Genomic DNA, 57,671 nt, shown 5'->3' on the forward strand with positions numbered 1-57,671 from the left:
AGCAACCAGTTTGGAACCGAATAATGAACCGTATAGCTCAATTTACTCTTATCATTGCCCTTTCGTTTAGCCAAAATATTTTGGCAGCCGACTTATCGGTTGCAGATGTTGAAAACAAGATATCTGTAAAACAATCCGAATACGATAATTACAACAGCTCACTTGAAGCTCAAATTGCCAACGCTGCAAGTTTGGAAAGGGAACTTAGTGAACTTCGTCAAAATGCCACCCTCGCTGACGCAGATAGGCAATCAGCGCTGATTGAGATGAATTTGCAATACGAAAAAGTGATTGATGATCCAGAGTTAGATATCTCCCCGATTATTGGGACTTATGCAAAAGCAGTAAGAACCCACAAAGCAATCAAAGACGCCATCACTGACAAATACAACCAATGGCAAGGTGAATTGCAAGATGTTGAACAAATGCAAATCTCTAAACACAGTCTACTAAACACTATTGAGGGCTTAAAAGAGCAGCTAAACAGCGCTCGAATCGATCGTTTGTATCAAGAGTTTAATCGCCAAGAAGCGATTGTAGTCAGTCACAACATTGCCTGCGACAAAGACGAAACCATTACAAAATGTATCAATCGCGGTAAATCACTGGCCAAACAAAAAGCTTCGAAGCGTTTCTTAGACAGTGTGTTTGACGGTTTAAGTGAATCAGTTGAAGCAGAAAAAAGACGACAAACCTCTGATGCCTCGGTACAAGTTTTGCGTAGCGAAGTGGCTGATAGCAACTTTAGTGGTCAGGGCAACTTTAACGTTAAAATGAATTTAGAATTACAGGGTAATTTAAAACGCTCTGAGGGTTGTGAATTATTAGGCTTAGACAGACGTTACTGCGTTAATTTTAAAGCCAACGAAAATGTACAAATTTCAAGTGTTAACTTATCTCCAATGGCGACTGATGAATCTGTAATGTACGAATTGACAGTCCGCTCAAACGTGTTTGATGATGAAGTATTTATCAATGGTGTGAGCTATGGCTCTACTAAATTACAGGTCATGTTGCCATCAGGTGAACATGACTTAGAAGTGGTTAAACGTGGTTACGAACCAAGTCGCCAAAAGGTCACTTTATCTGAGCCCAAAACTTTAAAGATCGAGTTGGACCGTTCACAATATACCTTTAGCAAAGGTGAACGCATTCAGGATATTTTAGCAGGTGATATTCCTGGTCCTGATTTAGTAGTGGTACCTGCGGGCAGTTTTCGCATGGGTGATATCACAGGTGTCGGTTTAGATAACGAACGCCCTGTACAAACTCAGGATTTAAAACAGTCATTTGGTATTAGCGAAACAGAAATAAGCGTAAAAGCGTTTGAGACTTTCGTGAATTCTACAAGTTACGTCACTGATGCTGAAAAACAAAAAGGCTGTGCAGCATACGAAGATGGTCAAGCAGTATGGAAAGATGACCGTAATTGGCGTACTCCTGGATTTGTGCAAAATGATAATAGTCCAGTAGTATGTGTCAGTATGCACGATGCTAAAGCCTACGTTGAGTGGATTTCGCAAGCCAGTAGTCAGGCCTATAAACTACCTAGTGAAGCGCGCTGGGAATATGCGGCAAGAGCAGGCAAAGAGACGGATTATTGGTGGGGTGAAGGTGTCAGCACTGATAACGCTAACTGCGGATGGTGTGGTAGCCAATGGTCAAATGTGAGCACTGCTCCAGTAGGTTCATTTGAACGTAATGATTTTGGTTTATTCGACACAGTTGGCAATGTCTGGGAATGGACCACAAGCAATCAAGCAGAAAGTAGCTCAGTTGTTCGTGGCGGCGCTTGGAACTTTGCACCTCGTTTAGCACGTGTATCCACAAGGATGGAATTAGACAGCAGCTTCCGTTCTAACTATATCGGCTTTAGAGTAGTCCGCGAACAGTAAGCCAACTTAACTTAATAATAACAGCGAGTCGGATCTTTTAGTCAGACTCGCCGCTAAGCCTTCATGGTTTATGCGCCTTATTGAGATAGTTTTGTAACGATTCTAAAATACGCCCGTAATTAAAAGGTTTAGCAATAAAGCCATTCGCACCACTTTTAATTGCAGCCGTTACATTCTCTGCCGAACTTTCACCAGAAACCATCACTACCATTATGTTCGGCTCGGTTTGACGGATTTGTTTTAACACCTCAAGACCACTTGTGTGAGGTAATTCGATGTCTAAATAAACCAAATTAATGTGACGTAAGGTTATTTGTTCGGGTATTGATTCACCCGTAGAAGAATGAAAGAAATTCGCTTCAATATCTACTTTGTGTTCACGTATACAGGCTAGTAAAGCAGCGCGTAATAACTCTCTACTATATTCAACATCATCTACTAATAAAATATTAATCGTTATACTCATTTAACACTTCCGCTACTTTATGATTAAGGTTAGTACAATGGTGGACTCCCTCTACATACTGTTTTTGCCTTAATAATAGCAAAGCATGCGCAGCTAGATTGGTTAAATTATTATGACCAAAACTTCCTGCTGAGCCCTTAATTACATGCGTGATTCGAATCAAACCCGCATAGTCAAGATTGTGTATATTTTCAGTTAATTCAACATGTTGCTTATCTAACTCAGTATAAAATAATGCTTTGATCTTAGGATCTTGAGCGATTAACTTGGTCTCTTGGACCTTATTGGCTACTTTATCGCCACACACTGTTAAATGTTGACTGAGTACTTGGTATAGGTTTTCTAATTCAAGAGGTTTGCAAAGCGTACCTGTAAAGCCAATATCTGCATATTCCTGTATGTCTGAGGGCATTACATTAGCTGTTAGTGCATAAATTGGCAGATTTACACCTAATTGCTTGAGTGATTTCATCGCCTCCTTACCATCCATTACTGGCATCTGAATATCCATTAAAACTAAATCATACTCACCTGTCAGTGCCTTTTGCAAACCTTCTAACCCATTTATCGCCAAGTCTACTTTGGCTCCTGTTTGTTGCAAATTCAAAGTAATCAGCTGTTGATTGACTTCAGTGTCTTCCACCAACAGAATGTTGCCGACCAATGAAGGAATTATCACAGATTGATGAGCAATAATATCTCTACTTTTTAGAGATTTACATTCACCTCCATATTCTTGGCAGACAATAGACATAGAGAATTTTGAGCCTACGCCTAAGGTGGACTCGAGTTCGACCTCCCCACCCATTAATTCAACCAAACTTTTAGTTATAAATAGACCTAACCCCGTGCCACCAAAATTGTGCGTAATACTCGCGTCACCTTGGCTAAAATAGTCAAATATCAAGGTTTGTTTATCATCATCAATGCCTTGACCAGTATCAACCACATCAATATGTAAGGTGTTAGAGCTAAAGGAAAATTTCACATGTAAGCTGATACTCCCTGATTGAGTAAACTTAATCGCATTACTTAATAAGTTATCAATTACCTGTTTGATTCGAGTAGGGTCTGCCACTATCCATTCAGGTAAAACAGAGTCAATTATCAAGGCAAATTCAAGTTGCTCTTTTTGGCAATTAAACACATAAATTTGTTCAATACTTTGCAGTAAATTCGGAAGATTAAAGCGTAAGGGATTAAGTTCCAATTTTTGATTTTCAATATTGCTTACATCTAATATTTCACCTAATAATGTGGTTAAGTGGCGACCACTGCCAATAATCGTAGTGAGATATTTGACTCTTTCCTCGCGACTAGGACTGTGTTGCAACAATACTTCGGCAAATCCAATAATAGCCGTTAAAGGAGTCCTTATTGCATGGCTCATATTTGCCAAAAATTGTGACTTAGCTAGATTTGCTTCACGGGCTTCAGTTTTTGCTTTTTCTGCTTCATGGGTGCGCTCAAAGACTTGTTTTTCTAAATTTTCTTTGAACTCTTCTAACTCTTTATTCCGTTGATATAATTCAAGGGATTTTTTTTCCAAAATTGTTTCAGCAGCTTGTCGAGCTTTTCGCTCTCTTTCATAACGCTTTTTAAGTCTATCTTCGTTCATGCGAGTACTTAGGTTTGCCACTTAAATTATGAGCCTACTATAATCAATAACACAGTTTTGTAGTGTCTTTTAACGTCTAATTCATAAAAATGTGTTGAAACCACTATTTTTATGACCTTGTTGATGCTCTGTACTTGCCGAAATCATGGTGCATTGGTACAGTTAGCGGAATATTTTTCTTATCAACCAAAGTGCGGTTTTTACATGTTCAAAAAGCTACGGGGAATGTTTTCCAACGATTTATCAATCGACCTCGGTACTGCGAATACCCTTATCTATATTAAAGACCAAGGTATTGTTCTAAATGAACCCTCTGTTGTCGCAATTCGTCAAGAACGCGCCGGCGGGCCAAAAAGTGTTGCGGCAGTGGGGCGAGAAGCCAAACAAATGTTGGGCAGAACTCCTGGTAACATAAAAGCGATTCGACCGATGAAAGACGGTGTTATTGCCGACTTTTATGTCACAGAAAAAATGCTTCAGCATTTCATCAAACAAGTACACGATAATAATTTTTTACGTCCTAGCCCAAGAGTGCTGGTATGTGTGCCTTGTGGTTCGACTCAGGTTGAGCGACGTGCCATTCGAGAGTCTGCGTTAGGCGCTGGGGCTCGTGAAGTCTATTTGATTGATGAACCTATGGCTGCTGCTATTGGTGCTGGCCTACCTGTTTCCGAAGCGACCGGTTCAATGGTGGTAGATATAGGTGGCGGTACCACAGAAGTAGCGATTATTTCACTAAATGGTATCGTTTATTCATCATCAGTGAGAATTGGTGGCGACAAGTTCGATGAGGCGATTATTTCTTACATTCGTCGTAACTTTGGATCGCTTATAGGCGAGGCTACGGCTGAACGTATTAAACATGAAATCGGCGCTGCTTATCCGGGTGAAGAAGTTAGAGAAATTGAAGTACGCGGACGCAATTTAGCAGAAGGCGTACCTCGTGGATTTACTCTAAACAGCAATGAAATTCTTGAAGCCTTGCAAGAACCTTTAACGGGTATTGTATCAGCCGTTATGGTTGCGCTTGAACAATCTCCTCCAGAATTAGCCTCTGATATTTCAGAGCGTGGCATGGTCTTAACGGGCGGTGGAGCGTTACTTAAAGATTTAGACCGTTTGCTTATGGAAGAAACCGGTATTCCAGTGGTTATCGCTGATGATCCACTCACCTGTGTTGCTAGGGGAGGCGGGAAAGCATTTGAAATGATCGACATCCACGGAGGCGATCTTTTTAGCTACGAATAGTAGTCATTGCATTTTCTTAGTAAACAAGGCGACATGATGTCGCCTTCAGGCAGACAATAATGAATTTAATGTTTTCAAGTGGTCCCTCTCTGCCTAACAGGTTAGCTTTGGCCCTTTTGCTGTCTATCTGTCTTATTGTATTCGATCATAAATTCAATGGGTTTGGCACAACTAGGGTGTATCTCAATTCACTTGTCAGCCCCCTACAATACCTAGCTAACCTCCCCGGTCAATTGCTCAATGCCAGTGCCAGTCGTTTTGTTTCTCACGAACGTTTGTTTAATGACAATGCCAAATTAACCCATGATGCCATGTTAATGAATGGCCAACTGCAGCGCCTAACCTTTTTGCAAGAAGAAAATGACCGTTTGCGCAGCCTGTTAAATTCTCCCGTACAAGACAACACGCGCAAAGTTGTGGCAGAGCTCATGGCGGTGGACAACAACCCTTATAGTCATCAAATTGTTATCAATAAAGGGGCTATTCATGATGTCTTTGAAGGGCAACCTGTTCTCGATGATAAAGGTATTGTGGGGCAAATCATGCAAGTGAGTTCGACTAATAGTCGTGTATTGCTTATAGCTGATGTAACTCACGCCATCCCTGTTCGGGTGGCTCGAAATAACGTACGTTTAGTGGTGTCCGGCTCAGGTAGCTTAAACGAACTATTAATCCAACATGTTGCTCACAGTAGTGACTTAAAAATAGGCGATGTTTTATTGTCCTCTGGCTTAGGTAATGTATTTCCAGAAGGCTATCCGGTAGCTACCATCACCTCTATTATTCGAGATGAAAGCAGACCTTTTTCTCAAGTTAGAGCAACACCTGTTGCGCAACTGGACCGCTTGAAATACTTATTACTACTTTGGTCAGAGCGCACGCTTGGCGACACTCTTGACACGGGGATAACTGTAAAATGAGCATTCGTCACTATGCTATTACACTGAGCATTGTTATCGCCTTGGTACTACAGATCATGCCTATGCCGGCCATTGCCGATTTGTATCGTCCAGATTGGGTGTTATTGGTTTTGAGTTATTGGGCACTTGCGTTGCCCAACAGAATTAACGTAGGCGCAGCATTTTTTACTGGCCTAATACTCGATATATTACTGGGCACCAGTATAGGTGTACATAGTTTTGCAATGAGTTTATGCATTTATGTATTAGCCACAAATTATAAGCGCTTGCGCAACTATTCTGTTTGGCAACAATCTATCATCATTGGCATTATGGCGGCCTTATATAACCTAGTGATCTTTTGGTTACAACATTTGATCACTGATATTTATTTCTTATTTGATTATCTATGGCCCGTAGCTAGCTCAATGGTCATATGGCCTTGGCTATTCTGGTTACTACGTAAAGTTCGTCGCCAACTGCGCCTGAATTAATGATGCTGCTTCTAGCTTCTCAGTCTCCTCGCAGAGCTGAATTACTCAAACAAATCGGCGTACCATACAGTCAATACCCAGTAAATATTGACGAGACTGTGCTAAGCCATGAAACTCCAGACGCGTATGTTCAAAGAATGGCTCAAGAAAAGTCTAGTTTTGGTTATAAAAGAGCGGGAGCGAAAAAATTAGTATTAGGTGCTGATACAATAGTAGTAGCGCAGGGCTGCATTTTAGGCAAGCCCAAAGACAAAGCTGACGCAATGCGTATGTTGAGTATATTGTCCGATAACAGCCACCAAGTATTCACTGCCGTTACTATCACCAGCGCTAAACAACAAAAAACCATTGTCGTTGAAACTAAGGTCTGTTTTGGCCCTCTAAGTACACAGCAAATGGCTTGGTATTGGCAAACTGGTGAACCTCAAGATAAAGCTGGAAGTTATGGCATACAGGGCTTAGGTGGACAATTTGTGAAACATATTAAAGGTAGTTATAGCGCTGTTGTGGGGCTACCCTTATACCAAACGAGAATGTTATTAACTGAATTTGGGATCATAAATGAGTGCTGAACTATTAATCAATGTTACCCCTTCTGAGTCACGTGTCGCACTGATTGAAAACGGTATTCTGCAAGAAATTCATATAGAAAGGCACACAAAGCGAGGCCTAGTTGGAAATATTTATCGCGGAAAAGTCAGCAGAGTATTGCCCGGTATGCAAGCAGCATTTGTCGACATAGGTTTGGATAAGGCTGCATTTTTACACGCCTCTGACATCGCTGTTCATAGTGAAGTGGAAGAAGAAGTATCTCCTAACCATATCGAAAAGAAAGATATTCGAGAGCTGGTTAGAGATGGGCAAAATATCGTTGTACAAGTGGTGAAAGACCAAATAGGCACCAAAGGCGCTAGACTGACCACTGATATTACAATCCCCTCCCGTTATTTGGTATTTATGCCCAGCGTTGAACATGTTGGCGTATCTCAACGTATTGAAGATGAAGTAGAAAGAGAGCGCCTAAAAGCACTAGTCCAAGGTTTTTGTAGTGAAGACGGTGGTTTTATATTACGTACTGCGGCTGAAGGCGTTAAAGAACAAGAACTCATTCAAGATGCCGATTTTCTCAAACGTTTGTGGCAAAAAATTCGTTCTCGAATGAAAAACAAATCACACATTCTGTATGAAGATTTGCCGTTAGCACGTCGCGTATTAAGAGACTTTGTTGGAACCCAGCTAGATCAAATTAGAGTCGATTCGAAACTGTCTCTACAAGAGTTGCAGCAGTTTACTGAAGAATATGTGCCAGAGCTTCATAAGCTTTTAGAATATTACCCTGGTGAAAGACCTATTTTTGATTTATACGATGTTGAGAATGAATGTCAACGCTCGTTAGAAAGGCGGGTAGATTTAAAATCAGGTGGTTACCTGATCATCGACCAAACCGAAGCGATGACCACAATCGATATCAATACGGGTGCCTTTGTTGGTCACCGTAATTTAGAAGAAACTATTTTCAATACTAATATTGAGGCCACTCAGGCTATTGCACGTCAACTGCGGTTGCGCAACTTGGGGGGCATGATCCTAATCGACTTCATTGATATGACAGTGGATGATCACAAAAGAAGGGTGATGCACAGCCTAGAGGTAGCCACGAATAAAGACCGAGCCAAAATCAATATCCATGGTTTCACTATGCTTGGCTTAATCGAAATGACACGCAAAAGAACCCGTGAAAGCCTAGAACATGTTCTATGTGGTGAATGTCCTGTATGTAAAGGCCGCGGCTCTGTCAAAACCGTAGAAACGGTATGTTTTGAAATTATGCGCGAAATTGTTCGAGTTTCTCGCGCATACGACGCAGACAAATTTGTGGTTTATGCAGCACCAGCGGTAGCCGAAGCTTTGTTAGGTGAGGAGTCTCATATGTTGGCGGAACTGGAAATGTTCGTCACCAAACAAATTAAGGTTCATACTGAACTGTTATATAACCAAGACAAATTTGATGTTGTCATGATGTAAGTAGCCTGAAACGTGAAAACCGAAGCCAAAAGTGCGTCATTTTATGCCGCCTATCTGATCAAAAAACTTTGGGCACTAGTTGCCTTAAGCTTGGTCGTGGTGGCGGTAATACTTAGTGTTGTACGTTATTCATTGCCTTATATGAATGATCAAAAACATCATCTAGAACAATGGTTATCAGGCCAAGTTGGTGCTGAATTAAAAATAGGTGAAATTACTGCTAAATGGCAAGGCATAGGCCCTTCGATAGTTTTACGCAATGTAAAACTAGTGCAAAGTTCACAATCCCCAATTAATCTAACGATTGCTGAAACAGCCATTGAAGTCGATTTTTGGCAATCTGTTCTGGCTAGGCAAATTCAATCAAATAAGTTTGATTTGCGAGAAATGGAATTGAGCATTGATGTCGCTTCAATAGCCCAGGATGATTCCACCTACCCTATTGTTGAAGCGTTAGAAAAGCTATTTTTACAACAGTTACAGCTGTTTTCTATTAGCCAAAGTAAAATAATTATCAATACCAGAAATAACCAACAGCAAGTGGTGCTGATTGACCAAGTGTCTTGGGTGAATAAAGACGAACACCACCAAGGCATAGGGCAGCTGCAAATAGAGGAAATCGCGAAAAATTCCGCGTCATTTATTATTGATTTATATGGTAATCAAGAAGCACTACACGGCACTTTTTTTGCTGAGGGAGAAGAAGTTGATTTGTCTCCTTGGGTAGAACAATTGATACCCAGCAAACACAAGTTAGTCGAGAGTCGCGGCAGTTTTGTGATGTGGGCGACGATAAAAGATAAATCACTGCAGTCTGTGCAACTTGATTTATCTAATAGTCGCTTCGATTGGCAAGATACAGAAAGTGGCAATTCAGAGAATAACCTTAAGGCCGCAGTGTTGGGCGGGCAAATCAATGCTAGCCCTTTAAATAATGAATGGATATTTAACCTCAACAATTTGACCATTCAGATAAACGACAATGTCCTGGTCTCAAACTGGTTAGGAAAAATCAACCAAGCCGGCGCTCTGACGTTACAACATAACCAACCGCTCAAATTGGCCTCAGTGTTACCTATGTTAGGGCTGACGTTGGATCCCACCCAAACTAAGTCACTAGCGTCACTGCAGCCACAAGCAACCCTAAACTCATTCAATATCCACCGCACTTTAAGTGGCGATATGTCAATTAAAGCCTCAATTAGCGATCTTCAGTGGCAACAGACAAAATATATTCCTGGTATGTCTGGTTTGGCAACCGAGCTAAATTGGTTTAACGGTATTGGGCGATTAAATCTAAAAGGAAAATCAGGGCAACTTCAGATAGATAGGTTGTTACCAGATAATATTGATTACCAGCGCTTTTATACTGATTTATATATTCAGGCCTCCGAACAAAATATCAGTTTTATCACTGAAAACACCTTATTCAAAAGTGACCTTATAACTTTACGCCCTAACGTTTCCTACCGCAGCATAGACAATAACTTAGCTTTATCATCAACCATCGAAACGATTGACGTAGCGCTACTACCCCTGCTTTACCCAACTGAACTTATGGGTGTTGGAACTAAGAACTATTTAGTCGATTCTTTACAGCAAGGACAAGTAAAAAGTGCTCAAATAATTTGGCATGGTGCAGTCAATGCCTTCCCCTTTGAGCAAGGCAAAGGTGTTTTTCAAGCGCAGGTACAAGTGCTAGATGGGCAGTTGAAATTTGCCCCACAATGGCCTGCCTTAACTAATTTTGATGTCAATTTACTTTTCGAAAACCAAAGCCTGACCATGACTAGCCAAAAAGGCCAGTTACTGGATGTAGAGTTAGATCACTTGTCTGCAAAAATACCTAAACTGGCTGCAAAGGCGGTACTAACTATAGGTGTCGATGCCCAAGCCAATGGGCAACAAGTTACAGATCTGATGTTACAAAGTAGTCTTGCTGATACGCTTGGCAAAACATTACAACAAGTTAAAGTAAGTGGGCCACTACAAGCCGAATTAGACCTGCATATCCCTTTATCTGGCGAAGAGTTGGTTGCCAAAGGCAAAGCAATATTGGTTGAAAATAAGGTTGAGCTACCTAGCTTAGATATATTATTGGAGCAAACTACAGGCTCAGTAAGCTTTATTAATAGTAAAATAAACACCACTGGTCTCACGGCACAGTTATTACAACAACCGATAAAGATCAAGCTGACTGGCGAACAAAAGGACAAAGGTTATCAAACAGATATTAATATTCAGGGAGACTGGCAGGTTACACCTTTGCTTGAACCTTTTTCAGAAGGCTTATCGAAATATCTAACAGGCAGTAGCAACTGGAACGCAGATATTGCCCTCACGCTTCCATCTGAAGGTTATCGATATACAGCACAAATAGTCAGTGAACTCACCCAATTAAGTTCGGACTTACCCGCTCCATTCGCCAAAACCTCTGAGCAATCACTGCCACTTCTAATCTCAAGCCAAGGTAATCAACAAGCTTCTTCAATAAAAGCCACACTCGGTGATGAAGTTGAATTTAACGGCAACTTACCGCATAAAAACATGCAATTTTCTCGAGCGCATTTAGCGATTGGACAATCGGATTTAATGGGTATGGGTTTGGGTTTTAGTATTTCAGCGAATATGACTGAATTAGATGCAACACCTTGGTATAACGTTATTAATACGCTTATAAATGATCTTCCTGAGCACACAAATAAACCATTATTAGAAGCGCCGAAACGAATTTTTATCAATGCTGGCAATGCATTAATAGCATCACAGCGATTTACTGGGTTAGAAATGGTTGCCAAAAATACCAGTGATAGCTGGTTATTCGATATAAACGCCAAAGAAACACGGATGGAAGTTGCTCTATACAAAGATTGGCTAAATAAAGGTGTGGCTATCAATGCTGATTTTATTGAACTAACAAAGTGGCAAGGCACTGAGTCAGATAATAACGAAACAATATCAGATGCACCAATTGAATTTGCCGCTAACATTGATACTTTGCCTCCTGTTAGTTTTTCTTGTGCTCGCTGTCGTTTCCTTGATAACGACTTAGGTAAAATTGACTTTAACCTGTCTAGATCTGCTACAGGTATGAAAATAGACCAACTGCGACTTAACAATGATCATGGTTTATTTTATGGTTCCGGAGACTGGTTTTTAGTCGATGGGCAAAGTAGTACACGTGTAACCGGAGAGTTTAGTAGTTCAGATTTTGGCGCCTTTCTCAAAGGTTTTAAATTAGATTCAGGGATCAAAGATTCAAAAATCAGTTCTACATTTGATTTAAGTTGGAAACGCGCACCTTATGAATTTAACTTCGAGACAATGAATGGGCAAATAGACTGGCGCTTATCAGATGGCTATTTAACTGAAGTAAGTGATCAAGGTTCACGCATATTTAGCCTACTTAGCCTTGATTCATTAGTACGTAAACTGCAGCTTGATTTTAGAGATGTATTTGCCAAAGGATTTTTCTACGACAAAATTAAGGGCAGCTTTCAGCTAGAAAATGGCGTCGCTTACACCAAAGACACCTTAGTGGATGGCGGAGCTGGCGAAATAACCATGCAAGGTTACACAGACTTAAACGCACAGCAACTCAACTACCAAATTGAATTTACACCAAATGTGACTTCTAGTTTGCCTGTGATAGTGGCTTGGATGGTCAACCCAGCTACCGCATTGGCAGCCCTTGCATTAGACCAAATGCTGACCTCAGCCAAGGTGATTTCTAATATAAAATTTTCACTTACTGGCTCATTGGATGAACCACAACTTAAAGAGTTAGGTCGAGACAGTAAAGATGTTGCGCTACCAGCAAGGGTGCTACCTGCGGCCAAAACAGAAACACCTAATCAATCTATAAATAGACAATTAAACACCCCGATTCAGATACAAGTGCCTGTCGGAGAGCCAGTAAGTGGCTAGTACCAAACCCAATATGGTTGCTATTCAAATGTGTTCTTCTCCGTTAGTTGAAGATAATCTTTTATTTATAGAACAACAGCTAAAATTATTACCCTCACAAAGACCTTGCTTGGTGGTATTACCCGAATGTTTTGCTTGTTTTGGCGGTGGTGATAAAGCCATGCTGGATATCGCAGAAGACTTAGATGATGGTCCTATCCAACAAAAACTTAAACAGTTCGCTAAACAATACAATATCTGGTTAGTTGCGGGTAGTTTGCCAGTACTGTGCTCAACTCAAAATAAATTCACCGCTTCTTGTCTATTGATTAATGAGCAAGGAGAAATAATTGAAGAGTATCAAAAAATTCACCTCTTTGATGTTCAGGTAGCAGATAACACCGGCACCTATTTGGAGTCTCGTTATACCCAAGCAGGCAGTCAATTAATCGTTACCAAGACCCCTTTTGGTAACCTTGGTTTAGCTGTTTGTTACGATATTCGTTTTGCTGGTTTGTTTGTGAGCATGAATCAAATTGCCCAGCTGGACGTATTAGCCCTGCCAGCCGCATTTACCCAACAAACAGGTCAAGCGCACTGGCATGCATTATTGACAGCAAGAGCAATTGAAAACCAGTGTTATATAGTCGCCGCAAATCAAACAGGTGAACACAGGAATAAACGACAAACTTATGGTCACTCCTGTATCATCTCACCATGGGGCGAAAAACTCGTTGAATTACCCCAAGATACCGGCATGATACATGCCCAACTAGATCACCCATTACTCGCTGATATACGCACTAAAATGCCCGTTTATCAGCACAACAAATTCAGGAGTCACCTTGTCTAATTTGGTAGAAGAAAACTTACTAGATGCATCGAATCTAACACGCTCCATATTAGAAACAGCACTAGATACCATATATCAACATGACAACGATTTTGCTGATTTGTATTTTCAGTCAAGCCAACATGAAACTTGGGTGCTAGAAGACGGTATCATTAAAGAAGGCAGCTACAATATAGAGCGTGGCGTGGGTGTGCGTGCAGTAAGTGGCGAAAAAACCGGCTTTGCTTACTCCGATGAAATATCGCCAGAAGCATTGCTAAAAGCCGCTAAAGCCTCTCGCAGTATTTCAAGTTCCGGTGGTAAACATAAAGTAACGTCGCTCAAACAAAGTTACCCTGCCAGTCGATATCATGCCGAAAACCCTCTTCTGGGCATGCAAGAACAAGAAAAAATAGCCTTATTACGGGCTGTTGATGAATACATCCGCAAGCAAGAAAGTGCCCTAAGCCAAGTGGTTATCAGTATCAGCGGTGTGTACGAAGAAATATTAATTGCAGCAACAGACGGCACTTTTTGTACCGATATTCGCCCTCTCATCCGCTTAAACTGCTCAGTGTTAATGGAAAAAGACGGACGCCGTGAAAGAGGTAGTTCTGGAGCTGGTGGACGATTTGCCTATGATTATTTTGTTGCTGATAACGATGGACGTCCACGCTATCAACAACTAGCAGACGAAGCAATTCATATGGCCAGAGTAAATATGCAGGCAGTACCTGCACCCGCCGGGCAAATGCCAGTTGTACTTGGCAGTGGCTGGCCTGGAGTGTTATTACATGAAGCGGTAGGTCATGGTTTAGAAGGTGACTTCAATCGTAAAGGCGCCTCTACTTTCAGCGGTCGAATCGGTGAACAAGTCGCATCCAAAGGCTGTACCGTGGTAGATGACGGCACGTTAGCCGACAGACGCGGCTCACTCAGTGTTGACGATGAAGGCACTCCCACTCAGTACAATGTGTTAATTGAAGACGGAATTCTCAAAGGTTATATGCAAGACAAACTTAACGCTCGTTTAATGGGTGTTGCCCCCACGGGTAATGGCCGACGTGAATCTTATGCACATTTGCCTATGCCTCGTATGACCAATACCTACATGTTAGGTGGTGAATTCGCACCAGAAGAAATTATTGCATCCATAGACAAAGGCATTTATGCGCCCAACTTTGGTGGGGGTCAGGTGGATATCACCTCAGGTAAATTTGTATTCTCTACTTCTGAAGCCTACCTTATCGAAAAGGGCAAAATCACCACTCCGATCAAAGGTGCAACGTTAATTGGCAACGGTCCAGAAGCAATGCAAAAAATATCTATGATAGGTAATGATTTAGCGCTAGATAATGGCGTTGGTGTGTGCGGAAAAGATGGGCAAAGTGTGCCAGTTGGAGTGGGTCAACCCACCCTCAAAGTGGATGAGTTAACAGTAGGTGGTACGGCTTAAAGATTAGCAATCAATATAAGTAATTGTTCACTCACTAAGCACGATTTTACTGCTTAGTAAGACGGCTTTAGCTACCACTGAATGAAATCCAAATTACTCTCATTGGCATTATTATCAATTTAGTGCCACTACAAATGTCACAACAGAAATAACCCCACTTGGAGAGACTACCTCAGCAATAATTGTTGCTGTAGTTGCGAATCCTGTTGTTTCGTCGAGGTTATTCGTTAGAGTAAATTCCAGAACTGACGAACCACTCGCGTTCGTTTTTCTCATTGTAGTGCTTGTTTGCCCTGCTATTAATCCCGCGCTGGAAGTAATCGATATTGTAGAGTTACTAGAAATTGCTTGTAAGGCAGTGTCTGAAAATTGCAATGACAAGCTAACAGCTTCTCCTCGTTCAAGAACAAGTGATGGTTGGCTAGCAACTTGATGATTACTAAAAATCACCTCATCAGCTTGATTTAGAATATCTAAAAATGCTTCTGAACTTGAAGCCACAATTTCTAATGTTCGACGCACATGTAAGGTTTTTGCTGAGCCTTGACCACAGGTTAAGGTAGAATTGCACTGAGGACCATTAAATAGCCCATCGGCGGCATCAAATTGACCATTACTGTTATAATCTAAAAATATTTCAGAGGCATCTTTAACGTTATTAGCGTTATCATCTCGCCAAGCCTCGCTGTGATCTACAAAACCTGTTTGTCCAAATTGACTAGTACCAAACCCACTGTCGGTATTATCTATTATTGCAATACCATCTGAGTCATCAAAACTATTATTGCCGTTTGCATCAAAAAGCGTTTCGTGACCAATTGCGGTGGCAAGGATCGTAATTCTATGATCCAAAGTTCTTGGATTTGCACTTGTCCAAGTAACACTACAAGTTCCCATTGTGGTAACACAACTAGGCTCAATAACCCCACCTTCTGTAGTAAAACTTACAGAAGTGCCGTCTGGTACTGGGTTATTAAAAGTATCTGCTAAACGTGCAATAAAATTAACTGTTTGCCCACTAATCGTATTGGCTTCAGGATTAAGGTTATCTGCTGAAAGCGTAAAACTATTTTGGTCAGGTAAGCCGGTATTCACCGATAACAAGTCCGATTGAGTCAATATAGAAACACTGGAGTTGGTTACCACTTCTGCCGTTACTCTAACGGGAGTAGGAACATTACCTGAGGTTACTCTTGTACTGACCTGACCTTGAGAATTCGTTATTCCTACAGCTGGGGAAAGACTTAATCCACCTGTCTCAGTATTGAGTGAAAAGGCCACGCTTTGCTGCGCAAGAGGATTGCCTAACGCGCCATTAACTTGGAAGATCAAAGTTGAAATAATTTGGTTATTTTGCCCCCCGGTACCAAGTAAAACTAGTTGAGTTGGATCTGCCGAAACAAACGTTATCGACCCAACCGACTCTGCAAGAATGGATATAGACCGAGTTATCGACAAAGTGGAATTATTCACAACAAGTGATGCTACGATCACATCATCATTGCCATCACCTCCAGCACAACTAATATCTTCATAGGTAGCAAACGCTTCACCATTTACAGTATTAACTTGCTGATCAATAGTCGCAGAATTTTCTTCCGCACAACTGGATGTGAAAGTCACCGGTGTTTGAGTCAAAATGCGCTGATCATTCTCATCTACAATCGCTAATGACACACCCAATGTAGCACCTGCACTAATTTCAACGTTGCCTTGTGAATCAGAAGCACTGATTCCAAGTTCATTTTCAACGAACACACCGTCCACATTAAAATGGCCAATTCTAATAACTTGCTCGCTAATAGCATCAGGTGATTGTATTTCAAAATTGAGGGAGGCTAGTAACTCCTCACCATTGACTAGTGTTAATGCAGACACAACCGCAGCACCAATATCTAAATCTGTTGGTATAAGAGTGACTTGTGCTGTTCCAGAACTGTCTGTTAGTGCATCACTTGTGTTAAGGCTTCCTCTTCCCACAGAGAAGTTAACAATAATATTTTCTATGGGTTGAGCATTCTCATCATTAATCACGGCTTGAATTTGAACTTGTTCATTTGCCTTAAATCGATTAACCACAACACCATTATTAAGAATAGATAAGTCTATTCTTAATAATGGTAACACTACAACTTGAGCGGCTAGAAATTCATAATTACTTTGTGATGTTACATCACCAAAACTCGCTTCAAGGGTCGCGGCACCAACATCACCAACGTCACTGTCTATTGTGATTTGCGCAATACCATTTGAATTAGTGAGTTTGGTGACGGCAGACAAACTACCTAATTCCGACGAAAAACTCACAATCTCCCCTGTAACTAGATTTTCACCCTGCTTAAGTGTTGCTTGAATACACAAGGTTTCGCCAGCAGTAAAACTAGACTCAGGTTGCACTCCACATTGCTGGTCAAGAATGGCTAAGGTAATCGTATAAGATTCCGTCGTAGGTCCAGATCCAAATGGATCACTACCATTTTGACCAGATACTCCGCCACAACCACTTAATCCGACAAGTGACAAAAAAGGAACAAAAAATAGAGCGCGAATACACATAAATATTATCCGTTAATAATTTGCTTTAAATATTGAAAAAGCTCACGAGATGCTTTTGGTGGTTTGTTTTCAGTTTGTTGTTTATTAGCCTGACGTACATATTGTCGCAATTTTTGTCGATCAAGTAAGGGATAATCAACAAGAGTTGCTTCGATCTTGCTATCACCTTCGCTCAAAATATCGTCTCTGAGCATTTCAATTTCGTGAAAAGCGTTATTTAATTTTTTATGAGCCGACTTAATATTACTTAATGCTTGCTCAATTGCGACAATATCGGTATTGCGCATTATCTTGCCAATCAATTGTAGCTGACGACGATAGCCTTCTTTTTTTCGTAAAATTTTACGTGCTAGCATCACCGCATCAAGTAACTCTGTTTCCATCGGGACTTTTGCTAAAGAGGACTGCCCAAGGTGAACCAAAGACTCACCTAATTTTTGCATTGCAACCATTTGAGCTTTTATTTGGGTTTTACTGAGAAGTTCGTTTTCTTCATTTACGTCGAACTCATCTTCAACATCTTTGTTTTTTTTCGGGGCGACCATGGCTTTATCTTTAGTGATACACTAGAGGGGATTGTAACCCTCAAAGCAATAATAAACTACAGTGTAGCCAAATAATGAAGGCCTTATGCAACAACAATTAGCTGAAATACAAAGCATAGTAGAAGACGTTTTAAAATTAGCCAAGGACAAAGGCGCCACTCAGGCCGAAGCTAGCATGTCTAAAGTTGAAGGCATTGCTGTGTCTTCTCGTCTTAAAGAAGTAGAAACCGTTGAATTTACTAACGACGGTGGTTTAGGGATCACTGTCTACCAAGGTAAGAAAAAAGGCAGTGCTTCGACTGCTGATTTATCACCGCAAGCGCTAAGACTCACAGTAGAAAAGGCCATTGAAATTGCCAAACATACCAGTGACGATGATTGCTCTGGTTTAGCCGATAAAGAGCTAATGGCATTTGATTTTCCAGATTTGGATTTATTTCACCCTGAAGAACTTGATACTGAATTCGCAATTCAACAGGTCATTGCTGCTGAAACTAGCGCATTAAATGTAGATCCCCGTATTACTAATTCAGATGGCGCCTCTTATAACGCTAACTTAGGCACCAAGGTATATGGCAATAGTCATGGCCTTATTGCCGGATACAACAGTAGTCGTTACAGCATGAGTTGCGTAGTCATTGGAGAGCAAGACGGTGATATGCAGCGAGATTATAGTTACTCGGTAGGACGCCAAGCAGGTTTATTAACCAACCCAGAACAACTAGGTCGTGAAGCGGCACAATTTACCTTAGATAGACTGGGCGCAAGGAAAGTTAAAACCTGTAAAGTACCAGTGTTATTTGATCGCGAAATTGCTTCAGGATTATTCGGACATTTTATCAGCGCCATTAGTGGTGGTAGCTTGTACCGAAAATCATCATTCCTATTAGACAAATTAGGCCAGCAAGTACTGCCTAATTGGCTGAATATTACCGAACGTCCACATATTTTGAAGGGATTAGCCAGCTCTCCCTTTGATCACGAAGGTGTCAAAACGCAAGACATGGATATCGTTAGCAAAGGGTTACTCAATCACTATTTGTTAACAAGTTACTCTGCGCGAAAACTCAAAATGCAAACTACAGGCCATGCAGGTGGTATCCATAATTGGTTTATTCAACATACAGGTGAATCTGATAAAGAAATGCTGGCGAAACTAGGCACAGGTTTATTAGTCACTGAATTGATGGGCCAAGGGGTGAATATTGTTACTGGTGATTATTCTAGAGGCGCGGCAGGTTTCTGGGTAGAAAATGGCATAATCCAATACCCTGTTCACGAAATTACCATCGCGGGTAATTTAGCTGATATGTTAATGAATATTGTAGCAATTGGTGCCGAACAAGAAACTCGCGGCAGCGTGCAAACTGGCTCAATTTTAATTGAACAAATGCAGATTGCAGGCGAATAAACCTAAGGTTCAATTACTAGCTGTATTCAATAAAACGACACAACCCTGTGTCGTTTTATTATGAAATGTCCTCTGGTACCGATATATAACCTTGATATCCATCCGCTCTTAAAGACGTAAAATTTTGCAATTGCTGTTTATTTTCAATACCGGTAATGATCACATCGATATTTAAACCATTGGCAACATTGATCAATGCTCTACACATTTCATTACCTTGATCTAACTTCTCATAAAAAGCAAAAGACTGGTCGAGCTTAATGTAGTGAGGTTGTATTTTTTGAAGATAATCAAGTGATCCCATCTGACGACCGCACTGATCAACACCAATTTTAGCCCCAGACAAACGTATTATTTCTGTGAGTTTTTGGCACTGCTCGAAAGAACTAATTAAAGCCGATTCTGGCATTTCAAACAGCATTTGATCTGTATGTTTCGATTGTTGAAGAAACTTAGTCAACCATTGAGCAAACTCAGGCTCCTGTAAACTATCATGGGTTAAGTTAATAGCAACGGGTTGTTTTGTCAGAGCTAATATATTCTGTTGCTCTATGGTTTCTAACAAACACCTGTCAAGTTGACCGCCTAACGACAACAACTCAATAAAAGGCATAAATTCCGCGGCACTTACAATTATATCGTCAATGTTTAAGCGACAATACAGCTCTCGTTGAATAATCTCCTCAGAGCGCAAATCACTTACTGTTTGCCATTGAAATTTAAAGTGACTGTTGTTAATTGCGGTTACTAGTTTAGTACGCCATTGCTCTCTGTTGTATTTTTGAGGTTGCTGGGCATCAATCCAATGGCTGACTTTGCCTTCTTGAAGTGCTTGTTGTAGTGCATTGTCTGACTGAGATAACAAATCAGAAGGTTGCATATTCTCGATACGCTGGCTTACACCCAAAGCAAATTTAGAATTAGCATTACAACCGGCCTTAGAAATTTCCTGATTAATTATTCTGATCAGAGTTTGTAAATAGCTTTCAATTTGGTGGTGTTCTGCTTTAGTGAGTAAAAATGCAAACTCGGTATTAGCAATTCTGGCGATGACACCTTCGGCAATACTTGGTAACTCAGCCACCATCCTTGCAGACAGTACCTTAATAATTTGATCCCGGCCTTGATAACCATATTTACTATGAATGTCTTCTAACCAGTCGAATTTAGTTAAAATAAGCCCACCGAATCCAGGCTCATTTAACCAGTTATTAATTTGTGCAGATAAGTACTGACGATTGGGTAACTGCGAAACCTGATCAATAAGTTTGTCTTCTTTGAGCTCACTTACTTCTTGATCTAAAGTAAGGAACACTTGCTTTAATTGTCCAGACATTGAGTTAATTGCAGTTACAACGTCTTTTAATTCAGTCGTTTGAGGTAAGTCTATGTCTTGCCCAAAATTACGCTGGCCTAATTGTTTAGCCTGCAGAGCTATGTCGTGTAGTGGTTTTAAAATACGATTAAGTCTGAACCTGAGCATAAATATACTGATGATAAACAACAATGATAAAATCATGATCGTATCGTTCATGGTCCGCCATAGTTGCTGGTAACCTAAAGCAGGGTGAGCTTCGACTTCTAGGGTGGCCAATTGCATCCAGCCAGAGGTGATGACACTTTCCTTTTTTTGTACACCAAATACATCCAAATTAATTAGCCATTGCGGAACACCCTCAATATCCACCGGATTTTCCCACGTTTGTTGCTTGCCATCCGCCAGCCACTTTAAGCTGACTTTACGATAAAATCCCCCCTCAAAAATCACATTAATCAGCGTTTCCGCCGATACCACATCTCCTGTTTCGATATGCGGTTGTAGCATTAACCCTAAAGATGTCATGGTGTTATTAAGATCAGACTGCATTTGCAAACGCATAAAGTCACGAGTTTGAGTAAACTGAAAATAAACTAAACTGACCATGACCAGTAAAAAAAGTCCGAATAGAAGTGAGTTTATTTGTCGAAATAGGGTCATTGCTTTAAAACTCCAATTTAATCTTGGGTTGTTTGAGTTTTGCCGTGTTTATCCGCTGACGCAAATCTTGCCAGCGCTTAAGACGCGAAGAGGTTCCACTCAAAACACTGCTACCTCTTTCTTTATTTAGCCATAACTGACTACCGTTAAAGCTAAATACAGGAATAAGATCGTTACGTTCATTAGCGGGTTTTATATCACCATCTATATTATCTAAAATGAGAGGGATAGAGGCCGGTGTCTCATAGTATGCAAGCACCATATGATATTGATTAAGATGCAGGGCTTTGACCATAGTAATTCTCATTTTTTCATCAGCTATACCTAACTCCAACAGAGTAAAATATTTAGCTATTGAGTAGTCTTCGCAATCTCCCCCGTTGACACCAATAAACTCAACTGGGGTGGCCCAATAATTATTCACCCCCCATAATTCAATATCGTCAATAAAATGGAATGTATTGAAAAAGCGATTCACTTTTACTAGATTTTCATTTTCTAACGAACTGGAGTCAGGCACCATTAAATTAAGCCAAGCAGTGCCACGTTTGGCGGCACGGTCGCCATAACTATTTTGTAGTGCCTCGATAATTTTTGAGCCATCTAGTACTGTTATGGAATCAGCATAAAGCGCAGACAAAAAGCTCATACTTAGAAATAATATGTGGACTGGCTTTTTTAATAACATCCTTGTTATAAAAGGGCTGTTCCTCATATTACTCCCTATTTATCATTGGACTTGATCAACCGTGTAAATCGTCCAAACCATATCATTTACACTCACAGTTTTACTCAATTCAGCCATTATACGGCGATTAGTTTCATGGGCTGTTGCTGTATCTCTAGTATCAGCTAAACGTTCAAAACCGTGACCAATAGACGAAACACGGTCTGGGGAGATGTTGAAATCCTTAACCAAAACTGATACTGCAGCTTTTGCTCGGTTTTCTGACAAAATTTGGTTCTGCTTTGCACTGCCAACTTTACTGGTGTGCCCCTCTATAAACACTTTTAAGTCCTGCTTTTCTTCAAGCATTTCTGCTAATTGCTGAATTACTGGAAACGCTGAAGGCGGCAAGATGTAAGAGTTATGAGCAAATTTAATATCCACTTTAAGTGGCACAATATACGTAGATACTTTTCCGCAACCGTAGTTATCAATGGTCGCGCCTAATACCGTATTTGCACATTTTTCCCGAGCTTCAATAACCCCATCCCGATCGAGATCATTTAAATCATGTAACTGTTTAACACTAGGTTCTACCTTAACTATGTTATTGCCAGCACAGCCACTAAGCAAGATAGCTCCACACAGTAATAGGGATAATTTTTTTGTTGGAAAGACCTTAAAAAACGACAAATCACTCACTCTTCTATTAGTGCTCATAATCATGCTCTCCTTGCCAAGCAGTTGAACGAGTCACCCGCAAAGATTCAAGTAATTGTCCGGTTACATTCAATAATCTGTATCTGGCAATCAGTTCGTCAAAATTTGCATCTAGATAATCCTTACGTGCCTGAAAGAGTTCGTTTTCTGTATCTAACAAGTCGAGCAAATTTCTTTGTCCCAAACTAAATTGTTGTTGATACGCATCTTGAGTGTCTTTTGAAGTGACAACATGTTGTTGAATATATTGTTTTTGTAATCCCAACATTTCATAAGCATTCCACGCCAAACGAAAGCTTTCTGTGACTTGACGATGGGCTCGGTAATTTATTTCTTGTGCTTCAGTGGTTTTATAAGCGGCACCTCGTTCTAACGCCACATCTTTGCCGCCTGAATATAGGTTATAACGCATGCGTAACATCACAGTTAAATCGTTACGATGACCACCAACATCTGAGCCGATTCGATTAAAGCCATCTTCGCCTGCGAGGTCGTTGTCAACATTCGCTGCCACTTCAAGGGACAATTTAGGATAATAATTTGCTTTAACCGAGCCACTATATGCACGGGCAGCTTGGATATCTAGCTGGGCAGATTTAATAATTGGGTGACGCTCTATTGCAAACACCAATCCGCTGGTTCTATCAGTTGGTAACATATCAGCATCTGGCACCGGCATGACTAAATCATCTGGCATAATATTGGTTACGCTAATAAATTCTGCTCGTGCATCTTCATAATTGTTACGGGCGGCAATTAAATTAGAATGGGCGCGGGCTAAACGACCGGTTACCTGAGACAGATCCGCTATGCTGCCCATCCCAGAATCGGTACGTTCTTTTATCTGACCGTAAATTTCTTTATGTGAGTCGACGTTCTTTTCAGACAAAGTCACCAATTGCTGAGTTTTCAAATAATTTAAATAGACCTGGCTAACTGACAAAGCCAAATCTTCAGCGGTACTAATCAAGGTCCACTGTTCTGCACTGGCCTCAAACTTAGTACGTTTAACTTCGTGACTGGTGAACATTCCATCAAAAAGCATCTGCCTTAAACTGACACCAAATTCACCTCGTCCAAGTTCTGTTTCACCATCATCAAAACCCAACTCTGATAAACGATTACCTGGCGTGTTGGTATATTCATATCCATACCCAGCGGTAATGTCGACTGTTGGCAAATATCCTGCCGTGGCGCGATTAACATCTTCTTCTTTTGATTTGAAACGAGCAAAAGCCTGACGAATATCTGGGTGTGTATCCAAAGAAAGGGCTACGGTCTGTTCCAAACTTTGTGCATGTAGTCCTTTAACGGACAATGCAAGTAGGCATAATGAGCAGAGTGCTGCTGTTATACGCATAGTGATGTACCTTTAGTCACAATAAACTCCATGTTTTTATTATTTTAGTGAAATTACTTTATCGCTCTCTAAGCGCAGCTTCATTAGCCCGCAAAAGTGGATTTAATATATATTCCAAAATCGTACGTTTACCTGTTATCACGTCTACGTTTGTCATCATACCCGGGATAATCGGCATTTCTTCTTGGTTTTTGTTTTTAATACTTGAAGCGTCTGTGCGAACTCGAATCAAGTAGAAACTATTCCCCTCTTCATCTTGCGTTGTATCAGCACTTATATGTTCTACTATACCAGTTAACCCTCCGTACCGGGCAAAATCATACGCGGTTATTTTAACTATTGCAGGTAATCCTGGGTAAATAAAACCAATATCTCTAGGTTTAATTTTAGCCTCCACCATTAACCTATCTTCCGTAGGGACAATTTCTGCTATGGTTTCGCCAGGTTTAATTACGCCACCTAAAGTATTGATATGTATAGTTTTAACCGTACCAACAACGGGCGATAAAATTAGTGCCTTGGTGACTTTGTCCTGAGCACTTACTTGAGATTCATTAATACGCGACAGTTTATTTTGTAACTCATTCAGTTTTGCCCTTACCTCATTGCGGTAAGACAACACTGTTTCGCGACGGTTTAATACAGCTTCTTGTAAGGCTGATTTTAATTGGGGAGTTAACAATCGTACACCATCTAATTGACCTTTGAGATCATTTACGATGCGCTCTAATTTATACAGTTCTATCTTCGATACTATGCCTTTTTCGGCAAGGGGCGTTGTTAAGGCAAGTTCTTTTTTAGCCAAGGTTAAACTGATGTCTAGGGTACTTATTTTTGATTCTAGTTCAGTTATTTCCTGCTCTCGTTGTTGTATTTGCTGGCCTTGAATGGCCAACTGATTTATTAAGTTATCCAACCGACCAGAATATTCTTCTTGTTGTTGTGTCACCATAAATTCGGCATTTAGATTGAGATCTTCTGGGTAAACAGGCACGTTTTTGCTTATCTCAATTTGCAGTTTCCAATCGTCATTATTACCCACCAAAATGCTTGATATTTCGGCTCTTAAACGAATAATATTTGCTCTTAAACTGTCGACTTCTTGTTTTTGTTCTGCAAAGTCTGAACGAAAACGAGTGTCATCAATTCTGGCTATCGGTTGGTCTTTCGTTACCGGCATACCCTCTTCTACGAACCATTGTTGTAACACTCCACCGTCTAAACTTTGAATAATCTGCACTTGAGATGAAGGGATCACTTTCCCCATTCCAGAGGTAACCTGATCCAATGCAGAAAAGTAAGCCCAAACAATAAAGCTCACCAGTAGCCCTGCCATAGACCATATGATTAAACGATGCAAACTGGGTACTTCAGTTAACATGGCGCCATACACGTCATCGGCCATTTCTAAATCTTTCTGGCTAACTTTCATAGGTTAACCGCCGCTTTGTTCTTACCGTCTTTGAGCTTTTGCAAAACCACGTCTTTGGGACCATCGATCACTAACTTGCCTTTTTCTAAAACGATAATCCTATCCACTAAAGACAATAATTCCATTTTGTGAGTAATTAACAATAAAGTGCGATCAGTTGCCGTGGCGCTTATGGATTTAATAAACTGTTGTTCGGCGCGCGCATCTAAACTGGCTGTTGGTTCATCTAATAACAATATTTGAGGTGCATTTAAGATGGCCCGAGCAAGCGCAATCGATTGACGCTGTCCGCGAGACAGATTTTTACCACTTTCACCTACCTGTTGATCAAGACCTTGGGTTTCATGATCGGTAAAGGTGTTCACCCCTGATTGTTGCACCGCTCTGATAAGCTGGTATTCGGTGACTTGTTTGGTACCAAACAAAATATTATCGCGAATAGTGCCATGAAATAAGATGATATCTTGGGGTAAATAACCAATATTTCGCCGTAGATCACTAGGGTGTATCTGTTGATGATTTAACCCATCAAAACGAATGTTGCCAGATGTTGGTTGATACAAACCCAATAATAATTTGGCTAAGGTGGTTTTACCTGAACCATTACGTCCTACTATGGCGATTTTTTCACCTGGCTTTATATCTATCGACATAGGCTGCAAAGCAGTATTTTTTGTATCCGGGTAGGTAAAACTGACACTTTCAGCACAAATATTGCCGGATAGTTTAGGACGACTAGCGAGGTGGGCTTTGTCTTCAAACTCCCCATCTTGCTCCATTAAACTGTCAAGCTGCCTTAAGGCACTGATAGTTTGATTAGAACGTGTCATCAAACCAGCGAGCTTAGCTACAGGTGAAATAGCGCGACCGGTTAACATCACTGCCGCTATGATCCCGCCCATAGAAATCAGGTTGTCCGATACTCGGTATACACCTAGTACCACCACTCCAATCACCGAAATCTGCATGATAAAACTGGCAAAGTTGACCACCGAATTAGTGATCATTTTAGATTTAAGTAACCAAGTAGAAGTGTGACCAATCATTTGTTGCCAGGCATTTTGTACGACGCCTTCGGCACCATTGGCCTTAATTGATTCTAACGCACCTAAACACTCAATTAGATGACCATGGCGTAAACTAGAAAATTTATTACTTTCTTCAATTGCGACCCGAAGTTTAGGTTGGGTAATAACCGTGTATCCAATAATGAGCAAAGAGGCAACAATCGGAAATAAAGCTAAATCACCAGCCACTAACCAGATACAAAACATAAATAACAAGGCAAAAGGTAAGTCCACTAAAGCAGTAATGGTAGCCGAAGAGAAAAACTCCCTAACGTTATCAAATTCAGTGATTTGCTTCGCCATACCGCCAATACTGGGCGCACGTTTTTCTAGTGGAATTCCCACAACCTTGGCAAACAATTTGGAGGACACTTCTATATCAACTTTCTTCCCTGCAACGTCAATTAAATAGCCGCGCAATTGTTTCAAAATAAAGTCAAATATATACGCCACACCCGCGCCAATGGCTAAAACCCACAAGGATTCAAAGGCTAAATTAGGCACTACTTTATCGTAGATATTCATCACAAAGAGTGGCGAAACCAGAGCAAAGATATTCACCATAATAGACGCGATGATCACATCTCGGTATATAGGTGTCGCACTTTTAACATGTTGCCATAACCAATGTTTTTTCGAGTCATTGATATACACATCAAAATTTCTGTCACCACGGTATTGCTGCTTGATAAGAAACAAATACCCAACAAAATTAGATTCAAGTTCTTCAATTGAAAGTTGTTCTTCCCCGCCAGTTTCAGGCAAGGTGACAATGGCCTTGTTTTCTTCTAGGTTGAGCTCTTGCAAGACACAGGCGTTTTTGTCTTTGAGCATCAAAACACAAGGCAACAGCATAGAAGGTAATTCGTTTAAACCCTTTCGAACTAGCTTGGCACTCAGTCCGGCCCTAGATGCTGCTTGAGGTAATAGTTCTGGAGTCAGTTGACTGCCAGTAAGAGGAAGTCCTGCTGTTAACGCTTCGGCAGAACAAGGATCGCCAAAGTGTTCGGTTAATAACACTAAACTATCTAATAAAGGATCTGAAGTTAAACGCTGCGATGCGTTTATAGTCCACTGAGTAGAGGGTTGATCCGAGGATTGCACGTAGTTTTAGATTCCTTAAAACAAAACACATCAAACATAACACAATCCATAAAAATATGACTGTGTTATGCAAAATTGCACGCTAAAAGAATCTTACTATAACAATTCCACTGAGTCGAATTCAGCAATGGGTGCGTTTGTGGCTACTGCCTGATCACTTATTATAGTTCCGCCACCTTCCAGCAAACCATTAGTGACTGTGGTAAAAGAGTCATGATCTAGGCCACTCTGATCTTTTTCTAATACAACTGGGTCTAATAGAGATTCTTTGAATGCACTTGCTAAGTCAATATCGAAACTAGCACTTTCATCCTCTCCTAGGGCGGCTAAATAAGTTTCAAGTCCGTCAGTGTTGTCATTAGTTAAGATATCACTTAAATCATCTAAGTCTGGAGAATATTTGGAGGCGGGATCTTCTACATTTATCAATTCTTTTGCATCAAGATCCGTATCTATTGTACTACTGATTTTGCTAAAATCTATATCGAAAGACAGTCCAGATGGCTGTGCAGGTTCAACAAAAGGCCCCGCGACATTAATAGTTAAAATCGCTGAATCAGTATCAGGATTCAAATTATCGCCGTCTTGAATAGTATAACTAAAGTCCAAATTTACCGTACCATCTGCCAAGAGATTCTCTGGTGAAATAGAGAGCCGTTCATCACCTATCGCTATTCTTACTGGTATGAATGTATATACCCCCATGTTATCAATGAATAAACTGCCAAAGTCAGTTCTTATCTCTAAAGGGTTATCTGAGTTGTGTCCAGCATCCAATGCATATTGGATCCCTTCATATTGGACATGAGTAAGAATAGGTGAACCAAAACCATCATCACCAGAGCTATCAGACCTATCTCCCGTACTTTCTTCATTAACAACATTGCCAATAATTCGAGACGCAGATGCCTCCCCTCCACGCGTGCGAAAATTGATATAATTTGTATCATGATTAGCATCAGGCACGTTAGTCTCAACTGATATTGTCACTGTAGCAGTATCTGTATCAGTACCATCGCTAAGAGTATAATTAAAGGTGGGTGCGGACGAGCCATCAAGGAAACCTTTATTTTCATAGGTAAAGTCTCCATCCGCATTAATTTGCAATATTCCATTGTCTTTTGCGCCATTGAAGACCAAAACATCAGTTGGCGATACAGCGGTCACAACACCATCTATTATGCTAAAAGTAGCAACACCGCTAGCAGGATCAATTGCCAATTCAATATTATTGATATGTGTAACATTAAGGCTGGCCCCGTCGCCACCGTCTGTGTCCACTACGCCATCACCATCATTATGGGTGACCACATTGCCACTGACCGATTGCCCTTCATCCACGCTAAAGCTGTCATCTGCTGCGACTGGGGGATTGTTCACATTCGCTACATTCACTCTCACAGTCGCTGTGCTGGTATCACCATCTGCATCGGTAATGGTATAAGTAAAGGTATCCGCACCCACAAAATCTGTGACCGGGGTGTAGCTGAAATTGCCCGCGGCATCCACGGTAACCGTGCCGCCATTCACCGAGGTAGTATCAAAATCCGTGACTGTAGTGACTGGGTCACCCAAGTCATCATTGCCTAACAGGGTGCCTGTTAATGAGGTGTTTTCATTGATAGCAAAGGTATCATCCACCGCATCGGGTAGTTTGTTGACGTTAGCAACGTCCACTCTCACAGTCGCGGTGCTGGTATCACCATCTGCATCGGTAATGGTATAAGTAAAGGTATCCGCACCCACAAAATCTGTGACCGGTGTGTAGGTAAAATTGCCCGTAGCATCCACGGTAACCGTTCCGCCATTCACCGAGGCACTATCAAAAGCCGTGACTGTGGTCGCTTCATCACCCAAGTCATCATTGCCCAACAGGGTACCCGTTAATGAGGTGTTTTCATCCATTCCAAAACTGTCATCTACTGCTTCTGGTAAGGCATTAACATTGTCTATAGGATCAACAATTACCGCAGCGACCCCAATAGGATTGTCCAATTCAGTTGTATCATAACCGGCACTGGCCAGTAATTGATTGCCGTCCCGGGCTAAGGTAACAAAATCGGTTCCTTCATTAGCCGTCTCGCCACCCGCTGCCGTATCAGGCAAATCAATGTCATCACCAGATTCTATCAATGCTTGAATAGCATCGATATCAGCTAGCACATTATCGTCTACTGTCTCGTTAGTCGTTTGGTTTTGTGATTGGGCTAGTGCTGTTAGCGAACTTGGCTCTATAGTTTGCGCATCACTGGTCAATAACGCTTCAGGTTCAGCTGTTATCTTTTGCTCTGAACCATCATCAAATACCAGACTAACTTCACTACCTTGGGCAAGGTTTAACACTGTACCAGGCGCTAATCTATCACCTATTTCTAAAGTGGAATTTTGTAAGGATCCAGCTTGTACTAATCCGTTAACATCGATTATTTGCGCATTTTTTGAAATAGTGAAATTTTGCATAGATAACAGTCCTAATAATTTACTTATATCACAAATAAAATCGAGTCAGCTTCAACGAAATTCTAGTGTCACTACCTTGTTAAACTTAGCAATGAAATTGATTAACTTACCCAAATGAGAGTAACAAAATATTCTGTCTATCTTTAGTACTATATGACTGTATAAGGCGGAATAAGGTATTCCGTCTTATACATATGTATGAAATTCAGTAGAGGGTAGGTTGGACTCTTAACGATATAAGAAGGATCCAATCAACAATTAACCTTTAAATTTACGTGCACCTAAACCAAGAAGAACTAAAGCAAAAAGAGCAAGGGTAGAAGGCTCGGGGACTTGAGTAGTGCGTTTAAATACATAATTTATGTTAAAGCCAAGGACAGCGCGATCAGACACATAAGCTGAAAAATCTCCCTGCTCATAAGCATCATTAGCATCACCATTCACATTAGCAAGTGTGTCTTCTAACACTATATTAAGTCCAGGTGATGAATTAAACGAGTCATACCATGCTTTATGATTAACATCGGCGTACAATAGACCAGCTAGAGCATCTAAACGCTTTTCTTCATTAATTTCGTCTTCCGTAATAACGCCAGACGCATTGACGTCCTCCCAAAAAGCGGATAATGCGAAATCTTCCGATTTATCACCAGGAACAGAAAATAATTCCATTGCAGCTTCTAGGCCATTTAAAGCTTTATTTTCTTTTTTATCGTTATTTCTCAAATCAAAAAATCCGACATATTCCCATAGGTCTTTACCATCTGAATAAACTTCACCTTTTTGGAAATAGATAATACCGGCATTAGATTGCCCTACTAAACCCATTGACATAACAACTGCGAACATAACTTTTAAGAATTTACTACTCACAACATTCTCCAAGCGGATTCAAAATCCATAATAACATTTCAATAATGCCGATTTGTAATAGTAACATAAAATAGGCAATCGATAAAACAGCTTATGTTTCAATCAAATGCACCAATCAAGCCAACTTTAAAATAACGTTATTTATCAACTCGTTACAATAAATTTACAAGTCAAAAAAATGACACCTGTTAAAAATACTGACACATAGATTGGATTAATTTACATCATTTGAAAAAATGAGCTAAGGGATTAACTAATCAATTGGTTTAAATGAAGATAACCTAAAAGCTTTTAGTAAAAAGCTGGTTGAGCCTGCCTAATATGTTAGCTGAACGTCTAGGGAGATGGTTTCTTAAATATCCATAACATCAAAAACCTTATATTAAACAAACATAGGGATCTTGTTTACTTAATTATTTTTTAATGCGATTTTTAGTAGTCAATTTATGAAAATTTATTTTTAGTGGCAAGTCTTGCATCAGGCTAAATCCACAACAATGTTGTTTTATGGGGGTAAACAACACTTTTTTGTCTAAAACTTTTAGCCTAGTCCACAAAATATGCGGCAACATCGTATTGACATAAAGGGTTATCGGAATACCTTATGGCTATTAAAATTGCCGTTATCACCCACCATTTTACTTTGTGAGACCTAGTGATGCTAAAACTTAAACCATGTTTGTTATTGATCATTTTACTCTTTTGTCAAACTTCATATGCCAATCAGCCCTTAGGTTGCCCTACAGATTTGCCACCAATACCTGCGGGAGAGAAAGCAAAATTAATCTCCAATGACTTTCTTTTTTTGGAAGGGCCAACTTGGTCAGAAACCACAAACGTCTATTATTTTTCTGAAATGAATTTCAGCAGTACGCAAGAAAACGGGCCCGATGCCAAGATTTATCAGCTTAAGTTACCTAATACCCTAGCCGTTTTTATCGAGCATAGTGGTACAAATGGTTTATTAGCAAAAGGGGGGGAACTCTTTGCTATGAACCATGATTCCCAGTCTGTTTCTAGCTACTCATTGACCACTAAACAGAAAATTATCATTGCTGACAACTTCCATGGCCAACATTTTCATTCACCTAACGATATGGCTTTGCATACCAAAAAACATATTTACTTTACTGATCCTGACTGGCAATTAGGTGACCGACTACCTCAGTTAGATTTCACTGGTGTCTATTGGATAGACCCAGAAGGTAAAGTGTCACTGGTGGATAAGTCTTTAGATAAACCGAATGGCGTTGTGTTGTCCTTAGACGAACGGACACTGTATGTAGGTGACGCTGAAAACAGAGTGAACACTTATCAAGTTTCAGAGGATGGCAGTGTATCAAACACTCGTAAGTTGTTTGCCAATATCCAATCCCCAGACGGGATGACAATAGACTGCGCAGGCAACCTTTACATTACCAGTCACGCAGAAGGCAGTATTTACCTATATTCAGCAGAGGGTACCAAGCTAGATAAGATTGAAGTTGGCCCTAATACTACCAATGTTGAATTCGGCGGCCCAGATATGCAGACACTACTCATTACTACAGCTTCAGGACTTTATAGCATTCGTACTAACCTGCCAGGCGTAGTGCGCTAGCTTTGATTTAAATAGCTTAGGAAATAAAACACGAATTTTACACTACGCATAAAAAAGTCGGGCTTGCCCCGACTTTAATTTAAGATTCAAAATTTACATTAAGCGGCTTTTATATGAAAAACACCCACATCAGCTTCCACCACTTGGACCTTGGTACCAGAGACCAAATGTTCACTGGCAACTAACTTCCAGTCGATGCCTGAATAATGGTAAACGGGTGTCAATTCAGGGGCCACATCTTCAACCAAAATAAAACTATGACCTACTAAATCGCCTTTTGCTTTTGTTGTGTCTACCTGAGTTTGCATATTCTTTAAAGGTTTCCATAACAATACGGCCGCTACCGCTGTCAGTAAACCAGTGCTAAGCAGTGCCGACAACAACGTGTCTGGAATAATACCCACATACAATAAGCCAGCACTTACCAAAGCAGCACAACCTACAAAAAACAGTACAAAAGTTGAAAAGCCCAACACTGCAATTTCAATGACTAACATAAGAATGCCAAAAATGAGCAAACTTTGAGCTAAATTATTGAGTGCCCACTGCATACATTACCCCTTATTTAACTGGTTAATAATGGTCATGGCTTGTGCTACCACACCAGCGGCCTCTGTTGAACCGTCTGGCAACAACACAACTGAAGACTCTTTGGCAATAGCATGTTTGGCTTCGATAGCTTTGGTGGCTAAATCAAGCTGAATGGCTTTTTGCCCTTCTTCGGTGGCCGCAGCCTCACCTACTTGGCGTAGCGCTTCAGCTTGAGCTGTGGCTACCGCCACTATAGCTTTAGCTTCACCTTCAGCACGTAATACTTGTTCAGCTTTGTCTGCTTCTGCGGCTAATACTACCGAGGCTTTTTCACCTTCAGCACGGTTAATAGCAGCCTGCCTATCGCCTTCTGATTCAAGTATTTGCGCACGTTTGACTCGCTCAGCCTTCATTTGTGCTTCCATAGCTTCCATTACCGATTGAGGTGGCACAATATCTTTTATTTCATAACGCAAAACCTGTATGCCCCAAGGGCTAGCAGCGTCATTAATGGCTGAAACAATATTAGTATTCAGCACATCACGCTCTTCGAAGGTTTTATCTAATTCCATTTTACCTAATTCAGAACGCATAGTAGTTTGCGCTAATTGAGTGACTGCGAATTCGTAATCGTCTATGCCATAGGTTGCTTTGTAGGGATCAAGCACTCGAAAATACAAAACACCATCTACCGACAAAGAGATGTTGTCTTTGGTAATTGCGCTTTGTTCAGGAACGTCAACGGCTTTTTCTTTTAACGAGCGATCCGCAGAAATACGGTCAATAAAAGGCACAATGAAATTTAATCCGGCTTCTTTAGTTGACTGAAATTTACCAAATCGTTCAATTACATAAGCACGGTTTTGTGGGACAAACTTGATGGAGGTTTTGAGTACCACCACCACAAACAGTAAAATAAGAGCTTGAGGGGTAAAAATATAATCGAGCAATAGTTCCATAACTGACTTCCTTATTCGGCACGGCTAGACTTGCCGTAGGGTAGATATATGGCCAAACTGGGCAATTTTCAAGCTTTTTCAATCTTTTAACGCATAGATCACTTTCACAAACACAGTTGCTTTGTATCTAATCCTTTACTGCTGGCAACCTGTTCAAAGGAATTGTTTTGTTGCTTGCATTGAATATCAGGCACAACAACTGACGCTGTTCTAAATGATAAATTACCTGCCGATTCTTCTGGTCTGCATTTGGAGATAGCTTATGTCCACTTATAACCACTCACTTATAAACACTCACTTAACTTTAGCCATAATCATCATTCGATATGATAATAACTACGCGGGTAAATGCTAAATTATTGACTGCATTCATCATAAACAGATAGATAACAGGGTTGCCCATGAGCACAACAGAAGATGCCAATATCGAAGAAATACAGATGTTCCGCGATATGGTTTTGCGCTTTTTAGAACAAGAAGTCTTACCCCATTACGATACATGGGAAAAAAACCACAAAATGCCACGAGAAATGTGGAACACCTTAGGTAGCGCAGGCATGTTATTGGTGGATTTTCCTGAGAAATACGGTGCGGCTGGTGCAAGCTTCGACGTCTGTCAAATGATCCAAGAAGAAATGTGTCGCATGGGTTTCCACGGATTAGGCACCGGTTATAACATTCACGCAAATATAGTGGCGCCCTATGTCATGAACATTGGCACACAACAGCAACAAGACCAATGGCTACCCAAAATGGTAACTGGCGAAGTGGTAACAGCTCTTGCTATGACTGAACCAGGTGCGGGAAGTGATTTGGCAGGCATGCGTACCAGCGCAGTAAAAGACGGCGATGAATATGTGCTAAACGGCTCTAAAACATTCATTACCAACGGCAACACTGCTGAAATGATCATTGTATGTGCCAAAACTGATATACATGCTGGCTCTAAAGGTATTTCTTTATTTTTAGTCGATACAAGCTTACCCGGATTTTCAACCGGTAAACCGATTGAAAAGATGGGGCAACATTGTAGTGATACTGCCGAATTGTTCTTTGAAAATATGCGTATTCCCAGTGATGCTTTATTAGGTGAAGAGGGCAAAGGGTTTGTATATTTAATGCAAGAACTACCTCGCGAACGACTTGGATGTGCGGTACAAGCCATTGGTCACGCTCAGGGTGCCCTTGATTTAACCTGTGATTATGTAAAAGAACGCAAAGCGTTCGGCCAATCCGTTTCGCAATTTCAAAATACCCGGTTTAAGTTAGCACAGTGTCAAACCGAACTTGAATTATGTCGAGCACTTTTAGAAAAACATATGTACAAGTACAAACAGGGTAAAATGACAGTGTCCGATGCAGCCATGTTAAAACTCGCTGCCACAGAAATGCAACTGACTATGGTCAACGAATGCCTGCAGTTATTTGGTGGTTATGGTTATACCGACGAATATCCTATCTCGCGTTTTTATCGAGATGCTCGTATACAAACAATTTACGCGGGTAGCTCAGAAATTATGAAAGAAGTGATAGCACGCGGTATTTTAGGTCGATAACAAACCAAAGTGATATAAACGTTATTATTGGCAATAGTAACCTTTATATCCGTTCAATTTGAAGAGTAGTTAATTAAGACATTGCAGCAAGTAATACTAATTACCCATAGTAGATAGTAGGTTGCGATATCTATTTTAGTTTAGCCACGCATAACTTAATTTCATAAAGACTGAGCGTTCGCTTTGGGTCAAAGATGTCACCACATCATCTTGATAAGATAAGTCTGAATAACCCACAAAGAACTTGGTCAAAGGGTTGAGCTTGTATGAATACAACAGCTGTGTGCTCAATCCTTTACTGTTGGCGTCAACATCAAATGTATAGTTTTGTTGATTACGTTCAATGTCTGAATACACTAAAATTAGGCGCAAAAACTGGCGTTGATCAAACTGATAGGTAGCACGAAAATCTGAAAGGTTAGCGGTAAAAAGTTGCTGGTTATCCACTTCGAAGTCCTGATAAGTATGACGCAACTTAAACTGTAAACTCTTGCCTAAATTCCAGTTAATCGTTGGGCGTACTAATAACTGTTTACCCAAGCGATTGTTGTCATAATCGATATGATCACCAAAACGCGAAAACGTACTGATATACCATGCAGGGCTTGGGCGCATTTCAAAATAAAACGAGCCCATTTGTTCGGTAAACAAGGTACTGTTATTAGTGATACTCAGATTACCCGGATTATCACGTAAACCGACTTTATCGCGCTTCACTAGGCCGACTCTAAAAAATGACTGATGTTGACCATTAACACTCAGATAAGCTTCTGCTTCTTTCTCAATTAACTCGCCATTATCGTTATGGCTGATATCCCAGTCACCAGATAACCTGATCCTATTCCACCAGCTGTTTTCGCTGAACCAATTATACCCACCACCAATAACAGACTGATGCCTGTCTGCCAAAGAACCAAATCCTAAATCGGTTCGAATGCCTGCGCCTCGACTATTTCGACGTAGAGAAACATCCCAATTACGTTGTTCATGGGAATAGCTGACTATATAAGCCTTACCACTAAAATCTTCAGTCTTTTTTAAGCGAATAGCGGTTTCTGAGTAATCGTCTTCTTGTTGGCAATTGTTGTCACAGAACTCTTTGTATAGGTCTATTGGATATTGAGTGTCAGAACGTAATATCTGCGCACGAAAGGTGTCATTATCTGTTAGCTGATATTTTGCATCAATGCCATTCACATAGTTATGGTAACCCTCTGCGTCACGCAGAGTGCTGGTCCAACCGATTGATAATTTATCAGATAAATCATAGCGATAACGAAGTGCTAAGTTTAGCGATTCCTCTTCAAAAGACGCGATACTAGAGCCCAAGTTGCCGGGCACTAAAAAGGTGGTCGATTCGTCATTGGCCACAAACAAACCAAAGGTATGTTGATTAATGCGTCCGGTTACTTTGGCGCCATAGTCAGGTGCCCCAACATTACGGGTATAAACTAAATTGTAGTTACTTGAAAAATAATCAGAGTTCTCTAAGAAAAAGGAACGTTTCTCATCAAAGAAAAGCGCAAAAGTATCGTTAATACTCAGCTGGGCAACATCCGCTTCCACTTGTGAGAAATCTGGATTAAGGGTGGCTTGCAAGGATATTTCTGGGGTGATCCCCCACTTCACATCCAAGCCTACTTCTTTGTTATCAGAATCATCCCATTCTAAGGTTTCTTCTAAGTCACGGCTCTGCCCTTTACCCATGACTAATGTGGGTACTAATGCCAAATTTTTACCTTGTTTAGCTTGTTTAAAACCAGCAATAGAGCCCATTTGACATAAGTTACATGAGTTGTTTCGATCCAGTGGCATATTTGAAATACGTAAGCGATCTGTCCTTGGGTAATAACGCACAAGTTCAGCCCCCCACGTTTTATGTTCATCACCCTCTTCAAAATTTAAAATACGCAATGGAATAGCCATTTCAACCTGATAACCATCAGCAACAATTTTACCTGCTGACTGCCAGATACCATCCCAACTGTCACTTTCTCTGCCGGTCATTTCGTTTTCAATCGAATCAGCTTGAATACCAAGAGGGTTGACAAAAAACTGATGGGCTAATCGACTGTCGTTAAAGGTATCAAGCTTGATCCCAACTAAGTCATTACTCCATATGCCATCTCTGTCTCGATAAAAAGCGCTGATGTTTTCCACATTGGGATCTTGAGCAATAAACGCCACATAGAGGGTATGACCATTTTCGAACATTTTGACTGTAGTGGTCACCGGAGGACGAGTATTTTCAAATGGACGAGTGACGTAATTAAGTTCTAGCTCTTTTGCTTGTTGCCAGTATTTATCATCAAGTTCGCCATCAACCTTTATCTCGCCTGCTATATTGGGAATATCTAACATGGCGAAATGATTTAAAACGTGGGCTTTAGAAGTATTTTGCTGGGCCCAAGTAGCATTAACGCAGACGAAAAAAAATAAGGGGCAGATCAAAAGACGAAGCATGTATTACGATTCCGATTAATAACAGTTCTTATCCAACAAGGCGTTTTGGACAGCTGCGAGAGGGTAGACTAAATGCATAAACAAAAATATCTTTATACGTTAAATCAACCTGTCAGCCCGACAAGTTACATATGCTCCAACAATTCAAGTCAGAATATTGGTCATCTCAATCAATTTAAACCATTCTGCCTTAATGCAAATTTATTTATGTTTGTGCTGTGGCAACCTGATTACGTCCGGAATTTTTGGCTTCGTATAGCGCCTTGTCAGCAATCGAGAAGGTATGGCTAACAGATGTATTAGGCTGAAATTGTGCCACACCAATACTCACGGTAACGCGACCAACAGTTGTAAACTCTTGCTTCTCTACAGCTAAACGTATTCTTTCAGCCAATTTTTCCGCAATCGCTAACTCAGTGCCATTGGCAAGAACTAAAAACTCTTCTCCGCCCCATCGTCCAATTGTATCTTCAGGGCGTAAACTGCTTTCTATATTTTGAGTCATCTCTCGTAGGATATCGTCACCGATTAAGTGCCCATGAGTGTCATTTATTGCTTTAAAATGGTCAATATCAATCAACAGCAATGAAAATGGAGTATAGCCTGACGCCATAGTACTGAGTCTGCTCTGCAACATACGGCGATTTCCAATACCTAACAAACCATCGATATTGGCAGCTTTTTCCATTTTTTCGGCGCGCAAGTTTGAAGCGTCTTTGGTTCTTTTTAGCTTAACCACACCAAACAAACAAAATATACACACGCTTTGAGATAAAGCAGCATTAAGTAACATGGCTTGAAGCACTGTATTTTTGAGCTCAAATACATCGACATGTGCAACAAAAAGTAGCGTTAACATTACACAATAAATTCCTAAGGCACTAAAAATGGCCTGGCGAGTGGGTAAAAATAAAAATGAAACTATGTATAAAACGGGTACCCACTGCAAAGTAGAAGCTACGGTGTAAATAGTGCCTGTATTGGCTGCCTGTAAAAACGTGATAATAGTTAAAAAGAGAAGATACGAAACCAAATAAATGAAAACAACTATACGAGCAATGTGTATTTTTTTGGCAAGTACACTTAGGCAATAACAAACGACCAATACAGCAAGGGTAACGCCATAACCATAACGGTCATAATCGAAGATTACCTCTAATTGCTCTTCTACAATCCACAGAAAACAAACAGCAGATACTAATACCAACAAAAACAAATTAAAAATTTTGTCACTGTTGTTAAAAAGTTTCATTAGTTTGCGTAAAATCAAGCACTTACCCCTATCATCAACATATTCGACTTAAAATAAGCTAGTTTAAATTTAGTTCTCGCGTCATGTTTTCGTTTTTATCACGATGCACAATTATATTATCTTCAATTCTTATGCCGCCAAACGGGCGTAAACTATCTACAACATTCCAATTAATATATTTAGATTGTTCGCTGCTTTTTAGCTCTGCCAATAAACTATTAATAAAATACAATCCCGGCTCAATGGTAAACACTTGTCGTGCTTCGATTGTGCGAGTATTTCGCAGAAATGGATGAGCTTCAGGGCTTGGATTGGGAGTGCCTCTGTCATCCGACACATGACCCGCTACATCATGCACTTGAAGACCTAAGAAATGACCAATACCATGGGGGAAGAACGTACTAACAATGCCTGTTTCAACTAAATCGGCTGCGGCTAAATTCACTATTCCTGTGTCAGATAGAAGTGCTGCAATTTGATAATAAGCACGGGTATGAATCTGCACATAAGACACCCCAGGTTTAAGCTCATCCACACACTGTTGGGTAATGTTGTGCAAAGACTCTATTAAGTCTGCAAATACACCATTTTCTCGCGCATAGGTGCGGGTAATATCAGCCGCATAACCATTAAAATTTGCCCCAGCATCAATTAAAAATGACCGTGCATGAGTAGGCGCTTGTGTGACCAAATCGGTGTAATGCAATATTGATGCGTTTTCGTTTAACGCAATAATATTATTGTAGGGAACTTGGTTGTCACCTTGCCTTACAGCACAAAGGTAGGCCAAATTAATATCAAATTCACTTAGTTCCTGTTCAAAGGCTATTTTGGCTGCGCGATGCCCATCAACTGCTATACGATTTGCTTCACGCATACACATCAACTCGTAATCTGTTTTGTATGCTCGCTGATAGTGCAGGTAATGCATGACTCTATCGGGATTGACTAATTCAAATCCCAGCGCTTTGGCTACTTCAATGTATTCACCTATATAAGCATATTTACTTTTATCAAAAGGTAAGTGTTTTTCCACCGCATCAGCTTGAGTCAATAAAACTATATCGAATTGCTCTGCCCAAAAATCATTTGGCTCATCTGGTACCGTATGCCAGAAGTCTTTAGGTCGATAAAACACTAGTTTGGGCTTATCAACGCCATTCACAATCAACCAGCAATTTGGGTTATCAATAACAGGCAACCAGGCCTTGAACTGCGGATTCACTTTAAATGGATAGTTGTTATCGTCTAAAAACAAGCGCTTACTTTGGCCTGAATGAATAATCAATCCGTCAAGACTCTCCCGTTGCAAAGCCTCACAAGTGCGGCTTTGCAACTCGGATATATGTTGCGGATAGGTTTCTGCTAGTTGCGGGTAAACTTGAGCTAAAGGTGACATGCCAGATTCTCATCAAATAATATATTGATAGATTAACATAAGCTTAAAGGCAAACCATTTTACAAACTGAATGGATATCAGGTGGTTTAATCAACCTTTACTAACTTTTGGGTGGGATTTCCATATTAGCTAACGCTTTAAACAGGTTCTCACTGCCACCTAGATGTTGGCTATATATTTGTTGGTACGCCAGCACTGCTTTAACGTAATTGCGGGTTTCCTTATAGGGAATAGTTTCTATCCATAAGTCCAATGGCACGTTACCTTTTTCAGGCTGCCATTGTTTTACCCTTCTCCACCCTGCGTTATAAGATGCGGTGGCCAAGATGCGGTTATTATCCATTTTGTCCATTAAATAACGCATATATTGCGTACCCAGTTCAACATTTGTGCTGGGATTAAATAGGGAGTTCCGTTTAACTTTTTTCTTGGACAGATACCGCGCAGTACCCGGCATAACTTGCATCAACCCCAAAGCACCAGCATGAGAGGCGGCATCTGGCATAAAAGAACTTTCACGTCTTACTATGGCATATGCCCAAGCCACATCAATGTTGTTTTTCTTGGCATTACTTTGCAGTTGGTTATCAAATGCCATGGGGAAACGTCGGCTCAAATCATCTAGGTAACCTGATTTGGAAAAGCCGAAAATGGCTTGGTCATGCCAATTTTCCTGACTAGCAAGTACCGCGGCAGTTACCTTCTGTGGCTGGGTTAATTGACTTTGCAAAAATATCCACTCGCGTCTTGCACTAAGATTGCGGCCTAACGCCCTAAATTCAAAGGCTCTTTGTGCAGCAGGCAATGCAGCCAACTCATCTAAATCACCTTGCGCTATCAACAACGGATTATCATTTAAACTAGCCATCTCAGAAAGCTTTCCACTGGCCAAAAACCCATAATAATGACGTTGTTTGGCGAGTTTTTGTAACCCTTGTTCACCCAGTTCCTTGGCACCTAACTTTGCGTAAGCTCGCGCTTTCCAGTATTGAAATACATTGTCGCTGGCAATTTCGGGCGATACAAAGTTAATCACGTCTAATGCATGCTGCCAATTTTGCTGCCTTAATACATGAGCTAAGTGCCAACGCAGTAGTTCTGCATCAGGCTCAAGGTTGGTGGCTTTTTCTAACCATATTTCAGCTTGGTCATGATCTGCTAGGGCTAAAAAAGTAGCAAATCGGTAAGATATTTGTTTTTGCTGATGTGCCGAAAAAGTAAATCTTTGTGATAGTTTCTCCCAACTGCGCAAGGCTAAATCTCGATTATTGCTGATCAAACGTTTTAACCCATAAACCTGTATCTCGGTTTCCTTTTCAGGGTATTTTCCTGGGAAATTTGAGAGACGTGAAACTTGGCTAGGTGAGCGGCGCACCTTTAACCAAAGATCAGCTAAATATTGCTGATCCTTTGGTAACAAGGTTTTTATATAGGGTATGAGTGTGTGGTTGCCACCGTCGGCCGCCAAAGACAACCTTTTCCAAACTAAATCTGGCGTACGTTTACCAGCCTTTTGCCATTTCTTGAATAAAACGTCGCAGTCTTTAGGTTGTGATTTACCCACTACCCACAAGTTTTCTGCCAGTTCAAATGCTTTGACATTGGCAGGATCTATTTGCAGCATTAATTCTGCATTCCTGCAGTTCAAACCGGTATTTCCCATATCTCGATAAAAATCACTAAACAGTTCTGGTTGATTTTGCTTGGCCAGATAAGCCAACCACTTTTTGCGCAAAGGTCTGTCTAAAGGAGAAGATTCATGTTTGGCTAAAAAACTTTCTATTTGTTTTTTATTCGCCATAAAGGGAAATTTACTTAAGGTTTTTAACTCGACGTAAGGTCTTAGAGGATAGCCCTCTAGTTGTTGCATAATATTTTTATAGGCACTGCCATTTGGATTGTGCGCTAACCTTTCCGCTTCAATAAATAGCTTTCGTTGTTGCTCACGAGCGAGCTTAGGTGCAGCCATTACACCTTGAGTCAACAAGACACTGATAATTACCAGACAAAACAAATAACGAATAGTCAAAAATTCCAAAACATGAAAAGAAAGGCCAGTTAAGGTGTTAGACATGATACTAACAAACTTGTTTACGGATAAAAGCGAGTATTTCGATTTATTCACTCTTTAACTGGCACGACCAGTTGAATTAAAGCTATTTACCCACATGTAACAACTCTTGATTGATTATGTTAAAAGTTAGGTTGCCCTTTCCAAATATTTTAACAACAATTCATACAGTCTATATTCGGAGGGCCATTGGCCTCCTCCCAACCCACGCTTTGGCGATAGCCACAGGAGATGAACATGATATACGAAGGTAAAAGCCTCACGGTTAAATTACTGCAAGATGGCATTGCAGAATTAGTATTTGATGCCCAAGGTTCGGTGAATAAATTCGATCGACAAACCGTTGCAGACTTAGATGCGGCAACACAAGCACTTGCTGCTAATTCAGACGTAAAAGGTGTAGTAGTCCGTTCAGCAAAATCCACCTTTATTGTGGGTGCTGATATCACCGAATTTACTGAATTATTTGATATGCCAGATGCAGAAGTACTGGACTGGGTAGCTAAAACATCTCAAGTATTTGATCGTTTTGAAGACTTACCTTTCCCGACTATCGCTGCAATCAATGGTTTTGCACTTGGTGGCGGTTGTGAAATGACTTTAGTCTGTGATTTGAGGGTGGCCGATACCACTGCCAGCATCGGCTTGCCAGAAGTCAAACTTGGTTTAATGCCAGGCTTTGGCGGTACAGTGCGCCTTCCACGCCTTATTGGCGCTGATAACGCCCTAGAATGGATGACCACAGGCCGTGATCGCAAAGCAGTAAAAGCCCTAGCTGAAGGCGCGGTTGATGCTGTCGTAGCACCAGATAAATTAGCTGATGCTGCACTTAGCATGCTCAAAGATGCACTAGCTGGCGACTTTGATTGGCAAGCTCGTCGCGCTGAAAAAAAGGCGCCACTGACCTTAAACCAAAACGAAGCTATGATGAGTTTTTCCACAGCAAAAGCAATGGTAATGGCCCAAGCTGGCAAACATTACCCAGCACCTCACATGATGGTAGACACAGTATCAAAAGCCGCTGGGCTTGACCGTGACGGCGCGCTTAAATTGGAAAACCAAGGTTTTACTACATTAGCCAAGACAGACGCAGCAAAAGCCCAAGTGGGTATCTTTTTAGCTGACCAGCTCGTCAAAGGTAAAGGTAAAAAACAAGCTAAGGCTGCTAACAAAGCCATAAAACAAACGGCTGTTTTAGGCGCAGGTATTATGGGTGGTGGTATAGCTTACCAGTCTGCTGTAAAAGGCACGCCTGTCATAATGAAAGATATCAACCAAGCAGCATTAGATTTAGGTTTGAAAGAAGCGGCGACTATCTTAGGCAAAGGCATGCAACGTGGTAAAGTAAATGCTGCCACTATGGCATCTACCTTAAATAGTATTGTTCCTACCTTAGAATATTCAGCCATTAAAGATGTCGACTTAGTCATTGAAGCGGTAGTAGAAAACCCTAAAGTGAAAAGCATAGTGTTGGCAGAAACTGAGACACATGTATCTGATGATACAATCATTTGCTCAAACACTTCGACCATCTCTATTAACCACTTAGCCAAAAGTTTACAAAAACCAGAACGTTTCTGCGGCATGCATTTCTTTAATCCCGTGCATAAAATGCCACTTGTCGAGATTATTCGTGGTGAAAAAACCTCTGAAGATACTATTTCAGCTGTGGTAGCAGCCACCTTAAAAATGGGTAAAACCCCTATTGTAGTCAACGATTGTCCGGGCTTTTTTGTTAACCGTGTATTGTTTCCTTACTTTGCTGGTTTCAGCAGACTAATTATGGATGGCGCTGACTTTGTTGCTGTTGATAAAGTGATGGAAAAAATCTTTGGTTGGCCAATGGGTCCTGCATTTTTGCTAGATGTAGTTGGTATGGATACGTCTGACCATGCATCTAGTGTGATGTCTGACGGTATCCCAGAACGTATGCAAAAAATTGAAAATGATCCGGTTACTCTTTTATACAAAGCAGATCGCTTAGGGCAGAAAAATGGCAAAGGTTTCTATAACTTTAGCCTAGACAAACGTGGTCGCCCAGCTAAGGTGCCTGCGCCAGAAGCTTACGAATTGTTTGCACCACACTGCGCCAGCAAACAAGATTTCGACAAAGACGAAATCATTGCACGAGTGATGATACCTATGGCCAACGAAGCAATACGTTGTGTAGAAGAAGGCATTATTGCCAGCGCAGCAGAAGCCGATATGGCGCTACTTTATGGTCTAGGTTTCCCTCCTTTCAAAGGCGGTGTATTCCGCTATATTGAAACGATGGGTTTGGCCAACTTTGTAGCATTAGCCGATAAATACGCAGATTTAGGTCCGGTTTATCAGATTTCTGATGGTGTGCGCGAAATGGCTGCATCAAACAAATCATATTTTGCGGACTTTTCGCAGAGCTCTTTAAAAAAAACCCACACTAAATAACCTGAGGAGAAGATCATGAAAGAAGTCGTAGTAGTTGATTGTATACGTACACCTATGGGTCGCTCTAAAGGCGGTATTTTTCGCAATGTACGTGCAGAAACCTTATCTGCACACCTCATGTCAAAATTGGTTGAGCGTAATCCAAACCTTGATCCGAATGACATAGAAGACATTATTTGGGGCTGTGTACAACAAACTAAGGAGCAAGGTTTCAATATTGCTCGTAATGCACAGTTATTAACAGATATACCGCGTTCAACGGGTGCGGTTACAGTAAACCGCTTATGTGGTTCGTCTATGCAAGCCTTACATGATGCCACTAGTGGTATTATGTCTGGCCGTGGCGATGTGTATATGATTGGTGGGGTTGAACATATGGGCCATGTGCCAATGAATTTCAATCTAGACTTTCATCCGGGCATTGCTAAACACGCCGCCAAAGCATCAGGCAACATGGGCATGACAGCTGAATTATTAGGCCGTCAAAACGGTATCACTCGTGAAATGCAAGACGCCTTTGGCGCTCGCTCACATCAACGCGCTAATCAAGCCACCATCGAAGGCCGTTGGGCTAAAGAAATCGTTGCCACACAAGGCCATGATGCTGATGGTGTATTGAAGTCTATCAGTGTAGATGAAGTGATCCGTCCTGATTCAACAGTAGAAACCATGGCTGCCTTAAGACCGGTTTTTGATCCGGTTAATGGTACGGTCACGGCCGGTACTTCGTCTGCCTTATCTGACGGTGCATCTGCCATGTTGATCATGTCCGCTGATAAAGCTAAAGCACTAGGGCTAACACCACGCGCTAAAATTCGTGCCATGGCGGTAGCTGGTTGTGATGCAGCGATAATGGGATTTGGTCCAGTACCAGCTACCCAAAAAGCACTGAAGCGTGCTGGCATGACGATGGCAGATATTGAACTTGCCGAGTTTAACGAAGCCTTTGCTGCACAAGCATTGTCTTGTATCAAACAACTTGGTTGGATTGATAATTACGATGACAGAGTTAACCTCAACGGTGGCGCTATTGCACTTGGTCACCCTCTAGGATGTTCTGGCTCACGTATATCCACTACTTTGATTAATCTCATGGAAGACAATGATAAATCTGTCGGTTTGGCTACTATGTGTATCGGTTTAGGTCAGGGCATTGCTACAGTATTTGAGCGTGTCTAATAATGTTTAAGTGAAGCATCATATTAAGGGCTCCTAATTAGGAGCCCTTTTTTTCTAATCACCAGCACCAATACTCTCAGAATTTTCTGGTGATTGTTAAAAACACCGTTAAGATGTATTGATAGCGAAGTAATAATGATGAAAAAATCAGAGGCAGTTATTAATAGATTAAAGCGGCTAATTCAGTTGGCTGGCAGTGGTGAGAAATTAGAGCCACTGATTTTTGCGCAATTTAATGAGCTTTTAACTAAAGTTCCCCTGCTATATTTTATCTTGTGTACCAATTCTTTAGCACTGGCTTACACCCATTATGGTATCGCACCCGATTATCTAACCATATATGTGGCCGGTTTTTTAAGCGTTGCTTGCATTTTACGCGCCTTTAAGTGGCATACATTTAAACAAAAAACCTTCAGTCTTGAACAAGCCAAACACCAAATAAAAATGACGGTGTTGTTTTCCATTATAATGGGCATAGGATTTTCGCTATGGTGTTTTGTACTCTATGATTACGGAGATGTCAGCTTAAGGGCTCATATTGCCTATTTTATGTCGGTGACAGTAATTGGCATCATTGTCTGCCTAATTCATTTGCCAGCAGCTGTATGGTCTACCACGCTCACCGTAGGCATTCCTTTTGTGCTATTTTTTAGCGCTAGTGGGGAACCAATTTTTGTTGCTATTGCCATTAATTTCACCATGGTAGCGGGTGTTTTAGTGTTAATTACATTAAGTTATTACCGTGCATTTTCAAATGTTGTGATAGCCAAACAAGATTTGGTGGTACAACATGCACAAACACAGCGACTTAATGTTCAAAATGAATTATTAGCCAATCAAGATGGCCTAACAAAATTAGCCAATCGACGTAGCTTTGCCAATTACCTCAGTCAAAAACTCAATGAACTTAGCCATACCTCTAGTTTTATTGTTGGCTTAATTGACTTAGATGGCTTTAAGCCAGTGAATGATATTCATGGCCATGCAGCAGGTGATCGCGTTTTGATGGAAGTCAGTCAACGCTTAACCAAAGCGCTAAATGATGACTGCATGCTTGCAAGGATTGGAGGCGACGAATTTGCCATAGTCATCGACCACAGCGCCAGTCATAACGAAGTCGAAGCCTTTGGTAAAAAAATTACGCAAATCTTAGGGCAGCCCTTCATTATGCGCACTGGTTTAGTTCAAATTTCTGGCTCTTGTGGTTTTGCCATTTACCCTGAAGCCGGAGACACAGTAGATGCGTTAATGGAAAGAGCAGACTTTGCGCTATATCAGGCTAAATCAGAAGCCAGAGGCAGCACAGTAATTTTTACCGCTGAGCACGAACGCTTAATCAGACAGAAATCAAAACTAGAGTTAGCCCTAAATCAAAGTGTTAAAAACAAAGAACTGAGCTTACATTATCAGCCTATAGTGAATGGACAAACGGAACAATTATTGGGTTTAGAAGCGCTAGCCAGATGGGATAACCCAGAGCTAGGACACATATCACCAACCGAATTTATTGCCGTTGCTGAAAAAACAGGCATGGTAACCGAAATTACCTTAGGATTATTTGAACAAGCGGTATGTGACTTAAAGCTTTGGCCTGAGCATTTGTACTTATCATTCAATCTATCAGTCCATGATGTGATTAGTCATAAAACCCTACTTGAGTTGAAACGCATTGTTGATTTCCATGGCATTCCAAGTAAACGGATCCAATTTGAAATCACTGAAACTACCATGATGAGTGATTTAGACCTTTGCTCTGCAACCACTAAAAAATTGCAAGCTCAAGGCTTTATGATTGCCTTAGATGACTTTGGCTCTGGTTACTCAAGCCTGAGTTACATTCATAAATTGGCATTTGATAATCTAAAAATTGACAGCAGTTTCGTAGCAAACTTACTTCATGATCAACGTAGCCAAGGCGTAGTGAAAACTATTCTAGAATTATGCATTAGCTTTAATGTAAGTTGCACAGTAGAAGGGGTAGAAACCCAAGAGCAAAAAGACCTATTGTTAACCCTTGGTTGCAATAACATGCAAGGTTATTATTTTTATCGACCGGCACCCATCGAACAGTTTGACTTATCAGAAAACGTGAAGCTATTTGATTAGTTAACTCCTTAACGTTCCCAAGCTCAGGTTAGTTAGCGTTTGGTATGGTTAAAACCCCTTCATGGGTGATGTAAATTGGTAAGGAAAAGGTGCCTAGATCCAATTTAACTTTTAAGGTGTAACCGATTGGCGTTTCACGTGGTTTCAGTAAATCGGCAAATAACCTAAGACCACCAAACAAGTCGGCTTTTACATTAAGTTTAATATCCTCCTCACCATAAGCTGGCACTATCGGAAGTTGATTAGCCACACCAGAAAACACCTTGTTGCCTTCAATACTTGCGGTATATGACATGCCTTCTAAATTCAATGCAATGTTATTTGGATTAACCACTCGTAAGCCAATTTCAAAAGTGGGATTTATAATACCTCCTGGCAGTATCTTAAATGAGTTAACACTGACTTGAGGCTTCTCGAAATTAGGGTTTAAAGCAGTACATCCAGACAATATAACAAAAACAATAATCGCCATATACGATGTTAAAATCGGTTTCATGTTAGTTCCCTTTAAGTTTGCAAAGACTGTAACGCTAAAATAAGAGTACAACAACTAAGGTCTATCCATCTTTCGTTTAGCATGACAAACCTAGAGGACAATGAGTCAGTAACTATCTCCCCACTTATTTTAACAACACCTAAAAAATCGTAAATCCTATACATTTACCGATACTTTATACTACTCAGCTACTGTTCTAGTTACTATTGATATAGGCTGCTGATTAGCGTGTTCACTATATAGAAGTCAGAATGAATAAACGTTATCTAATCATCTCACCTGTTTTATTAATGCTTTGTGCCTGCGGCGGTGGAGGCGAAACAGCTCAAGTTCAAACTCCAGTAGAAGTTGCCCTGCCCGATACTCCCACTAATCCTGTAAGTGACGTTGATAGTCCAAACATCCTATTAATCATCTCCGATGATCAGGGTTTAGACGCTTCTGCACAGTACAATCTCAGTCAAAGTTTACCTTCTACTCCCACATTAGATAGTTTGGCGACAAACGGCTTAGTGTTTGATAATCTATGGGTAACGCCGGGATGTACCACCACCAGAAGTGCTTTAATTACAGGTAAATATGGCAGCAATACTGGTGTACTGGCAATTGGTGATGAATTGCCCGGCAGCGAAGAAGTATTACATGCCTATATAGCTAACAATGAAAAAACGGCTCACTATCAATCAGCATTAATTGGTAAGTGGCACTTAGGCGGCAACGGTGTCGCAAGTTCTCACCCTAATGATATGGGTATACCTTACTTTGCTGGTTCATTGGTGGGTGCTATTCCTGACTATTCAGCATGGACATTCACCACTAATGGTCAAAGTGAACAATCAAATGTATACAATACAACGCAATTAACCAACTCAGCTATTGATTGGATTCAACAACAATCATCTCCTTGGTTTTTATGGTTAGCCTATATTGCTCCTCATTTACCCATCCATTTACCCCCTGCAGATTTACACAGCCAAAACTTATCAGGCACGCAAACTGATATAGAAAACAACCCAAGAGCTTACTATTTAACTGCCATAGAGGCCTTGGATACAGAAATAGGCCGTCTACTCGATTCAATGAGTGAAGAGGAACGAGATAACACCCTAGTATTTTTTATTGGTGACAATGGCACCCCTGGCCAAGTGGCAGATACAACGGTATACGTGAATGGTAGCAAAGGCTCACTTAGCCAAGGTGGTTTGGCCGTGCCGATGATAGCGTCCGGTAAAGGCGTAACCCGGCTAAATGAAAGAGAAAGTGCTCTGATCAACGCCACTGATTTTTTTGCCACCATCGCACAACTATCGGGTAGTGACGTCAATCAAATTCACGATAGTATTAGTTTTAAAGAGTTATTAAGCGATGAATCTAGCGCAAACAGACAGTACAACTATGTGGAGTTTGAAAGTACCCGAGAGACTGGTTGGGCAATTCGTAATCAACAATATAAATTAATTGAATATAGCGATGGAGAGCAAGTATTGTACGATTTGCAGAACGATCCACTAGAGAAATCAGAGCTGCTAAGTAGTGGAGGAGATTATTCTCCGATTCTCTTAGAGTTAGTTACCGAGCTGGATAAAATTCGCTGAATGTAATAGCGTTGCCCGTCAGGACGTTAAATTTTTGCTAAAACTAACGTGCAACCTTTTGTTTAATCACCTGCACCAACCGCTGCTTAACTTGCGGAGTGAGGCCTAAACTGACTAAAAATGAAGAAAACGCAGAGATAAATACAATGCTCTTGAGGATCTTAAAACCGGTAAATAACATGACAACCACTAAAATAGCAGCATAAGCCAAACCAATCATACCGAGAAAGAAGCACATACCTTTAAGGTCTTTGTTCATTCTATTATCCTTTTTGCATCAACCATGTACAGTTTAGTCAGATAACCACAAATGTCATTTAGTAAAATGTTACAGGGTATTCGAAGCATTAGTGGAATCTGTTATTCTAAGGTTAACTTAGATTCTGTTTAAAAAACTCAATCGTACGTGACCAAGCAAGTTCAGCTGCTTTTGGTGCATAACGGCTGGTAGAGTCATTGTGGAAACCATGCTGCGTGTTAGGATAAAAATGCGCTGTATAGTTAACGTTATTAGCTTTCAAAGCCGCTTCATACTCAGGCCAAGTAGCATTCACCCGTTTATCGTTTTCTGCAAATTGGAGCATGATTGGCGCTTTGACATTTTTTACTAGATCACCCTTTGCTGGTGTACCATAAAATGGCACTGCGGCATCGATAAGCTCCGGCGCAGCAGCTGCCAGCATATTGCTCACATATCCGCCAAAACAAAAACCAACTACACCTAATTTGCCGGTGCTGGAATCGTGTTTTTTCAGATAACTGGCAGCCGCTATAAAATCTTGATCAATTTTTGCTCTGTCCATGCTGCGCTGCATACTTCGGCCATCATCGTCATTACCCGGATATCCGCCTAAAGGGAAAAGTGCATCCGGTGCAAACGCGATAAAGCCTTGTTTAGCTAAACGTCTTGCTACATCTCGTACGTAAGGGTTGAGTCCTCGGTTTTCATGCACCACTAACACAGCCGGTGCTTTACCATTCATGTTGCTGGGTACAACCAAATAGCCTCGACCTTTACCATGTCCATTCGGTGAATCAAATTCTTGATAGGTAGCTTTAATGTCACCGTCGTTAAAGGAAACTTGTTCTGCCAATGCGTAATTCGGTGTAAGAGCACTTGTCACTGCACCAAGTGTTAATCCCACAACGGATAATGAACCTAACCGGCCTAAAAAGGTACGGCGGTCAATATCACCATGAGCATAATCGTCATACCAGTCAAAGGCTTGTTGCGGAATTTTTTCTGGTGAGATGTGTGACATTGTTTTCTCCTAGTTAACCAATACGAATGAATAATTGTATACCAGCGTAGTCTAATCGTGCCGAGATAGATCAATTTTAAGCTGCCTGTTAAGACAAAAGCCCTTTCAGAGATAGTTCATTCAAAATATTCTCACACTTTTGTTTAAAAGTGTCTCTAAGCAACCTCACAGCCGGTGTAATAGATTGACGGCTAGGACAAATTATCCATAATTCTGTGACTCGAGGTGTAAATTTTGGCATCACACTCACCACTTTGCCTGATAACAGATCGGCCGATACATCCAAACAAGATTTAACCGCTAAACCTTTACCAGAAGCACACCAACGGCTGACTAGTTCTCCATCATTAGCAGCTCTGTCGCCGCTCATTTTGATTTTAAATTGTTCACCGTTACAGGAAAACGCCCATTCGTTATGGATAATGTCGTGCAATTGATAAAACAGCCCGTTGTGACCGGACAAATCATAAGGGTGTTTTGGTATGCCATGTTGCTCAAGGTAAGACGGTGCAGCGCACAGTAAACTGGGTACGTCGCATATTTTAAACCCATATACATTTGCGTCTTTGGGTGAACCATAACGCAATACAATATCCACTGGGTCTCGATAAAAATCGACTGTACTATCACTAATGTGGGCTTTTAAACTAAGCGCCCTATGGATGTGCATAATCTCATCTAACCAAGGAATAGCCAAATTACGCCCTAGGTCTGAAGACAACCCTATACGTAGTTCACCTTCTACCACATCGATATCACTCTTTACATTTTGCTTAGCGAAGTCGAGGGTAGCCAAAGCTTGCTCGCAGTGGGGTATGTATCGTTCTCCTGCGTTTGACAGCCTGAGTTGCCTGGTAGTACGAATAAATAAGTCAATACCTAAGGCCTTTTCAACACGCTTTAGGGCGGCACTGGCGGTAGCTGTTTGCATATCTAGGCTTACCGCTGCCGCAGTGATGCTGTGAAATTCAGCCACTTTTAACACTACCTGTAAATCTTCTATTAACATATTGTCAAAAATAATTTGATAATGATTCAATGATTATGCTGTTTATTATAAACAATTCAAGGACTATGCTTTGCCCAAGTTAATTATCAACTGGAAAACAAATATGAAAGCGATTGGATATACCTCATCACTACCTATCTCAGATGAAAACTCTCTGATAGATATTGAACTACCCAACCCTATTACAAGCGGACGGGATATTTTGGTTAAAGTTAATGCCATAGCCGTCAACCCAGTAGATTACAAAATACGTCAGAACGTAGTTTCAACTGATGGTAGTTTTAAAGTAATAGGTTGGGATGCAGTGGGTGAAGTCGCAGCAGTTGGTAACAAAGTTAGCCAATTTAAATTAGGCGATAAGGTTTATTATGCGGGTGATCTTAATCGTCAAGGCAGCAACGCTGAATACCAATTAGTAGATGAGCGGATCGTAGGTTTTAAACCTAATAGCCTGTCTGATGCGGACGCCGCAGCTTTACCACTAACCACGATTACTGCATGGGAATTATTGTTTGAGCACTTATCTATTAAACAACAAAATCCAGATGCCATACAGAAAACTGATGAAGTGATTTTAGTCGTAGGCGCAGCGGGTGGAGTGGGTTCAATTTTACTGCAACTAGCAAAGACCTTAACTGGCGCAACAATTATTGCAACAGCTTCAAGGCAAAGTTCGCAAGATTGGGTTAAGAAATTAGGAGCTGATTACGTAGTCGATCACACTCAAGCTTTGCAGCCACAAATTGAAGCACTCAGTATTGGTCAAGTGACTCATGTCGCAAGCTTAAATGGGAGTCCAAAATATATGGATACTTACACCGAATTACTTGCTCCATTTGGAAAAATTGCATTGATTGATGATCCCGGAGCATTTGATATAACTCTCCTCAAAGCAAAGAGTCTTTCACTTCACTGGGAGTTTATGTTCGCCCGCGCAATGCATCAATCAACAGATATGATGGAACAAAGTCGCTTACTTAATCGAGTTTCTGAGTTAGTTGATAAAGGTTATATACAAACCACAACAGGTAAAAATTTGGGCTTAATTAATGCTGCTAACTTAAGAGCCGCACATGCAGAACTAGAATCAGGTAGCTCAATTGGCAAGATTGTGTTGCAAGGCTTTTAAACACCAACCAACTTTAGAATGGAATAAATATGACAACACTTACTATCGTCGCCAATATAAAAGCCGAAGCCAACAAAATTGATTTGGTAAAAGAACAACTAGTTAAATTGATCGATACTACTCGCGCTGAGCAAGGATGTATCAACTATGATTTACACCAAGATAACAACAATCCAGCACATTTTGTATTTTACGAAAACTGGGAAAGTCGTGAGTTATGGCAAACGCATATGGCCAATCAACACTTGCAAGACTATATGACTGCAACAGATGGCGCAGTCGAAGAATTCACCTTAAATGAAATGGCAAAAATCGCTTAATTTCACTCAATTATAGCCAATCCTAGATTGGCTATAATTCTATTCAAACGCCCCAGAAACATCTCACCTACAGCTTGTTTACAAAACCCACTATAGTCGTAAAGTTTACGGTACTTAAGTACTTAAACTACCAGTAAATTGATCTGTCTGATGACCTAACAATATAAGCCTAAATCTGTAGAATCCGCGCCTCTCCTAATCAGACCGATTTTTAGCCAATTATTTATATAGAGGTATGGCAGTGAATTTTCCGACCCACAGATTTTATGAAGACGTATTGGCACTGTTTTGTGCAGGTGTATTGGTATCTTTTGGTGTGGTGTTGTTTGGTACCCATAATTTACTGACTGGTGGTACAGCAGGCATTGCGATAATTGGCACACACTTAGTTGATTTGAACTTTGGATTGTTATTTTTTTTAGTTAATTTACCCTTTTATTACATTGCTTGGACACAGCTGAGCAAACGTTTCACCATTAATACTTTTATATCAGTGACTATGGTGTCAGTGATGACCGAGCAAATGCAAAATCTGATCAATATTCAGAGTATTCATCCAATATTTGCCACTGTCGCTGGGGGAATGTTAATTGGTGTGGGTTTGTTAATTATGTTTAGACATAAATCTAGTCTAGGCGGTTTAGGTATTTTAGCCCTTTACCTACAGAACAAATTTAACATTCGAGCGGGCAACTTCGGTTTATTGGTAGACTCGGTCATTCTGACTTCCTCAATCTTTATCTTTAGTATTGATTTGGTGATTTTATCTGTCATCGGTGCCATCACGCTTAACTTACTAATTGCGGTAAATCATAAGCCAGGTCGCTATCAAGCTTATGTTGAATCAAAGAAAACTAAGACTATTGATAAAGATGCTACCTTAGAAGAAGAGTTATTAGGTGTCATTGATTAATATAACACTAACGTTCAAAAATAATATTAAGCGCATATTTCAACTTCTCACAAACTGTTCTTAACACAAATAAAAAGGCCAAAGTGTAAGTACTTACTTTGGCCTTAATCTATACATTATATAACAGTATAATGGTTACCAAGCTAAAATTGATGACATATATATTTTAGCTCAAAGCCCTTAACATCCACGCTGTTTTTTCATGCACACGCATTCTGTCTGAGACTAATGCTGCAGTGGATTCGTCGTTTGCTTGTTGCGCCGATGCTAATACCGTACGACAGGTTTTTACCACTGTTTCATGACCGGTCAACAAAATTTTGACCATCTCAGTTCCGGACGGTACGCCGTCTACTTCTTGAATCGAGCTCAATTTAGCAAAGGCTTTATAGGTCCCAGGTGCGACCACATCTAAGGTACGAATACGCTCGGCAATATCATCAACTGCCAAAGCTAATTCGGTATAATGTTCTTCGAACATTAAGTGTAATTCTCTGAACTGCGCACCGGTAACATTCCAATGAAAGTTATGTGTCTGAAGATATAAAGTATAAGAATCAGCTAATAGACACTTTAATCCTTGAGCGATTATTTCCCTGTCTTTTTCGTTGATACCAATATTGATAGTACTCATTGTTTGCTCTCTTTTTGAGGTGAGAATGTCAGCAAACAATAGTCGTTATGAGGTTTAATGGCTAATGAGAAATATCAAACAATCCAATCGCTTTATCTAATCAATACATGCAACTGCAATAGTTTATCTGTATTAAACTGCAAACAATTGTTGGGGATCCTGAAATGCCTTAAATTCTAAAGCATTACCACTGGGATCAAGAAAAAACATAGTCGCTTGCTCACCTGTTTGTCCTTCAAATCGAATATATGGCTCAATAACAAACTCGACTTTAGCGGCGCGTAATTTGTTTGCCAACGCTTGCCAATTTTTCCAGTTTAATACCACGCCAAAATGAGGAACTGGCACAGCATGATTATCCACCTCATTATGTTTAGGCATACTTGGCATCTCAGTCACAAGATGGGTTACTAGTTGGTGCCCAAAAAAATTCCAATCAACCCACTGTTCAGAGCAGCGACCTTTTTCACAACCTAGCAAGCTACCATAGAAAGCTGTGGCTTGCTCTAAATCAATTACGGGTATAGCTAGATGAAATGGACTAAGTGACATTAAGGTTCCTATATTAATTTTTTAAGTAACTTAAATTTCTTGTCAGTGAAAGGAGGATAACGTAACGGCACGTCAAACCAAAAACTACGTTTCATCACAGCTTTTAAATGACTAAAATTATCAAATCCAATTTTTCCATGATAGGCACCGGTACCACTATTACCAACACCTCCGAAGGGTAGGTTAGGATTAGCAGCAAACATAAAGCCATCATTAATACACACCATACCGGCACTAGTTGAATCTAAAACTTGTTGTTCAAAGTCGCTATTTTTACTGAACAGATATAAGGCTAGGGGTTTAGCTCGCTCATTGATAAAGGGTATAGCTGCCTCAATATTTTTAATTGTTACTATTGGCAATACCGGACCAAAAATTTCTTCCTGCATTATGCGGCTGTCATGGGCGGGATTGAGCACAATAGTTGGCTCAATATATTTATTGGCTACATCATGTTTGCCACCATGCACAACATCTTGGCTGTCCAAGTAACTGACAATACGCGCTAAGTGACGCTCACTTACAATACGACCATAATCTTGGCTAGTAGCTGCGTCAGCACTATAAAATTCTGTGATTTTGTTTTTAATTGCTTCAATAAGTTTGGCGGAAAATGCCTCTTCAACCAGCACATAATCTGGTGCCACGCAGGTTTGTCCTGCATTCATCCATTTGCTCCAGACAATTCTGGCTGCAGTCACATCAAGATCAGTCGAGCTGTCGACAATACAAGGGCTCTTACCACCTAACTCTAGGGTAACGGGTGTTAAAAATTCTGCTGCAGCACGCATGACTATTTTGCCCACTACTTCGCCACCGGTGTAAATAATATGATCGAACTGATGTTTAAGTAATTCAGTTGTTTCGGCTACCGCACCCTCTACGACCGCAAAGGTCTCATTATCCAAATATTGGGGGATCAATTGTGCAACCAACTTAGACATATTGGCTGATAATTCTGAGGGTTTAATAACCGCACAGTTTCCAGCGGATATTGCAGCAACTAAGGGAGACAGCACCAACAACAATGGATAATTCCATGCACCGATGATTAAAATGCTGCCTAGAGGCTCTGGCAATATATAACTTTTAGCTGGCTGGGCCACAATAGGAGTTGAAACTTTGCGTGGCTTCATCCACTTTTTTAAATGTTTAAGCGAATGATCCACCTCGCTGATCACTCCGCCTAACTCAGCCGTCCAAGAC

At 40.7% G+C, this 57,671-nt stretch carries 44 protein-coding genes (1 of these 44 running past the window's edge); 19 read left to right on the forward strand and 25 right to left on the reverse strand.

All coding sequences use genetic code 11. The annotated features are described in order from the left end of the window. Positions 1–1,895 (forward strand): SUMF1/EgtB/PvdO family nonheme iron enzyme (locus tag QZ488_RS03625; RefSeq protein ID WP_366508975.1); only part of this gene is annotated, 1,895 nt, incomplete at its 5' end. A gap of 61 nt (positions 1,896–1,956) precedes the next feature. On the opposite strand, the gene QZ488_RS03630 is transcribed toward QZ488_RS03625, so the two are convergent. Together QZ488_RS03630 and QZ488_RS03635 are read right to left on the reverse strand one after the other, a co-directional pair. Then, positions 1,957–2,361 carry a response regulator gene (locus QZ488_RS03630; RefSeq protein WP_293746330.1) on the reverse strand — a complete coding sequence of 135 codons (405 nt, stop codon included), beginning with the start codon at positions 2,359–2,361 and terminating at the stop codon, positions 1,957–1,959. Further along, positions 2,345–3,979: an ATP-binding protein gene (locus QZ488_RS03635; protein ID WP_293746331.1), complete on the reverse strand. Its 1,635-nt coding sequence runs from the start codon at positions 3,977–3,979 to the stop codon at positions 2,345–2,347. The genes QZ488_RS03630 and QZ488_RS03635 overlap by 17 nt, the downstream gene beginning before the upstream one ends. A gap of 204 nt (positions 3,980–4,183) precedes the next feature. Here QZ488_RS03635 and QZ488_RS03640 point away from each other — a divergent pair, with 204 nt between their 5' ends. From QZ488_RS03640 to tldD, 8 genes are read left to right on the forward strand one after another with little or no spacing between them, the layout of a single operon-like run. Beyond that, positions 4,184–5,227: a rod shape-determining protein gene (locus tag QZ488_RS03640; protein ID WP_101199577.1), complete on the forward strand. Its 1,044-nt coding sequence runs from the start codon at positions 4,184–4,186 to the stop codon at positions 5,225–5,227. Positions 5,228–5,286: 59 nt separating this feature from the next. After that, positions 5,287–6,147 carry a rod shape-determining protein MreC gene (gene mreC / locus QZ488_RS03645; protein WP_293746334.1) on the forward strand — a complete coding sequence of 287 codons (861 nt, stop codon included), beginning with the start codon at positions 5,287–5,289 and terminating at the stop codon, positions 6,145–6,147. Next, a complete protein-coding gene (mreD, locus tag QZ488_RS03650) occupies positions 6,144–6,620 on the forward strand; it encodes a rod shape-determining protein MreD (protein ID WP_293746336.1) in 477 nt (158 codons plus the stop codon). Before mreC ends, mreD begins: the two co-directional genes overlap by 4 nt. Positions 6,621–6,622: 2 nt before the next feature. After that, positions 6,623–7,192, forward strand: a complete 570-nt coding sequence (locus QZ488_RS03655) for a Maf family protein (RefSeq protein ID WP_293746338.1) — start codon at positions 6,623–6,625, stop codon at positions 7,190–7,192. Then, positions 7,182–8,645 carry a ribonuclease G gene (rng, locus tag QZ488_RS03660; RefSeq protein WP_293746340.1) on the forward strand — a complete coding sequence of 488 codons (1,464 nt, stop codon included), beginning with the start codon at positions 7,182–7,184 and terminating at the stop codon, positions 8,643–8,645. Before QZ488_RS03655 ends, rng begins: the two co-directional genes overlap by 11 nt. Positions 8,646–8,657: 12 nt before the next feature. Beyond that, positions 8,658–12,572: a YhdP family protein gene (locus tag QZ488_RS03665; RefSeq protein ID WP_293746342.1), complete on the forward strand. Its 3,915-nt coding sequence runs from the start codon at positions 8,658–8,660 to the stop codon at positions 12,570–12,572. A gap of 13 nt (positions 12,573–12,585) precedes the next feature. Continuing rightward, positions 12,586–13,404: a carbon-nitrogen hydrolase family protein gene (locus QZ488_RS03670; RefSeq protein WP_293746403.1), complete on the forward strand. Its 819-nt coding sequence runs from the start codon at positions 12,586–12,588 to the stop codon at positions 13,402–13,404. Then, positions 13,397–14,839, forward strand: coding sequence for a metalloprotease TldD (gene tldD, locus QZ488_RS03675; protein WP_293746343.1), 1,443 nt, complete (start codon positions 13,397–13,399; stop codon positions 14,837–14,839). The genes QZ488_RS03670 and tldD overlap by 8 nt, the downstream gene beginning before the upstream one ends. Positions 14,840–14,953: 114 nt before the next feature. Here tldD and QZ488_RS03680 read toward each other — a convergent pair whose 3' ends face one another. Next, positions 14,954–17,395: an Ig-like domain-containing protein gene (locus QZ488_RS03680; protein WP_293746345.1), complete on the reverse strand. Its 2,442-nt coding sequence runs from the start codon at positions 17,393–17,395 to the stop codon at positions 14,954–14,956. A gap of 5 nt (positions 17,396–17,400) precedes the next feature. Next, a complete protein-coding gene (yjgA, locus tag QZ488_RS03685) occupies positions 17,401–17,940 on the reverse strand; it encodes a ribosome biogenesis factor YjgA (RefSeq protein WP_293746347.1) in 540 nt (179 codons plus the stop codon). Between the two features lie 85 nt (positions 17,941–18,025). Between yjgA and pmbA the strand changes: the two genes are divergently transcribed. Further along, positions 18,026–19,351, forward strand: coding sequence for a metalloprotease PmbA (gene pmbA / locus QZ488_RS03690; RefSeq protein ID WP_293746349.1), 1,326 nt, complete (start codon positions 18,026–18,028; stop codon positions 19,349–19,351). Positions 19,352–19,409: 58 nt separating this feature from the next. On the opposite strand, the gene QZ488_RS03695 is transcribed toward pmbA, so the two are convergent. From QZ488_RS03695 to QZ488_RS03730, 8 genes are all read right to left on the reverse strand, one after another. Then, positions 19,410–21,329 (reverse strand): EAL domain-containing protein, encoded by a 1,920-nt coding sequence (locus QZ488_RS03695; RefSeq protein WP_293746351.1) that lies wholly within the window; start codon positions 21,327–21,329, stop codon positions 19,410–19,412. Between the two features lie 4 nt (positions 21,330–21,333). Beyond that, positions 21,334–21,978, reverse strand: coding sequence for a transglutaminase-like cysteine peptidase (locus tag QZ488_RS03700; protein WP_293746353.1), 645 nt, complete (start codon positions 21,976–21,978; stop codon positions 21,334–21,336). A gap of 81 nt (positions 21,979–22,059) precedes the next feature. Beyond that, positions 22,060–22,716, reverse strand: coding sequence for an OmpA family protein (locus tag QZ488_RS03705; RefSeq protein ID WP_293746355.1), 657 nt, complete (start codon positions 22,714–22,716; stop codon positions 22,060–22,062). Continuing rightward, entirely contained in the window at positions 22,706–24,076 is a 1,371-nt protein-coding gene (locus QZ488_RS03710; protein WP_293746357.1) for a TolC family outer membrane protein, read from the reverse strand. Before QZ488_RS03710 ends, QZ488_RS03705 begins: the two co-directional genes overlap by 11 nt. Before the next feature lie 58 nt (positions 24,077–24,134). Continuing rightward, a complete protein-coding gene (locus QZ488_RS03715) occupies positions 24,135–25,508 on the reverse strand; it encodes an HlyD family type I secretion periplasmic adaptor subunit (RefSeq protein ID WP_293746359.1) in 1,374 nt (457 codons plus the stop codon). Next, complete coding sequence (locus tag QZ488_RS03720; RefSeq protein ID WP_293746361.1) at positions 25,505–27,679, reverse strand: type I secretion system permease/ATPase; 2,175 nt, start codon at positions 27,677–27,679, stop codon at positions 25,505–25,507. The genes QZ488_RS03715 and QZ488_RS03720 overlap by 4 nt, the downstream gene beginning before the upstream one ends. A gap of 96 nt (positions 27,680–27,775) precedes the next feature. Beyond that, positions 27,776–30,139, reverse strand: coding sequence for a retention module-containing protein (locus QZ488_RS03725; RefSeq protein WP_293746363.1), 2,364 nt, complete (start codon positions 30,137–30,139; stop codon positions 27,776–27,778). Positions 30,140–30,397: 258 nt separating this feature from the next. Next, positions 30,398–31,012, reverse strand: a complete 615-nt coding sequence (locus QZ488_RS03730; protein WP_293746365.1) for a PEP-CTERM sorting domain-containing protein — start codon at positions 31,010–31,012, stop codon at positions 30,398–30,400. A gap of 658 nt (positions 31,013–31,670) precedes the next feature. On the opposite strand from QZ488_RS03730, the gene QZ488_RS03735 reads away from it, so the two are divergent. Continuing rightward, entirely contained in the window at positions 31,671–32,612 is a 942-nt protein-coding gene (locus QZ488_RS03735; RefSeq protein WP_293746367.1) for an SMP-30/gluconolactonase/LRE family protein, read from the forward strand. A 98-nt stretch (positions 32,613–32,710) separates the two neighbouring features. Here QZ488_RS03735 and QZ488_RS03740 read toward each other — a convergent pair whose 3' ends face one another. After that, on the reverse strand, positions 32,711–33,163 hold the full coding sequence (locus tag QZ488_RS03740) for an NfeD family protein (protein ID WP_293746368.1): 453 nt from the start codon (positions 33,161–33,163) through the stop codon (positions 32,711–32,713). Between the two features lie 3 nt (positions 33,164–33,166). Further along, on the reverse strand, positions 33,167–34,102 hold the full coding sequence (locus QZ488_RS03745) for a slipin family protein (RefSeq protein ID WP_293746369.1): 936 nt from the start codon (positions 34,100–34,102) through the stop codon (positions 33,167–33,169). Positions 34,103–34,503: 401 nt separating this feature from the next. Here QZ488_RS03745 and QZ488_RS03750 point away from each other — a divergent pair, with 401 nt between their 5' ends. Continuing rightward, positions 34,504–35,658 carry an acyl-CoA dehydrogenase family protein gene (locus QZ488_RS03750; protein WP_293746371.1) on the forward strand — a complete coding sequence of 385 codons (1,155 nt, stop codon included), beginning with the start codon at positions 34,504–34,506 and terminating at the stop codon, positions 35,656–35,658. Positions 35,659–35,793: 135 nt separating this feature from the next. Here QZ488_RS03750 and QZ488_RS03755 read toward each other — a convergent pair whose 3' ends face one another. The 4 genes from QZ488_RS03755 to QZ488_RS03770 all read right to left on the reverse strand — a co-directional run bounded on the left by QZ488_RS03755 (position 35,794) and on the right by QZ488_RS03770 (position 42,846). Beyond that, positions 35,794–38,121, reverse strand: a complete 2,328-nt coding sequence (locus QZ488_RS03755; protein ID WP_293746373.1) for a DUF5916 domain-containing protein — start codon at positions 38,119–38,121, stop codon at positions 35,794–35,796. A gap of 205 nt (positions 38,122–38,326) precedes the next feature. Further along, a complete protein-coding gene (locus QZ488_RS03760; RefSeq protein ID WP_293746375.1) occupies positions 38,327–39,373 on the reverse strand; it encodes a GGDEF domain-containing protein in 1,047 nt (348 codons plus the stop codon). Between the two features lie 58 nt (positions 39,374–39,431). Continuing rightward, positions 39,432–40,772 (reverse strand): Xaa-Pro dipeptidase, encoded by a 1,341-nt coding sequence (gene pepQ, locus QZ488_RS03765; RefSeq protein WP_293746377.1) that lies wholly within the window; start codon positions 40,770–40,772, stop codon positions 39,432–39,434. A 100-nt stretch (positions 40,773–40,872) separates the two neighbouring features. Then, positions 40,873–42,846 carry a lytic transglycosylase domain-containing protein gene (locus QZ488_RS03770; RefSeq protein WP_293746379.1) on the reverse strand — a complete coding sequence of 658 codons (1,974 nt, stop codon included), beginning with the start codon at positions 42,844–42,846 and terminating at the stop codon, positions 40,873–40,875. A 234-nt stretch (positions 42,847–43,080) separates the two neighbouring features. On the opposite strand from QZ488_RS03770, the gene fadB reads away from it, so the two are divergent. The 3 genes from fadB (at position 43,081) to QZ488_RS03785 (ending at position 48,555) form a co-directional block, all read left to right on the forward strand. Beyond that, the gene (gene fadB / locus QZ488_RS03775) at positions 43,081–45,270 is read left to right on the forward strand and encodes a fatty acid oxidation complex subunit alpha FadB (RefSeq protein ID WP_293746381.1); all 2,190 of its coding nucleotides are present in this window, start codon (positions 43,081–43,083) and stop codon (positions 45,268–45,270) included. Positions 45,271–45,285: 15 nt separating this feature from the next. Next, the gene (fadA, locus tag QZ488_RS03780) at positions 45,286–46,449 is read left to right on the forward strand and encodes an acetyl-CoA C-acyltransferase FadA (protein WP_293746382.1); all 1,164 of its coding nucleotides are present in this window, start codon (positions 45,286–45,288) and stop codon (positions 46,447–46,449) included. A 138-nt stretch (positions 46,450–46,587) separates the two neighbouring features. After that, a complete protein-coding gene (locus QZ488_RS03785; RefSeq protein ID WP_293746384.1) occupies positions 46,588–48,555 on the forward strand; it encodes an EAL domain-containing protein in 1,968 nt (655 codons plus the stop codon). Between the two features lie 28 nt (positions 48,556–48,583). Here QZ488_RS03785 and QZ488_RS03790 read toward each other — a convergent pair whose 3' ends face one another. Then, entirely contained in the window at positions 48,584–49,051 is a 468-nt protein-coding gene (locus QZ488_RS03790) for an LEA type 2 family protein (protein ID WP_293746386.1), read from the reverse strand. Between the two features lie 251 nt (positions 49,052–49,302). Between QZ488_RS03790 and QZ488_RS03795 the strand changes: the two genes are divergently transcribed. After that, positions 49,303–50,646, forward strand: a complete 1,344-nt coding sequence (locus tag QZ488_RS03795) for a sulfatase-like hydrolase/transferase (protein ID WP_293746387.1) — start codon at positions 49,303–49,305, stop codon at positions 50,644–50,646. A 43-nt stretch (positions 50,647–50,689) separates the two neighbouring features. On the opposite strand, the gene QZ488_RS03800 is transcribed toward QZ488_RS03795, so the two are convergent. From QZ488_RS03800 to QZ488_RS03810, 3 genes are all read right to left on the reverse strand, one after another. Beyond that, positions 50,690–50,905 (reverse strand): hypothetical protein, encoded by a 216-nt coding sequence (locus QZ488_RS03800; protein ID WP_293746388.1) that lies wholly within the window; start codon positions 50,903–50,905, stop codon positions 50,690–50,692. Positions 50,906–51,017: 112 nt separating this feature from the next. Then, positions 51,018–51,908 carry a dienelactone hydrolase family protein gene (locus QZ488_RS03805; protein WP_293746389.1) on the reverse strand — a complete coding sequence of 297 codons (891 nt, stop codon included), beginning with the start codon at positions 51,906–51,908 and terminating at the stop codon, positions 51,018–51,020. 88 nt (positions 51,909–51,996) lie between these two features. Further along, positions 51,997–52,917 (reverse strand): LysR family transcriptional regulator, encoded by a 921-nt coding sequence (locus QZ488_RS03810; RefSeq protein WP_293746405.1) that lies wholly within the window; start codon positions 52,915–52,917, stop codon positions 51,997–51,999. 103 nt (positions 52,918–53,020) lie between these two features. Here QZ488_RS03810 and QZ488_RS03815 point away from each other — a divergent pair, with 103 nt between their 5' ends. The 3 genes from QZ488_RS03815 (at position 53,021) to QZ488_RS03825 (ending at position 55,279) form a co-directional block, all read left to right on the forward strand. After that, entirely contained in the window at positions 53,021–54,046 is a 1,026-nt protein-coding gene (locus QZ488_RS03815; protein ID WP_293746390.1) for a zinc-binding alcohol dehydrogenase family protein, read from the forward strand. 29 nt (positions 54,047–54,075) lie between these two features. After that, positions 54,076–54,366: a putative quinol monooxygenase gene (locus tag QZ488_RS03820; protein ID WP_293746391.1), complete on the forward strand. Its 291-nt coding sequence runs from the start codon at positions 54,076–54,078 to the stop codon at positions 54,364–54,366. Positions 54,367–54,601: 235 nt separating this feature from the next. Further along, positions 54,602–55,279, forward strand: a complete 678-nt coding sequence (locus QZ488_RS03825) for a YitT family protein (protein ID WP_293746393.1) — start codon at positions 54,602–54,604, stop codon at positions 55,277–55,279. 166 nt (positions 55,280–55,445) lie between these two features. Here the strand turns inward: QZ488_RS03825 and QZ488_RS03830 are convergent, their stop codons facing one another. The 3 genes from QZ488_RS03830 to QZ488_RS03840 form a co-directional block, all read right to left on the reverse strand. After that, complete coding sequence (locus QZ488_RS03830; protein ID WP_293746395.1) at positions 55,446–55,913, reverse strand: Dps family protein; 468 nt, start codon at positions 55,911–55,913, stop codon at positions 55,446–55,448. Between the two features lie 132 nt (positions 55,914–56,045). Continuing rightward, positions 56,046–56,465 (reverse strand): VOC family protein, encoded by a 420-nt coding sequence (locus QZ488_RS03835; RefSeq protein ID WP_293746396.1) that lies wholly within the window; start codon positions 56,463–56,465, stop codon positions 56,046–56,048. 8 nt (positions 56,466–56,473) lie between these two features. Next, positions 56,474–57,671: the 3' portion of an aldehyde dehydrogenase family protein gene (locus QZ488_RS03840; RefSeq protein ID WP_293746397.1), read on the reverse strand. It continues 215 nt past the right edge of the window; 1,198 of the gene's 1,413 nt are visible here — the last part of the coding sequence; its start codon lies off the right edge, out of view; its stop codon occupies positions 56,474–56,476.

Origin of the sequence: uncultured Paraglaciecola sp., from assembly GCF_913020055.1 — a bacterium.
Lineage (GTDB): Bacteria > Pseudomonadota > Gammaproteobacteria > Enterobacterales > Alteromonadaceae > Paraglaciecola.

Bases quoted from the DNA above. Each gene is read 5' to 3' on its own strand.
- QZ488_RS03630 (WP_293746330.1), bottom strand. From the start codon at position 2,361: ATGAGTATAACGATTAATATTTTATTAGTAGATGATGTTGAATATAGT.
- QZ488_RS03635 (WP_293746331.1), bottom strand. From the start codon at position 3,979: ATGAACGAAGATAGACTTAAAAAGCGTTATGAAAGAGAGCGAAAAGCT.
- QZ488_RS03640 (WP_101199577.1), top strand. From the start codon at position 4,184: ATGTTCAAAAAGCTACGGGGAATGTTTTCCAACGATTTATCAATCGAC.
- mreC (WP_293746334.1), top strand. From the start codon at position 5,287: ATGAATTTAATGTTTTCAAGTGGTCCCTCTCTGCCTAACAGGTTAGCT.
- mreD (WP_293746336.1), top strand. From the start codon at position 6,144: ATGAGCATTCGTCACTATGCTATTACACTGAGCATTGTTATCGCCTTG.
- QZ488_RS03655 (WP_293746338.1), top strand. From the start codon at position 6,623: ATGCTGCTTCTAGCTTCTCAGTCTCCTCGCAGAGCTGAATTACTCAAA.
- rng (WP_293746340.1), top strand. From the start codon at position 7,182: ATGAGTGCTGAACTATTAATCAATGTTACCCCTTCTGAGTCACGTGTC.
- QZ488_RS03670 (WP_293746403.1), top strand. From the start codon at position 12,586: ATGGTTGCTATTCAAATGTGTTCTTCTCCGTTAGTTGAAGATAATCTT.
- QZ488_RS03680 (WP_293746345.1), bottom strand. From the start codon at position 17,395: ATGTGTATTCGCGCTCTATTTTTTGTTCCTTTTTTGTCACTTGTCGGA.
- yjgA (WP_293746347.1), bottom strand. From the start codon at position 17,940: ATGGTCGCCCCGAAAAAAAACAAAGATGTTGAAGATGAGTTCGACGTA.
- pmbA (WP_293746349.1), top strand. From the start codon at position 18,026: ATGCAACAACAATTAGCTGAAATACAAAGCATAGTAGAAGACGTTTTA.
- QZ488_RS03695 (WP_293746351.1), bottom strand. From the start codon at position 21,329: ATGACCCTATTTCGACAAATAAACTCACTTCTATTCGGACTTTTTTTA.
- QZ488_RS03700 (WP_293746353.1), bottom strand. From the start codon at position 21,978: ATGAGCTTTTTGTCTGCGCTTTATGCTGATTCCATAACAGTACTAGAT.
- QZ488_RS03705 (WP_293746355.1), bottom strand. From the start codon at position 22,716: ATGAGCACTAATAGAAGAGTGAGTGATTTGTCGTTTTTTAAGGTCTTT.
- QZ488_RS03710 (WP_293746357.1), bottom strand. From the start codon at position 24,076: ATGCGTATAACAGCAGCACTCTGCTCATTATGCCTACTTGCATTGTCC.
- QZ488_RS03715 (WP_293746359.1), bottom strand. From the start codon at position 25,508: ATGAAAGTTAGCCAGAAAGATTTAGAAATGGCCGATGACGTGTATGGC.
- QZ488_RS03725 (WP_293746363.1), bottom strand. From the start codon at position 30,139: ATGCAAAATTTCACTATTTCAAAAAATGCGCAAATAATCGATGTTAAC.
- QZ488_RS03735 (WP_293746367.1), top strand. From the start codon at position 31,671: ATGCTAAAACTTAAACCATGTTTGTTATTGATCATTTTACTCTTTTGT.
- QZ488_RS03740 (WP_293746368.1), bottom strand. From the start codon at position 33,163: ATGCAGTGGGCACTCAATAATTTAGCTCAAAGTTTGCTCATTTTTGGC.
- QZ488_RS03745 (WP_293746369.1), bottom strand. From the start codon at position 34,102: ATGGAACTATTGCTCGATTATATTTTTACCCCTCAAGCTCTTATTTTA.
- QZ488_RS03750 (WP_293746371.1), top strand. From the start codon at position 34,504: ATGAGCACAACAGAAGATGCCAATATCGAAGAAATACAGATGTTCCGC.
- QZ488_RS03755 (WP_293746373.1), bottom strand. From the start codon at position 38,121: ATGCTTCGTCTTTTGATCTGCCCCTTATTTTTTTTCGTCTGCGTTAAT.
- QZ488_RS03760 (WP_293746375.1), bottom strand. From the start codon at position 39,373: ATGAAACTTTTTAACAACAGTGACAAAATTTTTAATTTGTTTTTGTTG.
- pepQ (WP_293746377.1), bottom strand. From the start codon at position 40,772: ATGTCACCTTTAGCTCAAGTTTACCCGCAACTAGCAGAAACCTATCCG.
- QZ488_RS03770 (WP_293746379.1), bottom strand. From the start codon at position 42,846: ATGTCTAACACCTTAACTGGCCTTTCTTTTCATGTTTTGGAATTTTTG.
- fadB (WP_293746381.1), top strand. From the start codon at position 43,081: ATGATATACGAAGGTAAAAGCCTCACGGTTAAATTACTGCAAGATGGC.
- fadA (WP_293746382.1), top strand. From the start codon at position 45,286: ATGAAAGAAGTCGTAGTAGTTGATTGTATACGTACACCTATGGGTCGC.
- QZ488_RS03785 (WP_293746384.1), top strand. From the start codon at position 46,588: ATGAAAAAATCAGAGGCAGTTATTAATAGATTAAAGCGGCTAATTCAG.
- QZ488_RS03790 (WP_293746386.1), bottom strand. From the start codon at position 49,051: ATGAAACCGATTTTAACATCGTATATGGCGATTATTGTTTTTGTTATA.
- QZ488_RS03795 (WP_293746387.1), top strand. From the start codon at position 49,303: ATGAATAAACGTTATCTAATCATCTCACCTGTTTTATTAATGCTTTGT.
- QZ488_RS03800 (WP_293746388.1), bottom strand. From the start codon at position 50,905: ATGAACAAAGACCTTAAAGGTATGTGCTTCTTTCTCGGTATGATTGGT.
- QZ488_RS03805 (WP_293746389.1), bottom strand. From the start codon at position 51,908: ATGTCACACATCTCACCAGAAAAAATTCCGCAACAAGCCTTTGACTGG.
- QZ488_RS03810 (WP_293746405.1), bottom strand. From the start codon at position 52,917: ATGTTAATAGAAGATTTACAGGTAGTGTTAAAAGTGGCTGAATTTCAC.
- QZ488_RS03815 (WP_293746390.1), top strand. From the start codon at position 53,021: ATGAAAGCGATTGGATATACCTCATCACTACCTATCTCAGATGAAAAC.
- QZ488_RS03820 (WP_293746391.1), top strand. From the start codon at position 54,076: ATGACAACACTTACTATCGTCGCCAATATAAAAGCCGAAGCCAACAAA.
- QZ488_RS03825 (WP_293746393.1), top strand. From the start codon at position 54,602: ATGGCAGTGAATTTTCCGACCCACAGATTTTATGAAGACGTATTGGCA.
- QZ488_RS03830 (WP_293746395.1), bottom strand. From the start codon at position 55,913: ATGAGTACTATCAATATTGGTATCAACGAAAAAGACAGGGAAATAATC.
- QZ488_RS03835 (WP_293746396.1), bottom strand. From the start codon at position 56,465: ATGTCACTTAGTCCATTTCATCTAGCTATACCCGTAATTGATTTAGAG.